The following is a 56,008-nucleotide window of genomic DNA, read 5'->3' as shown; positions in this document are numbered from 1 at the left end:
TCGCTGTTCGTCGTCCCCAAGTACCTCGTGCGGGACGACGGGTCGCCGGGTGAGCGCAACGACGTCGTCCTGGCCGGGCTCAACCACAAGATGGGCTACCGGGGGACGACGAACACGCTGCTCAACTTCGGGGAGGGCGTGCACACCCCGGGCGGGCGGGCCGGCGCGGTCGGCTACCTCGTGGGCGAGGAGCACCGCGGCCTGTCCTACATGTTCACGATGATGAACGAGGCGCGGATCGGCGTCGGCATGGGCGCGACCGTGCTGGGCTACACCGGCTACCTGCACGCGCTGGAGTACGCGCGCACCCGCACCCAGGGCCGGCCGCCGGCCGACCGGGACGCCACGCGGCCGCCGGTGCGGATCGTCGAGCACACCGACGTCCGGCGGATGCTGCTGGCGGCCAAGTCCTACGCCGAGGGCGGGCTGGCCCTGGGGCTCTACTGCGCGCGGCTGGTCGACGAGGAGCAGACCGCGGAGTCCGCGGAGGAGCGCGAGCGGGCGCACCTGCTGCTGGAGGTGCTCACGCCGATCGCGAAGGCCTGGCCCTCGCAGTGGGGGCCGGTCGCCGACGACCTCGCGATCCAGGTGCACGGCGGCTACGGCTACACCCGCGACTACCCGGTCGAGCAGTTCTACCGGGACAACCGGCTCAACCCGATCCACGAGGGCACCAACGGCATCCAGGGGCTGGACCTGCTCGGCCGCAAGGTCGTGATGCAGGGCGGTGCCGGACTGGCGCTCCTGGCCGAGACGATCGGGCGGACGACGGCGCGGGCGGCCGGCACGGAGTGGGCGCCGTTCGCCGCCGACGTCGACGCCGCCGTGGACCGCATCGGCACGGTCACCGCGACGCTGTGGGGTGCGGGGGACCCGGCCGTCACCCTGGCCAACTCCACCGCCTACCTGGAGGCGGCCGGCCACGTGGTCGTGGCCTGGCTGTGGCTGGAGCAGGCCCTGGTGACCCGGGAGAAGACCAGCGACTTCCACCGGGGCAAGCGGGCGGCGGCGCGCTTCTTCCACCGGTACGAGTTGCCGAAGGCGCACACCTCCCTCGACCTGCTCGAGTCGCTGGACCGGACCGTCCTCGACACCGACGAGGCCTGGCTGTAGGGCTGCGGACGCGCCCGCGCCCCGCGACTCCGAGAGAGGAGCGCGGGGCGCGGAGCGGTGGCCCTCCTGCAGGGGCCCGCCGCGAGCCTGCGAGCGGTGGGGGCAGGAGGGCCCTGTCTCAGGCCGCTCGGGCCATCCCCACCGGCTCGGCGGCGCGCGCGGCCGGGCGGGCGGCGGACGCGGTCGCGGCGCGCTGCTCCCGCTCGTACCGGGCCGTCGACGAGGTGCCCATCACGATCACCAGTGCGGTCAGGACCAGGAACCCGATCAGGGTCACAGCCGGCCACAGCACCATCAGTTCATCCCCCCGGGACTCGATCTGCTCGTCGCCACAGGGAGGCCTGCCCCCCGTGGCACGTCGTCGACGAGGTGTTTCCCCACCGACCGCTGTCTCAATCGTCGATCCGTGAGGTCCGCCTGACAGCGGGCGGCGGACCTCACCCCAACGGGTGACGACGGCGGTGCCATGACACCCCGGCCTGCGCGCGGGGCGCGACCCCCTGACCAGGGGGTACCGCCGCGACACCCCGGGCGAGGCATGGAACGAGACCGTCCAGGGAACCGGCACGAGGACGAGATCCCACCCCGACCGGAGGACGACCATGGACCGCCCCGCCGGCTCGCGCGGTACCGACACCGCCGCGAAGGACACCCGGTTCTCCGGCAACGTGGCCGGCGACCCCGCACCGCACGACGACAAGGTCAACGAGACCCGCTTCGACAACGCCCCCCGGGGAACCGACACGACCCCCACCACCGCCGGCACGCTCAAGCGCACGGTCAAGGAGTTCAGCGAGGACAACCTCACCGACTGGGCCGCCTCGCTCACCTACTACGGCGTCCTGGCGCTGTTCCCCGCGCTGATCGCCCTGCTGTCCATCATCGGCCTGCTGACCAACCCGGAGCAGCTCACCACCGCCCTGACCGCGGTCGTCCCCCAGCAGGCGGCCAGCACGCTGAACCCGGTCATCCAGCAGATCGCCGGCAGCACCGCCGCCCCGGGGATCGGCCTCGTCGTCGGTCTCGCCGGTGCCATCTGGTCGGCCTCCGGGTACGTCGGCGCGTTCACCCGCGCCGCGAACGTGGTCTACGAGACGCCCGAGGGCCGCAAGATCTGGAAGCTCAAGCCGCTGCAGCTGCTGATCACCCTGATCGGCATCCTGTTCGCCGCCGTCATGGTGAGCATGCTGGTGCTGAGCGGTCCGGTCGTGGACGCCGTGGGTGAGGCCCTCCGGCTGGGGAACACCGCGCTGACCGTCTGGAACGTCGTCAAGTGGCCGGTCATCCTCGTCGTCCTGGCGCTGATGATCGCCGTCCTCTACTACTCGACCCCGAACGTGCGGCTGCGGGGCTTCAGGTGGGTCAGCCCCGGGGCCGCCGTCGCCATCGTCGTGGCGATCCTCGCGTCGGCGCTGTTCGCGTTCTACGCGGCGAACTTCGGCAGCTACAACAAGACCTACGGAGCACTGGCCGGGGTGGTCGTCTTCCTGATCTGGTTCTGGCTGATCAACCTCGCGCTGCTGTTCGGCATCGAGCTCGACGCCGAGATCGAGCGGACCAAGGAGCTCAAGGAGGGCGTGCCGGAGGCCCACAAGGAGATCCAGCTCGACGCCCGCGCCGAGCCCAAGCCCCGCCACACCAACTGAGCGAGGGTCCGCCGGACGACGGCTCCTCCCGCACGGGAGGAGCCGTCGTCGTCTCAACGGGACGTCGGCGGCCGGTCGCCCCGGCGCGCGAGCGGCACCCGCTCGACCAGCCCGGCCGCGCCGGCCAGGACCCGGCTGACCGCCTCCCCGGCCGGGGCGAGCTGCGCCGGCGCCCGGCGGACGGCGGCGTCGAGCAGGTCCCGGGTGCGGTCGATGAGCGAGAGCGGCAGGCCGGACAGCGCGTTGCCCGGCGGCCGGCGGGAGACCGTGGGGTGCGGGCGGGTCGGCGACACCCGGCGGGCGAACTCCCACTGCCGGCCCAGCCGCCGCAGCCGGTGCGGGTCGAGCTCCTCCTGCAGCCGCGGGAGGAGCACGTCCTCCTCGTCGCGGACGTCCTCCCGCAGCACCTCGACCAGCCGGGCCAGGCGCTGCGCGCGGCGCGGGTCGTCGTGGCCGAGGGTCTCGATCTCGGTGACGAGCTCGTTGACCTCCTGGTGCTCCTCCTCCACCCGCAGCGTCAGCGCGTCCCCGTCCGGCAGCACCCGGCGCAGCGCCGGCCACAGCACGGTCTCCTCGGCGAACGCGTGGCTGAAGACCAGCCGGTCGATGCGGGCGAGCACCTCCTCCTGCTCGCGGCCGGTCGTGCCGTCCAGCTGGCGCAGGAGCCGGTCGAGCTCGACGTGGTCGCGGCGCTGGCGGGTCAGGACGCTGCCCGGCCCGCCCAGCTCCTCGTCGGTCTGGTCGGCGATGGATCGGCCCACGGCAGGCACTGTAGGCCCCGCGCAGGGCCCCGCCGCGAGCCTGCGATCGGTGGGGGCAGGGGTCCTTCCTCAGCGGCCGGCCCACCACAGGGCCGCGGCCTCCTCCGGCGTCCGGCCGTCGACGGCGACCAACCGGTTGAGCCGCACCAGGTCGGCGTTGGTCAGCCGGACGCTCACCGCGTCCAGCGCCGTCCGCAGCTCCTCCCCCGCCCGGTCGAGCACCGCCGTCCGCACGATCGGCACCACGTTCTCGTGCGGCTGCAGGCCCCGGTCGTCGTGGAGCAGGACCAGCGAGCCGTCGGCCAGCCGCGCGTCGGTCGTCTCCAGCAGGCCGATGTCGATCTCGTCCGACAGCAGCGCCTCCACCGTGGCCGCCCGGGACGGCATCGCGCGCACCTCGGCGAACTCGAGGCCGTAGACCTCCCGCAGGCCGGGCAGGCAGTAGCGGCGCTCGGGGCACTCGGGCGGCCCGCCGAACACCATCCCGGGCGCGACGAGGGCGAGGTCGGAGAGCCGGCGGACGGCGTTCTGCTCGGAGAAGCCGGTCCGGACGACGAACCCGTTCTGGTCCTCGGCGGGCGCCGCGGCGAGCACGGTGGCGCCGCGCTGCTCCATGACCCGGGCCAGGGCGGCCCGGAGGTGCTCCGGCTCCCGCTGGGCCGCCGGCCGACCGGGGTCGACGAAGTCCAGCGCCGTGCCCAGGTAGTCCACGACGAGGTCGACGACGCCCTGCTCGAGCGCGGGGAGCACCACCTCACGGGTGCCGATGCCGTGCTGGACGGTCACCGGCAGGTCCGCGCGCCGCAGCGCCTCGGCGTAGACCTCGGCCAGGATCTGGTTCTCGGTGAAGTCGTAGGAGGCGACGCGGATCGTGCCCTCGGCCGCCGGGGCCGCCGTCCCGGCGACCGGGGCGCACCCGGGCACCAGGAGGAGGGCCAGCAGGAGCAGCGCGGCGGGGACCGCCCGGGGACGCCGCATCGCGGGCTCCCTCCTCGCGGGGGAACGGGCCCGGTCACGCTAACGCCGGACGGCGGCCAACCCAATGGACCGCGGGCCCGTCGGGGTGCAGCATCGGGCGGCATGGCGTCGCTGCCGCACGCCGCCCCGGAGGCAGGCCCGGCCCGGCGTCCCGGTTCGCCGGCCATCCAGCACGTCCGCCGACGGCGCCGCCCCTCCGGCGAGCCGCCGCCGCTGCCCCGGCACCTCAACACCTCCGGCCGCTGGTGGCTGGGCCTGTCGGCCGGTGTGGTGGTGGCCTGGTCGGTCGTCCTGGCCACCGACAGCGTGCCGTTGGTCGACCTGGTGGACACCCGCGTCCTCCAGGCGGTCGCCGAGCTGCGCACCCCCGGGCTGACCGCCGTCGCCGAGGCGGCCGGCGTGCTGGCGACCAAGCCCGTGATCCACGCGCTGTGGGTGGCCAACCTGCTGGTCCTCGTGGTGTGCCGGCGCTGGCACCACCTGTTCGTCTGGCTCGGCGTGGGCCTGCTGGTGGTCAACGTCGGGGCGTGGGCCACGGTCGCGCTGCAGCGGCCGCGCCCCTTCGAGGTGGAGCTGCTGGGCGACTGGTCGGGCTTCACCATGCCCTCGCTGCCGGTGACCGTGCTCGCCGCGTTCCTGGTGAGCACGGTGTACGCCCTCGTGCCGGCGGGCCGCCCTAGGACGATCGCCAAGTGGGTGGTCGTGGGCCTGCTCGCGGTCACCGTCGCCTCCCGGCTGTACCTGGCCCAGGACCACCCGAGCGACGTCGTCGCCGCCGTCGTCCTCGGCGTCGCGGCCCCGCTGGCGGCGTTCCGGCTGATGACGCCCAACGACGTGCACCCGGTCCGCTACCGCCGGGGCAGCCCCGCCCACCTCGACGTCTCCGGCGCGCGGGGCGAGGCGATCGTCCGGGCCCTGCAGGACCAGCTCGGTCTGCTGGCGACCTCCTGCACGCCGTTCAACCTGGCCGGCTCGGGCGGCTCCACCCCGCTGCGGATCACGGTGAAGGCGCAGGACGGCGAGGACTACGTCTTCGGGAAGCTCTACGCCGCCACGCACGTGCGCTCCGACCGCTGGTTCAAGCTCGCCCGCACCCTGCTCTACGGGCGGATGGAGGACGAGAAGCCCTTCGCCAGCGTGCGCCGGCTCGTGCAGTACGAGGACTACGTGCTCCGGCTGTTCACCGACGCCGGGCTGCCCGTGCCGCACCCGATGGGGATCGTGGAGATCACCCCGGAGCGGGAGTACCTGCTGGTCACCGAGTTCATCCGCGGCGCCCAGGAGATCGGGGACGCCGAGGTCGACGACGCGGTCATCGACCAGGGGCTGGCCGTGGTGCGGCGGATGTGGGACATCGGCGTGGCGCACCGCGACATCAAGCCGGCCAACATCCTGGTGCGCGACCGCACCCTGTACCTCATCGACTCCGCGTTCGCCGAGGTCCGGCCGAGCCCGTGGCGGCAGGCGGTGGACCTGGCCAACATGATGCTGGTCCTGGCGCTGCGCACCGACCCGGCGCGGGTGTACGCGCGGGCGCGGGTGCGCTTCTCCGACGAGGAGCTGGCCGAGGCCTTCGCCGCCACCCGCGGGCTGACCATGCCGTCGCAGCTGCGCCGGTCGCTGCGCGCCGACGGCCGCGACCTGCACGCGCAGTTCCTCCGCCTGCTCCCCTACCGCCTGCCGCCGGTCCGCATCCAGCGGTGGAGCTGGCGGCGGGTCGGGCTGTCGCTGGTCGCCCTGCTCGGCATGCTCGTCGCGGCGGCGGTCGCGGTCGACCTGCTGGACTCGCCGCTGTGACCGCGGCCCGGCTCGCCCGACGGGTCGCCCTGCCCCTGGCCGGCACCGCGCTGCTGGCTGCCGGCTGCGCGGCGCCGGGCGGCCCGGTCCTGGGCGCGGCGCCGGCCTGCTCCATCGGGGACGACGCGCGTGCGGCCAACGGCGTCGTCCTCATGGCCCAGGCCGTGCCCACGGCGTCGGTGGTGCCCTGCGTGGAGGGCTTGCCGCTGGGGTGGCACTTCTCCGGCCTCGAGGCGCAGCGCGGCTCGGCCCGGTTCTGGCTGGACTCCGACCGGGACGGCGTGCACGCCATCGAGGTGGCGCTGACGCCGTCCTGCGACACCGGCGCGGCCACCGAGGTCCGCAGCGACCGCGACGGCATGGCCCGGTTCGAGCGGGTCACCCAGGTGACGCCGCAGTACCACGGCCGGCGCATCTACCTGTTCGACGGCGGCTGCCTCACCATCGCGTTCACCCTCGCCGGCGAGAGCCGCGCCGAGCCGCTGGCGCTGGCGACCCAGGGCATCGGCACCCTCCGCCGGGACGAGCTCGCCGAGCAGGTGCGCGCCGAGAGCGGCGGCCGCCTGCAGCTCGACCCGCCGTCGGCCGGGGGCCCGCCGTGACCGCGCCGTGGCGCCGGTGGCGCAAGGTGGTGACACCGGTGCTGTCGCTGGTGCTCGCCGGCGCGGTCCTGGCCTGGTTCCTCCCGCAGTTCACCACCCTGTCGGCGGTGTGGGACACGATCGGCTCGCTGACCGGGGCGGAGATCGCCCTGCTCGCGCTGGTCACCGTCTGGAACCTGGCGACCTACCAGTTCCTCGTGGTCGCGACCATGCCCGGGCTGACCCTCCGCCAGGCCACCGTGGCCACGCTGTCGACCACGGCGGTCGCCAACACCGTCGTCGCGGGCGGGGCGATCGCGGTCGGCCTCACGTACGCGATGAACTCCTCGTGGGGCTTCTCCCGCTCGCGGACGTCGGTCTCCCTGCTGGTCGCCGGGCTGTGGAACAACTTCGCCAAGCTCGCGCTGCCGGTGCTGGCGCTGAGCCTGCTGGCGTTCCGGTCCACGCCGAGCGCCGGACGCGTGGCCGCCGGGCTGGCGGGCCTGGCCGGCCTGGCCGCGGCCGTCGTCCTGCTCTGGCTGCTGCTGCGCAGCCGCGAGGGCGCGGCGCGGATCGGCACGGCCGCCGGGCGGGTCGCCTCGGCCGTGATCCGGCCCTTCGGCCGGCCGCCGGTGCAGGGCTGGGACCGCGCGACGACGCGGTTCCGCGACCGGACGGCGCTGCTGCTGCGCGCCCGCTGGCACTGGATCACGCTGACGACGCTGGTGAGCCACCTGTCGCTGTTCCTCGTCCTGCTCGTGTCGCTGCGGGTCGTGGGCGTGCCGAGCGAGGACGTCGGCCTGGTCGAGGCCCTGGCGGTCTTCGCCTTCGCCCGGCTGCTGACCGCGATCCCGTTCACCCCCGGCGGGCTGGGCGTGATGGAGGTGGCGCTCATCGCCGGCATGGCGGCGGCCGGCGGGGACCGCGGCCTCGTGGCCGCCGCGATCCTGCTCTACCGGGCGCTCACCTACGTGCTGCCGATCCCCCTCGGGCTGGGCACCTACCTGTTCTGGCGGCACAACCGGTCGTGGCGCCGGCCACCCAACGCCGCGCCGCGGTCGGACCTGGTCCCCGAGACCGCCTGAGCGAGGACCCCTGCCCCCGCCGCTCGCGAGCTCGGGGCGGCACCCGGGAGGAGGACGTGGCCCTGCGGGGGAGGACGCTCCGTGGTTGAGTGTCGTCGGTCACACCGCGAGCCAGCACACTGAGGAGACCGGCATGACCGACGCAGCACGACCGCCCGAGGACCGGACCACCGACGGCGTCGCCCAGGAGCCCGGCGACGCGGCCCTCGGCCTCGACATGGTCCTCGTGGACGGCGTCCGCGGGCCGCTGCGCCGGATGATCCCCCCGGCCCGCACGACGCTGCGGTTCGGCCGCGCGCTGGCCGGCCGGCCGGGCCTGGTCGCCGGTCAGGTGGGCGGCCTCGCCAAGGACCTCGGGAAGGTCGTCGCCGGCCGCTCCGACCTCGCCCCAGCGCCCAAGGACAAGCGGTACGCCGACCCCGCCTGGACCGGCAACGGCATCATGCGGCGGGCGATGCAGGCGCACATCGCCGCGTCCCGCACCGCGATGGAGCTGCTCGAGGCCGCCGACCTGGACTGGCAGGACGACGAGCGCCTGCGCTTCACGCTGACCAACCTCATCGACGCCCTGGCCCCGAGCAACACCCCGCTCAACCCGCTGCTGTGGAAGGCAGTCATCGACACCGGCGGGCGCAACGCCGTCCGGGGCCTGCGGCGGATGGTCTCCGACCTCGCGTCCTCACCGCGGGTGCCCTCGATGGTGGAGCCCGACGCCTTCACCGTCGGCGAGGACCTCGCCGTCACGCCGGGCGCGGTCGTGCTGCGGACGCCGGTGTTCGAGCTCATCCAGTACCGGCCGACCACCGAGCGGGTGCGGGCGGTGCCGTTGGTCATCGTGCCGCCGACGATCAACAAGTACTACATCACCGACCTCGCCCCCGGCCGCAGCATCGTCGAGAACTACGTGGCCTCGGGGCAGCAGGTCTTCATGATGTCCTGGCGCAACCCCGACGAGCGGCACGCCGACTGGGGCATGGACGCCTACGGCCAGGCGGTCCTCGACGCCATGGACGCCGCGGAGCGGATCACCGGCAGCGACCGGGTGGCCCTGCAGGGCTTCTGCTCCGGCGGGATCATCCTCGCGATGCTGCTGGGCCACCTGGCCGCCACCGGCGGGCTGGGCCGGGTGGCCGCCTCCAGCTACTCCGTCGCGGTCCTGGACTGGTCGCGGGCGGGCACCCTCGGCGCGCTCATGGACGAGGGCGCGGTCCGGGAGGCGACCGAGAGGTCCCGGAAGAAGGGCTACCTGGACGGCGCGACGCTGGCCGAGGTGTTCGCCTGGCTGCGGCCCAACGACCTGGTGTGGAACTACTGGGTCAACAACTACCTGCAGGGCAACCCGCCCCCGGCCTTCGACATCCTCTACTGGAACTCCGACACCACGCGGATGAGCGCGGGCCTGCACCGGGACTTCATCGACGTCTCCATGGGCAACAAGCTGACCAAGCCGGGCGCCGCCACCATGCTCGGGTCCCCGGTCGACCTGTCGAAGGTGGACGTCGACGCCTACGTCACCGCGGGCATCGCCGACCACATCTGCCCGTGGCAGTCCTGCTACCGGACGACGCAGCTGCTCGGCGGGCGGAGCCGGTTCGTCCTCTCCACCAGCGGGCACATCGCCTCGCTGGTGAACCCCCCGGGCAACCCGAAGGCCTCCTTCCAGGTGGCCCCGGACACCCCGCCGGACGCGGAGCAGTGGCTCGCCTCGGCGGAGAAGCAGCAGGGCTCGTGGTGGACGGACTTCACGTCCTGGCTCGCCGAGCGCTCCGGCGACGAGGTCGACGCGCCGTCGTCCCTGGGCAGCGACGAGCTGCCGCCGCTGGCCGACGCCCCGGGCACGTATGTCTTCGACAAGTAGGCCGCGCAGGCCGCGGTCGGCGTCGGCACCCACCGCCGACGTGGTCCGCACCATCACCGTCGCCGGGCGGACGCTGCGGGTGTCGGTGCGCACCGGGGAGGAGTCGGTCCCGCCGCTGCTGCTGATGAACGGCATCGGGGCCAGCCTGGAGGTCCTGCAGCCGTTCGTCGACGCGGTCGACCCGCGGCGGACGGTGATCCGGTTCGACGTCCCCGGGGTGGGCGGGTCCCCCCGGCCGGTCGTCCCCTACGTGCTGGCCACGTTCAGCCCGGTGGTCGCCGGGGTGCTCAGCGAGCTCGGCCACGACGACCCGGTCGACGTCCTGGGACTGTCGTGGGGCGGCGGGCTGGCCCAGCACTTCGCCGTCCAGCACCGCCGCCGCGTCCGCCGGCTGGTGCTGGCCGCCACCGGCACGGGCACCCTGATGGTGCCCGCCCACCCGCGGGTGCTGGCGCGGATGCTCACCCCGCGCCGGCACCGGGACCCCGACTACACCCGGTCCATCGCCGGGGACATCTACGGCGGGACGATCCGCGACGACCCGGCGCTGGCGGCCCGGGTGCTGCACTCGGCGAGCCGGCTGGGCCCGCGGCGCGGCTACTACTACCAGCTCGCGGCCAGCGCCGGCTGGAGCAGCCTGCCGTTCCTGCGGTTGATCCGGCAGCCGACCCTCGTCGTCGCGGGGGACGACGACCCGATCATCCCGGTGGTGAACGCGCACGTCCTGGCCCGGCTGATCCCCGACGCCCGGCTGCACCTCTACCGCGGGGGGCACCTCGCGCTGATCACCGAGGCCGACGAGCTCGCGCCGGTGGTCGAGCGGTTCCTGGACCGGGACTGACCCGCCGCGCGCGGCCGCGGGTCGGTCCCGGGCGGCTCACCCCCGGACGTCGAGGACGAAGGAGCAGCCGGCCGACCCGGAGGACTCGACCTCGAATCCCAGGGTGGTCAGCAGGTCGGCGATCGCGGCGTTCATCGTCCGCTGCACCGCCGCGTCCACCGCCGCGCCGCGCACCTGCTGGCGGCTCATCCGGTCGTGCTGGTGCCAGCTCACCAGGATGCCGCCCTGGCCCGGTACGGGGGTGAGGCAGACCCCGCCGGTGGCGCCGCGGCCGTCGCAGTCGTGCAGCGGCAGGCCCGCCTCGACCAGCGCCGCGGTCACCTCGACGACCAGCGTGGTGAGCGCGTCGTCGTCGGACAGCAGCCCGTTCCACTCCTCGGTCAGCCGGTCCAGCTGGTCGCCGAGCTCGCCCAGCCACGCCCGCTCCTGGGGCTGCTGCCGCCGCACCAGCCCGCCGTCGGTGCGCTGCGCGCCGTAGACCGACCGCACCGACGACGGCAGCCCGCCCGCGAGGGCCGCCCAGTCCGCGTCGATGCGGTCGGCGAAGGGCCCCGCCACGACCCGGTCGCCGGGCCGGTCGGCCCACTCGTCGACCAGCCACCACGCCGGCGCCGCCCCGGACCGGCCGGCCCGCTTGCCCGCGGGGTGCGTGGCCACGCCGACGGCCGCCCCGAGGCACTCGTCCTGCGGCGCCGCGCCGCCGGTGCCGGCGTCGACGTGCGGGACGTCGCCGGCCGGCCGGGCACCCGCACCGTTCCCGGCCGCGGCCCCGGCGGCCATCGCGGGCACGGCCACCCGCCGCTGCACCTGGTTGCGCTCGAACTGGTACCGCTCGGTCGACCTGGTGCCGAGCGCGATGACCACCGCGGCGAGCAGGACGAAGCCCAGCACCGCCACGGCCGGCCAGAACAGCACCTCCTGGACGACGTCACCAGGCACGCCAGGCTCCCTGCGGTCCGGCGCCCCACAGGGCGGCGCGCTGCACCAGGTCCCGCAGCCACGGCCTCAGCCGGGCGGCGGAGGAGCGGAGGTCCTCGCGCAGCGACGTCGGCGCCGCGACCGGCTCCTCGGGCACGAAGAGGTCCATCAGCGCCGTCAGGGTCAGCTCGTCGGCCGTGGGGATCGTCCCGACGGGGGACGGCGGGCGGGTGGCCGGTGCAGGTGGCGCGTTCACACGGGGCTCCTCGGGACTGTTCGTCGCGGCCGGGGAAGTGCCGCGGACAGTCGGAAAAGTAGGGCTCGAGCCCCCGCTGTCAGCCCCGCGCGGCGGGCCCGCGACGGGCCCGTCACCTGATCGTTGTCCGGACCCCCTCGCCGGGCCGGTGACCCGTCGCTGCACCCGCCGCCTTGTCGACATCCGCCCTGCTCCGCAGCGTGGAACGGCCGGGAGCGGCGGGTGGTGACGCCGGCGCGGGCACACGACACGGCGTGTCCAGGCGTGCGCCGAGGCGGGCTGTGGACCCGACCCGCCCACCCGATCGGGTGGCGTGGTCGTCCGCAGCCCTGCAACGCCGGGTTGCGGCGGCCGATCACCTCGCACGGACGACGCACCACCCAGCGAGGAGCACGCCGTGATCATCTCCGCCCCGCGGACCACCCCTGCCTCGGAGGCACAGGTCGCGCGCGAGGTGCTGCAGGTGCTCGACCGCCGCGCCGCCATGGACCGGCCACCGGCGAGCGTGACCGTCTCCGCCTCGGTCGCCCTGGGCATCGCCGCCCAGTTCCGCAGCGCCTCGCTCACCGGGCAGGTGCTCGACCGCTTCTGCACCGGCGGCTCCGTCGACAGCGACGAGCTGATCGAGGCGGCCCGCTTCGAGCAGGGCTTCGCCTCCCCTGAGGGCTACGCCGCGCTGCGCTGCCTGGTCCTCTGGGTCCAGGACCGCACGCGGTGGAGGGCGGCGCGGCGGCGCGGTTGACGGCCGACCGCCGGCGGCTCAGGGGTCAGGGGACGGGGACGCCGACCGGACTCGGGAAGGAGCGGTCGCCGAAGAGGACGCGGCGGGCCGCGGCCTGCCCCACCGGCGTGCGCAGCAGCGGGAACACCGCCGCCGCCGCGGCGGGCGTGCGCACCTGGGCCAGCCCCCGGCGCAGCGCCAGCCGTCCCCGGAACCGGGCGCGCAGGGCGGTGCCGTCGTAGCGGGTCAGCGCGTCCGGGCCGGCCCGCAGGGCGTCGTCGAGGACGGCGGCGGCGTGCTCCGACAGCCGCAGGCACGGATCGAGACCACCGGCGGTGAGCGGGGAGACCGCGCCGGCCGCGTCGCCCACGAGGAGGCCGTCCGCGCAGCCGATCCGGCGCAGCAGCCCGCCGACCGGGATCGGTCCCCCGCGCCGCTCGACGTCCCCGGGCCGGCCGACGCCGGGCAGTCCGGGCGCCGCGGCACCGAACCGGTCGAGGGCCCGGCGCAGCCCCTCGGGGAAGCGGTCGGCGTAGCCGGCGACGCCGACGTGGGCGTGCCGCCCGTCGTTGACCACCCACGCCAGGTAGCCGGGAGCCAGCGAGGGGTCGAGCACGCAGTGGAACGTCGGCGGCTCCTCCCCCTCGGGGATCGCGAAGACCTCCTCGGCACCGACCAGCAGGTGCCTGTTGCGGTCGAGGCCGAGGTCGCGGGCGACCCGCGAGCGGGCGCCGTCGGCACCGACGACGTACCGGGCCCGCACCCGCACCGGCCCGTCGCGGCCGGCCAGCAGGGAGGCGCCGGCGCAGCGGCCCTCGTAGCGGGTGCCCAGCGCGATGCGCACGCCGGCGTCGGCCGCGGTCCGGGCCGCGGCCTCGTAGAGCGGCGCCATGTCGCCCACCCGGTACTCGTCGCGCTCGCTGACCAGGGCCACCGGGCGGCGCAGCCCCGGCGGGTACAGCACCACTCGCCGGATGGGTGGGCCGAGGCACTCGGGCGGCAGCGGGAAGTCGTCGAGGGTCTTGCGCACGAAGATCCCCGTGGTGCGGATCGCGCCGGCGAGGCTGGGGCGCCGGTCGACCAGCAGCACGTCGTGGCCGCGCTCGGCGAGCAGCGTGGCCGTGCGCAGCCCGGCCAGTCCGGCCCCGACGACGAGGACGTCGGCGTCCGTGCGGTCGGCGCTCACCGGTTCGCGTCGTCGCGGGCCAGGCGCAGCCAGCCGAGCAGCAGGGCTCCCCCGGCCCACGCCACCAGGGCCGTCACCGAGGAGGCCGCCGTCATCCCCGGCACCTCGTCGAGCAGGAGGAACGCCGCGCCGGAGCCGGGCAGGACCTCGGCGAGCGCGGAGGTCCACGCGTAGCCGAACTGCGGCAGGAACAGCGGCAGGACCAGCATCAGCAGGAACACCGCGACCAGGCCGCCGGCCGTGTGGCGCAGCAGGAAGCCCAGCCCGACCGCCAGCGCGGTCCCGGCCGCGACGACGAGGGCGACGGTGCCGAGCACGTCGAGCCCCTCGCCGACGAGCAGGGTCAGTGTCGGCCGGGCCACGAGGGCGGCGGCGGCAGCGCAGGCCGCGGCCAGCAGCACCCCGACGCCCGTGGCGGTGCCCACGACCACGCTCCCGCGGGCGAGGTAGAGCACCCCGCGGCGCGGCGTCCACTGCAGCGTCGGGACGATCCCGCCGGTGGCGTAGTCGGCCGTGACCGCGCTGACGGTGAGTGCGAGCAGGGCGAACTGCGCCGGCACGGCGGCGACGGCCGCGACCACCCAGGCCGGGGTCCCCGGCGCAGGACCGCCGTCCCCGGTCGCGTCGAGGCCGCCGATGACCCCGATGCCGACCACCGCGACGGCGGCCACGGCCAGGTACCACCAGCTGGCCTGCACGGTCCAGAGGCGGGTCCACTCGGCCGCGCAGGCGCGGGCGAACACGCGGGCGGCGGACACGTCGTCCGCCGCACGGGTCGGAGCCGTCACCGCACGCCCTCCGTCGTCGTCCGCACGGGCTCGGGACCGCGGCTGTGGTGCTCCACGCTGCCGCTGGTCAGCTCGATGTAGGCCGCCTCGAGGGACTGGGCCACCTCGGAGAGGTGGTGCAGCGGAACGGAGCCGGCGTGGGCGAGCCAGCCCACCTCCTCGGCGGTGGCGCCCTCGACCAGCAGCTCCTGCGGGTCGACGCGCCGGACGGAGAGGCCACGTTCCCGGAGCCGGGCCAGCAGGTCCTCCGTCCGGGAGCTGCGGACGCGCACCTGGACGTTGCCGAGCCCGCGCAGGATCTCCTCGGTGGTCGCGTCGGCGATCAGCCGGCCGCGGCCGATGATGACCAGCCGGTCGGCGGTCTGCTGGACCTCGCTGAGCAGGTGGCTGGAGACCAGCACGGTGCGCCCCTCGGCGGCGAGCCGGCGGAGCAGGTCGCGGATCCAGCGGACGCCGTCGAGGTCCAGCCCGTTGACCGGCTCGTCGAACAGCAGCACGCGGGGGTCGGCGAGCAGCGCGGCGGCGATCCCGAGCCGCTGGCGCATGCCGAGGGAGTAGCCCTTGGTCCGGCGGCGGGACGCGCGCTCCAGCCCGACCTGCTCGATCACCTCGTCCACCCGGCGCGCGGGGACGCCGTTGGCCCGGGCGGCCACCCGGAGGTGGCTGCGTCCGGAGCGGCCGGGGTGCACGGCGCCGGGGTCGAGCAGCGCGCCGACCTCACGCAGCGGTTCGGGGAGCGTCGCGAACGGCCGCCCGTTCACGAGAGCCTCCCCGGACGTCGGCCGGTCCAGGCCCAACACCATCCGCATCGTCGTCGACTTGCCCGCCCCGTTCGGCCCGAGGAAGCCGGTGACCTTCCCGGGTTCGACGGCGAAGCTGAGGTCGTCGACGGCCAGGACGTCGCCGTAGCGTTTGGTGAGACCGCGCACCTCGATCACCGGCGGGCCTCGTGCGGGGCGTCGGAGTCCTCCGGGACCCACTCGAGCAGGTCACCGGGCTGGCAGTCGAGCACCCGGCACATCGCCTCCAGGGTGCTGAAGCGGACGGCCTTGGCCCGGCCGTTCTTCAGGACCGCCACGTTCGCCGGCGTGAGCCCGACCCGCTCGGCGAACTCCCCCACGCTCATCTTGCGTCTGGCCAGTTCCACGTCGATGCGCACGACGATGGGCATCAGATGACCGCTTCCATGTCGGTCCGCAGCGTCGTCGCCTGCCGGAGCAGCGCCCGCATGACCACCATGAGCAGGCCCACCACGGCGCCGACGAGCAGCAGCACCAGCAGCAGCGCGGGCAGCCCCGGCTCGTCGCTGACCTCGTCGATGATGAAGTAGTAGGCGCAGACGAACGCGCCCAGGAGCATCACCCAGCCGACGGCGATCGCCCCCACGATCGCGTTCACCCACGGCAGGGCGCTCTCGCTGAAGATGCGGTCGTGCCTGACGAGGGTGAGCAGCTTCCAGGTGCACACGATGACGACCTGGACGCACACCAGCCCGAGGACCGAGACCGTCAGCATCGTCGCGCGCATGAACGACTGCTCCAGCGACGGCTCGGCGAGGTCCGGCACCATCCCCGGCGCGGCCCAGACCTGGGCACCCACCAGTGCGGCGAACACGATCGCGAGCAGGACCCGGAGCGGGCCGACCACCCGTTGCGTCTGAGACATGCATCGACTCTCGGGTGACACCTATCGAATGTCAATCGAAACACGCCGTGTGGCGATGCGGCGTCACCCGCCAGCAGGAGCGCGCCCGCCCGCGCGGGGGACGGGCTTCAGCCCGGGCCCACGGGATGGATGACGTCGTAGGCGCGGGAGAGCTTCTCGGGGACGACCATGCGCCATGCGTCGACGACGAGTTCGCGGGCCTCGGTCGGGTCCAGGGCAGCAAGCCGGGCGTGGACCCAGTTGAACCGCAAGTCCGACACGGTCGGCATCTGGAACTCGTGCGGCTCGCTCAGGACCAGCGCCGCCCGCTCTTCCTTGGGGAACGCGAAGCCCATCACGCTCTCATCCGGGGAGAACGCCACGTAGACGATCTCCTCGACGCGGAACTTCAGGCGGCCGCGCACGTACACCGGGTACGAGCGCTCCAGTTCCGCGCCCAGCGGCCGAACGTTCTCCATCACCGCCACGTCAGAGCCCATCCGCCCTGGCCGGCAGGCCGCCCGTCACCCACGAGTTGGCCTGCTTGGTCCCGTCCATCGGAGTCCGCTCCTCCTGCGTCGCGCACTCAGGGATGACTGCGACGGCGGGCCGGGGTCGTCGGTCGTCGCGTTCGCCCCGGGGTGTAGAGGCACGTCGTCTCGGCTCGGGGGCGGGGAGCCGGACCCGGACCCCTGCCGGCGGGTCGGAGGTGGCGTCGGGCCGCGTCGTCACGCCGTCCCGCCGGCACGCTGCCGGTGGAGCCCCTCAGTCGTGCCGCGCGCGCCACGGCAAGCGGCGCAGTTCCTCAGCGAGAGCGTGGGTTGCCGCTTCTCCGAAGCGGTGCGCCCAACGGTTGAACCAGTCCTGGTCGTCCAGGAAGAACTTCCAGGCGCCGACCACGGAGGAGGCGCTGGCCGACCTGCGCCGCCGCCTCGCCGAGACGCGGGAATGCACTGTCGAGCTCGCACGCCACTGCACGTGTCCCCGAGTGGGCCGCTCACATGGTCAGAACATCCCGTTCTCGTTGGCGGAGTGGTCGGGGACGACCTGCAGGACGTCCCAGTGTTCGACGACCCTGCCGTTGCCGTCGAGGCGGAAGATGTCGATGCCGGCGTAGTCGTGGTCGCCCGGCCAGGTCTGGTGACAGTGCAGGACGACGAGGTCGTTCTCGGCGATCGCGCGCACGAAGCGCACCTTCTTGCCGGGGTAGTCGCTGGCCATCCGCTCGAAGTAGTCGACGAACGCGGCCTTGCCGTCGCCGACGTGCGGGTTGTGCTGGGTGTAGGTGTCGCCGGCGTAGCGCTCCAGGGCCTCGGCCGGGCGGCACTGGTTGAACATCAGGTCGTAGAAGGCCTGCACGGTGTCCTTGTTGCGCTGCAACTGCTCCGGGGTGGTCACGTGTCCCTCCTGGTCAATCGGTCGAGTAGAGCCCGCGGCGGCGAGTTCCGTCGGCAGGCGGTGCGCGCAGCGCCAAGTCCCGGCCGGCGGAGCGCATTCCCGCCGCCCGGCGCGGCGACCGTTCGAGGACCGTTGTGGCCGGCTGGACACGGCGTCCGTCAGTGGGCCGCTCCGGGCGATCCAGCGTTCACTCAGCGCGTCAGGAGCGGCCATCACGAGAGGGGATCGGCGTGCCGCGGCCCAGGAGCACGTGAGCGACTTGAGCCGAACCTGCAGGCCGACGGCATGGTGGGGTGGGCCCCGTGGGGATCGAACCCACAACCCGCGGATTAAAAGTCCCAACCCGGGCGTGCCGGGCGGTGACGTTCGTTGACATCTTCGCTGGTCAGTGCAGAACTCAGTGCTGTTGAGTGCTGTTGAGTGCCGTCGCCCGCTGCGTGACAGCGTGCAGTCCGCGACCACATCGCGACCACTCATTAGTCCCACGGGCGCTTGCGGCTGTCCCGTCACGACGGTCTCCAAGATCCTGCGGGTCAACAGGTCACCGCCCCGCCCGGCAGCAGGCGACCTAGCCAAGCAAGCTGCCGCAAAAGCACGTCGCTGCTGCGCTGGCGCTGCCCGAAGAGGCAGCCTCCGCTGGCCCTAGGGCTGGCGCCTCGGACGTGGCCGCGGCACCCTGCCCGGCCTACCGTGGCACCGGTCCCATGAGAACTCCTGCGGAACGGGCGGGTCGCGCGCCCCGGCCCGCTCCCCCCCGCCAAGCCTCGGGCGCTGGCCGCGTCGCGCCGGGGACGGGCCGGATCCCCCATGCCACCGACCGTGCGGCGGTCCTGCGCCTGCAACAGCAGGTGGGGAACGCGGCGGTAGTCAGCCGGCTCGTGTTGCAAGCCGAGCCTTCCCCGGACCAGAACTACCCGGGGGAAGAGGCGATCCAGGAGCGGCTCGCCGACCTGCAGGACGACAAGGACGCCATCGGCACCGACCTCGTCACCGCGCGCAACGACCCCAGCCAGGCCGAGCCTCTGCAGGCCGTGCTCACCGTCGTCGAGCGCGAGGTCCTCATGCTGGAACGGCTCCACGAGGCCGGGATGGCGTCGTTGCAGTCCGGCGGGCGACCCTGGAACCGCTCGGATAAGGACGTCACGGCCCTGGTCGCGCGAGCCAGCGCGGCGGCGAAGTCGGAGAAGGACACCTTGGCCTTCCTGCAGTCGGAGGACCTCAGGGCCGGGCGCATCGGGGGCGAGGAGGTCACCCCGACGCTGCTGGCGAAGCCGGACCTGTTCCGGGCCGCGACGTTGGCGCTGTACCAACGTGTGGTCGCCGAAATGGGCAAGCGGGGCAAGGAGCACACCGACAAGTACGCCGCCGCCGTGGACGCCCTCGCCGCGCGGTCCCCTCAACAGCTCATCCCCGACTACGTCCGGATGAAGAAGACGTGGGCCGACCTCGAACGCCAGGTGCGCCGGACCCGGTGGGACGTCGAGCTGCAGCCGTACTCGCCGCTCGCGCTTCGCCAGCGGCACTCGGGCTCGGCCGACGTCGTCGTCGACCAGCTCGACGTGCTGGTCGGCGCCCGGGAGGTCGACAAGACCGTTCGCGGGACCGCGGCGGGGTTGGGAAACCTGAGCTCGCCGCTGGCCGACTGGCACCTCGCCGCCTCCTACGCCGAGGTTGCCGCCACGATGAGCCGCTTTGCGACCACGTTCGCGGCCAAGGCCGCGCCGGGCGTCCCGATCGCGGCCTACCAGGGCAATCTGGTGGCCGACTTGCGCTGGGCTACCGGCAACGAGGCGGGGTCCACCGTCGGCTTCCTCACCGACGTCAACGGGGCCCTCCGGACCCGACTCGACGCGTGGGTGAAGGACCTTGCCTGGCACGAGAGGATCATCGAGGGGTTCTGGCTTTACGACCTGGGCGGCAAGGTCGGCGGCCGGTTGAAGCAGCTGCTTACCCTCGAGACTCTGCTGCAGATCGTGGGGTTCATCGCGTTCCTCATAGCGATCCAAGCAATCCCGTTCGCCAACCTTGTCGTCGACGCGATCCTCCTGGCGATCGCCGGCCGAGACATCGTCGAGGGCATCTTCATCTTCGGCGGCTTCTTCGATGCGGCGACCGACGCCAGCACTTTTGAACAGCTCTACGCCGCTGCGGAGGGCTTGCAGGGCGCGGAGGACACGGTCGTCGGCCTGATGTTCACCCTCGTCACGGCCGCCGCCAAGGGGGCGCTCACCGGTTATCGGAAGTATCGGAACGGGACCAGGCTCGACAGCCTTGACGACATCGCGCACGAGCCAGTGGTCCGCTCCAACCCTGCGGTCCGCAAGGCGGCCGAGGAGGCCCGGCAAGCGGGGAAGAAGGCGGGCAAGGCGCGCAGGCACGAGCCCGGCAAGTGGAGTTCCGAGCCCGGCGTGCTGAAGTCGGCCAAGACGAAGGACGGCCAGCACACCGTCAAGGTGACCGAGAGCGGACGGCTGGTGGTCTGCAGCGCGGTCTGCGACGACGCGGCGCGGCGCTACGCCGGCGAACTCGAGCTGGATGCCAAGGCCGGCGGGACGGCGAAGGCTGAACTGCAACAAATCCATGACGAGCTGGAGCCGGCCATCGCGCGCCGCGACGACGTCGCCGTCGAGAAGGCGCTGCAGGACCTCGTCGCCCTCGAGGAGCGGATGCGCGGCCGGCGGCGCACTGCGCTCAGCCAGGACCCGGGCGGGGGTAAGCGACCGCGCGCCAACGAGGGCGAGGCCGGGCTGCACCTCGAAGACCTGCTGCAGGAGCAGGTGATCGTGCTCGACAAGGCCACGGGGGAGCGGCTGCACAAGGAGGGCGACTTCTGGCACCCGCGCAGCGGCCACACCTACGACGCGATGCGCCCGCTTGCCACCTGGCTCAACACGGCCGCCGATTGGGCACGCTTCGAGAAGTCGCTCGTCAAGCACCTGTACGAAAAGACCGCGGTCGACCGGACCTTCCTAGACCTCACCGGTGTCAACGCTGCGCAGGCCCGGCAGGTTCGCGCCATGGTGGACCGACTGGTCCAGCGGCGCGGCGACCCCAAGGCACCCGTGGTCTGGTTCCCGAAGTGATCACGATCAGCGACGGCGCAGCATGGTGCCCGCCGCCCGAGCTGGCCGAGCGCATCGTTGAGGAGCTCTCGCGGGCGATGCGGCCCGACGAACGGCCCTCCGCGTGGCCGCCGCGGCTGGAAGCGGGCGTCGACCTCAGGGCGATCGACGCCACGGCGTGGCACAGGCTGCAGGATGCGGCGGCGGAGGCGTTCGGCTTCCTGCTCGCGGCCGGACCGCGGCGGTTCGAATCGACGGAGTCCTTCCTGGCCACAATGGTCGAGCTCGCCCGGCTGCGGCTGGCGCTCGCCGTCGATCCCCGCGCCGGCCAGCCGCCAGCCGCCGCCGCGATCGAGTTCGTGTTGACCTGCGCCGCGGCCGAGCTGCGGCCGGAGCGCCCGGCGCTGGCGTTGATCGTGATGGACGCGCGGCCGTCGAAGGGCGGCGTGGCGACGCTGGAACGGCTGCGGCCAGACGAGCGGGTGACCGTAGCCGGCGCCATGCTCAGCTCGCGCTGCCTCGTGGGGTGACCCTGTCGGGAGGGTGGAATCGGCTGCGGTAACAGCGACCGGTGCACCGAGAGCCACGTTCGCTCCGGTAGAGGTAGCGAAAATCCCATCCGCTCGATTGGCGATCAACACGCCCCAGTCGCATCTCGGTCTCCTGCAAGTTGTGGATCACGTCCGTGACCCAGTCGGGGCTGGTGAAGGTCACCGACGCGACCTCCGGGGACGGCCGTGCCGTGGGCGACAACAGCACCATCTGCGCCCTTCGCCAGGTCACCACCGATCCGCTGCCGCGGGGCACGATGGGCAGCAACTTGTTGCCCTCGTCGTTGTCGATGGCCCGGACCCGCACGGGATGAAGTGCGCATCGGCTAGAAGTGCTCGTCTCGCGGTGCGCGCTCGCGCCTGCGTTGTGAGCCGTCTGGCGGGCGCCGAGCCCCCGCCACAGGGCGTCCTGATCCTCTTCGTCATCAGCGACGGGCCAGCGTCACTGTCCCTGCCTGAGGTGCTCCTCCTGCAGACGACGCTCGACGTCCAGGTCGTGCTCCTGCATCAGCGGGCCGTCGGGCACGAAGTCGGCCTAGCGTAAGTGGGCGGCGACCTCGCGCAGGGCCTTGGAAAAGTCGGAGTCCTCGTCGCGAGTCTCGGCGCGCTCCTCAAGCCGCTCCGCCCACCCCTGAAGCCACTGGGCCACGCCCAGATGGTTGACGTAGATCGCGGAGTGCTCGCGCAGAGCCTTCCGGACGCGAGCCGGGTCGTAGTCGGCCAGTCGACCCGGGTCAAAGTCGAAGAGGTCGGGAGTCGGCACCACCTGACCGTGCCACAAGCGCGGAGGCGCGGCACGGCCAGGCAGCGGCGCCAGATCACGCGGCGTGCGGCAGCTCCTGTTCGACGGCCCGCATAACATCCGGGCAGGCGTACACCCGGCCGTAGGAGCGCCCCGTCATCTCCTCGACGAATCCGAGCTTCTGGAGCCGCTGGATCGCCGAATTGGCCGGCGGGTACGTGACGTTGTGGAGGGAGGCGGCCTGGGTGACGGTGAGCCCGAGTGCGGCGTCCTTGAGGGAGTCGATGACGACGGTGTCGGCGTTGGCGGCTCGGGCGAGGTCCAGCAGGGTGTCCGTGGACTGGGCCAGGTCGGCCGGTGGGGGGCCGACCCAGACGGACAGTCGCTCGTCGAGTTGGTGCCGCTCTTCGGCGGTGAAGAGCCTGCGCAGCCCACGGGCAATCTGCTGCGGCCGGTCCATGGCGAGATACAGCACGCGGCGGCGGCCAGGGCGCACGGGCAGGCCGAGAACGTCGGCGGCGAGGCCGAGGCGGCCGCGGACAAGCTGGCCCGCGACGGTGGTCTTCCCGACGCCGGGGCCGCCGACGAGCATGAGGGCTTCGCCGCGCGCCCAGAGGACGTCGTCACCGTCGCCCCAGACGGCGGGGACAGTGTCGGGGGCGTCGAGGATGACGGTGCCGCCGGCGCATAGTCGGGTCTTCTCCTCGGCTGCATCTGCCTTGGAGTCGGCCGAGGCGCCTCGCGCAGGCATCTGGGGGGCCGGCGGCTTGGGCGGCCACGGGTCGTCGGGCGGCTGGGGCGGCCACCAGGCTTCGAGGGGGGCGGCGGTCATGCTGCGACGACCAGTCCTCTCGGTTGGGTGAGGGCCCGGTGCCGGTCGCGGACGGCGTCGACGGCGGCCTGTTCGGCGTGGGTGAGCCGGTCGAGCTCGTCGGGGTCGGCGTGGCCGGCGACCTGGGCGAGGCGGGTGGCCATCTCGACCGTGCGGCGGCGCCACGTCTGCTCGAGGGCTTGGGCGGCGTACCAGCGCACGGAGGCCGGGTTGTTGCCGGCGCGGTGGTCGATAAGCCGCATGAGGATGCCGGCGAAGGTCTTGATCTGGTGCTCGCCGCGGACGTGCTCCTCGCTCATGGCGAGGGCCAGGACGGCGGACGGGTCAGGGCTCACGCCGGCGTCGCACAGCTGCTCGACGAGCTGGTGGACCAGCCGGACAGCGTAGCTGGCGAAGTCGTCGGGCCGGAGGAGGTCGAGGTTCCGGCGGGCCCGGGGGTGGTCGAGCGCCATGAGGGCGGCGACGAACGCCTCCTCGGCGGTGTGCACCGGCGGGCGGGTCACTCGTACACCTGCTCGATCATGACGTTCCGCCGGTCCTTCTCCGCCCGCTCGAGCAGCGCCGGGACGTAGCCGATCGGGGCCGTCCAGCACTTCTCCAGGTGGTCCCACCGCCGGCGCTCGACCCCATAGCGGTTGAAGAGGCTGGGGACGCGCAGGCCGTGAACCCGGACGGTGCCGCGGCGGCGCTCGAAGATCAGGGTGTTGGGGTCCGCGTCGAGCGCGTCCCGCGACAGGAGTGTCGCAAACACAGTCGGTGACCGAAATGGTCGCAGCGGCGGTCCGCAGGGCGCGGAAGCACCGCGGGTGGTCCGCCCAGGAGGTGGCCGACCGCTGCGCGGCGGCGGGGATGCCGTCCCTCGATCGATCGGCGATCGCCAACATCGAGCGCGGGCGACGCCAGCGGATCGGCGTCGATGAGTGGCTGGTCCTGGCCTACGTCCTCGGGGTTCCGCCGGTGACGATGCTCGTGGGGTTCGTGGGGCAGCCACAGGCGGAGATCGCGCGGAACGTGACCGTCGGCACCGAGCAGGCGTTGCGCTGGTTGCTCGGAGAGATGCCGCCCCCGGTTCCGGGTGGCGGCGTGCGGGACTCGGCGGCCTGGTCGGAGGCCAGCTCGCCCCTGTTCTCCTGGCGCGAGGTATGGGCGAAGATCGACGAGTTCAACGAGCTGCACGAAGAGCTGGCCAGGGCCAGCACGCACCGTCGAATCGACGACCCGACCCTGCTCGAGCAGGTGGAGCGGGTGCAGCAACGGGAGCGAGAGCGATCACGTCGCTCCAGCGGAAGGTGCTCGAGGAGATCTCCGAGCGGCTCACGAAGATGGCTGAGGAGGGGCTGATCCTTCCGGAGCTTGGCGCCCACATCCTCGCCGACATGGATCGGCTGAACGTGCCGCGGCCGACGACGGGGGAGACGGCGTGAGCGTCGACCGACGCGGCCGCGTCTACCGCCGGTGCTCGTGCCGGGATGAAGCCGGGAAGCAGCTGGGCCAGTCCTGCCCGCGGCTGGCCACCGACGGCAAGCACGGCACCTGGTATTACGCCGTGGACATGCCCGCCGACACCGGCAAGCGCCGCACGATGCGCCGCGGCGGCTTCCCGACGAAGGCCGCGGCCAACCGGGCCCTCGCCGACGTCGCCGACCGCACCGCCCAGGGCATCCGCGTCGACGACCGCGAGACCGTCGCCAGCTTCCTGCCGCGGTGGCTGCAGGTGAAGGGCGGCGAGGCGAAGCCGACCACGCTGCGCTCCTACCGGGCGCACGTGGAGAACGTCATCGTCCCGGCGATCGGGCACGTGGCGATCGAGCGGCTGCGCGCCGAGCACGTCGAGCAGCTGCTGGCCGACGCCGCCGCCGGCCGCGGCCCGGTGACCGTCCGGCGCATCCACGCGACCCTGCGGTCGGCGCTCACCTACGGGGTGAAGACGCGGCGGCTGCCGTTCAACGTGGCCAGCAACGTCACCCCGCCCAGCGGAACCCGGCCCGAGGTGCACCCGTGGTCGGCCGCGGAGCTGGCGGCGTTTCTGCGGCACGTCGAGACCGACCGGCTCGGCCCGCTGTTCGAGGTGATCGCCGCGTGCGGGCTGCGCCGCGGTGAGGCCCTGGGCTTGCGGTGGTCGGACCTGGACCTGGCCAATCGCACGGCGCGGATTCGGCAGACCGTCGTCGACGTCGGCGGCCGGCTGCAGTTCTCCACGCCGAAGACCCGATCGTCGGAGGCGACGGTGCCGCTGACCGAGCGGGCGGTGCAGGCCCTGCTGCAGGTGCGGCTCGGGCAGGACATCGACCGGCAGGGCTGGGGCGACGGCTACGAGGAGCACGACCTCGTGTTCGCCCGCGAGAACGGCGCCCCGCTGCGGCCGGAGTACGTGACGCGCCGCTTCGTCGCGCTGACCCAGGCGGCCGGGCTGCGCCAGGTCCGGCTGCACGACCTCCGGCACGGTGCGGCGTCGCTGATGCTCGCCGCCGGCGTGCCCATGGCGATCGTGTCGAAGATGCTGCGGCACTCCTCGATCGGCATCACCGTCGACACCTACGGCCACCTGTCGGAGGACACCGCCCGGGTGGCGTCGGACGCCATGGCGGCCGCGCTCGAGCAGGCCTTCGAGACCGCCGCGGCGGCAGCCGGAGACCACACTGCGACCACAGCGACCACCGAAGGCACCCGGGAGGCCGGTCGTTCAGACGAATATGCAGGTCAGCGCGGTGGGCCCCGTGGGGATCGAACCCACAACCCGCGGATTAAAAGTCCGCTGCTCTGCCAGTTGAGCTAGAGGCCCGGTAGGCGCAGGAACCCACGAGACAACGCATGAGTCATCCGAGGCTGTCTGCGGCCCGCTGCGAGGCTACCGCCGGGGTGTGGCGCTTCCGCAGCGAGCGGGCGGAGTCCCGTCGTCCGGCCCCGCCGGCGTGGCGGCCGACCCGGGCGACCGCGAACGCGGCGATCGGTCCGCTGATGCGGTCACCACACCCCGGAGCCGGTCGGACCGGCGCAGTGGCCTGGCGAGGTCCGGGGAGATGAGCAGGCGTTCCAGTGCATCGGCGGACACGGCGGGGCTGGTGTCCGAGGCTTGGGCGCCGTCGCATCCCAGCGTGATCAGCTCGGCGAGCACAGGCGCGGCCTCCACGCCCTCGGCGAGGACCCGCAGGCCCAGCCGGTGGCCGCGGTCGCGCGGGGCTGAGCAGGCTTCGGGTGCTGGTGCTGACCACAACGGTCAGCAGCATCCCGGACCGGCGCCAGCACGTCGTCCACCACAGGCCCGAACTCGGCGGCACGGCGTTCCGGAGAGCAACGCCGGAATTACGGACGATCGTGGGATGGATCCCTGGAGCAGGGGTACCGGGGGCCTGTGCGCGCGCACGTCAGCGCGGGCTCCGCCGCGAGCCGTTCTGCACGGGGCCATGAGTGCTGCCTGTACGACGACGTCGGGACCTTCCACCGCCGTCTGGTGGCCTTCTTCGCCGAGGGGCTGCGGGCGGGCTGCCGCGTCGCGTACGCCGGCTCCGGGACGGCGGAGGAGGCGCGGGCGGACCTCGCCGGGCTGCCCGACCTCGATCGGCGGCTGGACGACGGCTCGGTCCGGATCTCGTCGCGCCAGGACGTGTACGGGGACGCCGTCCCTGTCGATGCCGACCGGGTGGTCGACCGCTACGCGGAAGCGACCGAGCAGGCGCTGGCCGACGGGTACCGCGGACTGCGGGTCGGCGCGGACGGCACGGAGCTGGTCGGCACCCCGGCGCACCTGGACGCGCTGGTCCGGTACGAGTTCCTGGCCGACCGCTACATCGCCAGCCATCCGCTGTCGGCGCTGTGCGGCTACCGGGATGACCTGGGGCCCGACACGGTGAGCGAGCTGGCATCGCTGCACGGCACCGGCTCCGTGGGAGGACCGGGCTTCACGGTCTCCGGCCGTGCGGACGGCGCGATCGGCCTCGGTGGGCAGTGGGACCCGAGCAGTGTCCCGGTGCTCCGGCGGCTCCTCACCCGCATCCGGGCGGGGGTCGACGACGGGGCCTGTGTCATCGACATGGCCGACGTCGAGTACGTCGACCACCGACTGCTGCGGACGCTCAGCGCCCACGCCCGGGCCCACGGGGTGGAGCTGTCGCTGCGCTCGGCTCCGCCGTTCACGACCCGGCTGGTGGAGCTGCTGGCAGCGGGTGACCTGCACCTGGCCGAGGGGGGAGCGCAGCCATGAGGACGGGTGCCGCGTGCGGGCACGTGGGGAACTTCCACGAGGCCGGGTTCTACTCCTCGGACGCGGAGTTCCTGGCCCTGGTCGTGCCCTTCGTGCTGGAGGGGATCAGCGCCGGCGAGCCTGTCGTGCTGGCGTACGACCGCCGCAAGAGCGACCTGCTGCGGGCGGTGCTGCCCTCGTCGGACCGGTTGGTCCCCCTCGGCGAGTCGGCCGTCTACGCCACTCCGGCGCGGGCCATCGAGGCGTACCGGCAGCAGTTCGAGCGGCTCGAGGCGGCCGGCGCCGAGCAGATCCGCATCGCCGGCGACGTCCCGCACGAGGGCAACGGCGGCCGGTTCGCCGGCTGGGACCGCTACGAGTCCGCCGTCAACGTCGTCTGGCGAGACCACCCGGTGTGGAGCCGGTGCCTGTACGACGCTGTGACCGTGCCGGACGACGTCCGCGACGTCGTGGTGCGCAGCCACCGCCGGCTCGTCACGCCCGACGGGGGCGCCGTCGCCAGCACCCGGTACCAGGACGTCCCCGACTTCCACGGCCTGCCCCCGGCCGCGGACCCGCTGGAGTCGACCGCGCCGAGCGTCTGCCTGGGCGACGCCTCGCTGAAGCAGACCCGGCGCCGCGTCGCCGAGGCCGTGCGGGACCACCTCGGTCCCGCCGAGGTCGACGAGCTGCTGTTCGCGCTGTCCGAGGCCGTGGTCAACGCGCAGTCCTACGGTCGCCCGCCGATCGGGGTCAGGGTCTGGACGGCGCCGCACCGCGCCGTCGTGCGCGTGCACGACACCGGCCCAGGCCCCGCTGACCCCCTGATCGGTCTCGTCCCCGTCCCCGAGGGCTCGGCGGGCGCCGGGCTCGGGCTGTGGCTCGCCTCCCAGCTCACCGGCGTCGAGGTCGGCCTGGTCACCGACGTCGAGGGTTTCACCGTCCGGCTGCGGGCCGGGACACCGCCCGACGCTCCCGCGGACGCCGTCGGCCCCGCCGCCCTGCAGGCCGGGACCCTGCACGGTGCGCTGCCCGGCCCCGGCACGGTCCACGCGATCGACGGGGACGGCTCGTCGCTGTGCGAGGCCATCGGCCCGTCGGACCTCCGCCCGGTCGACGGCCTGGGCTGGCGCGATCTCCCACCCCACCAGCAGTGCCCCCACTGCCGGCTGTTCACCGACCCCGACGACGGCTCGGCCCGGCAGTAGACCGCCCGATCAGGAACGTCCCGATCCGGGACCTCACGATCCGTGGGGTTCCTCACGGCGTTTCACCCGCTCAGGGGATGGGTTCCTCCGGCATCCGTCACTTAGCGTCACATCCGTCGGGGTCGAGCGCTCGCTCCCCGGCACCCAGGCCCCGGCCCGGTCGTCCCGTTCCCCCCGGGACGGCCGGGCCGGACTCACCTCAGCCGCAGACCCGCCGCACGAGCTCCCAGAGCAGGCCCTGCTGCGCCTCGTCCACCGGGAGCGGCACGGGCACCGCGGCGTCGTCCCCCACCGCCACCTGCAGGGGGAAGAGGAACGGCTGCTTGGTCTCGGCCAGCACGTGCGGCTCGCACGTCGCCGGCGCGAACGTCACCTCCGCCGACACCTCGCCCTGCCCGGGCGCGAGCTCGAGCGGCAGGCCCTCCAGGGCGACGTCGAACAGCACGCTGCGCCGGACGTCGGTGACGCTCACCGCCCGGTCGTCGTCCCCGCGCCGGGTCAGGACGACGGTGCCGGTGGCCTCCTCCTCCGCACCGGTCACCGCGGTCAGGGCGACGTCGGCGACGGCCCGCACCGCGGCGACGGCGCACTCCTCGCGGTGGACGACGTCCAGGTCGTCGCCGGCCAGCGGCACCCGCACGTCCTCCGCGGCTCCACCCGCCCGGACGACCGTGAGCCGCGCCGCGACCGGAGCCGGGTCGGCCGAGCAGTCCGGGGTGCCGTAGGGCGTGGGCAGGTCGATCACCCGACCGGGTGCGAACTCCGCGGTGAGCGCGGTCGGCGGCAGCGGCGCGAACCCCGGCGAGTCCAGCGCGACGGCGGTCACGGTGAACGGCTCCGTGCCCGTGTCGGTCACCCGCACCTGCACCCGCCCGCCGACGACGACGTCGGTGCGCAGCCGCACCACCTCGGCCGCGATGCCGGGGACGGCCGGGACGGTCGGCGCCGCGGACGTCGTCCCGGCCGAGCCGGACGGGGAGACCGGACTCCCCGTGCAGGCCGCGCAGAGGACGGCGAGCCCCGCCACGGCCGCCCGTCTCATGGCGCCGCAGCGTAGGACGGCAGATCTACCGCTGGTGGCCGGGCAGGCGGGCCATCACGTGGCCGGCCTCCATCCGGATCTCCAGCTTCTCCTGCGGGTTGGCGGCGGGGCCGCGCCGCGGGTGGCCGTCCTCCAGGTCGAACGCCGAGCCGTGCCAGGGGCAGACCAGGCACTCCGCACCGTGCACCTCCTCGAGCGACCCCTCGTACAGCGGCCCGGACAGGTGGGAGCAGACGCCCACGAACGCGTCCACCCGCGCCCCCCGCCGGACGGCGACCAGCGGCACGTCCGCGCTCGTGCCCTTGCCGGTGCGCAGCGCGGGACGCCCCTCGGGCAGGTCGTCGAGCGGGCCGAGGTCGATCCAGTCGGTCGACAGCGCCCGGGCCGCGGTCGCGGCGTGCGAGGCGCCGGAGGACTGCGCGTAGGACATGTGTCCACCGATCGCCGCCGACGCGGTCGCGATGCCGAGGCCGGTGTAGGACAGCGCGCGGCCGAGGCCGCCGCGGCCGCGTGCGCGGACGACCAGCGAGCCGACGTAGAACCCGAGGGCCACCGTGTTGGACACGGCGTGCAGCACGCCGAGGCGGCGGACGCCGGAGCCCTGCTCCGACCAGTCCGCCGCGCCGGACAGTGCCGCGGGGACGGCGGCGGCCACGCCCGTCCCGATGAGCACCGTCGCCGCCGGCCGCAGCGGCGGGATCGCGTCCAGCAGCCCCGCCGACGTCCAGCTGCCCACGGGGACCTGCACCAGCACCGGGTGCAGCGGGTGACCGAGCCAGGTGCCGTGCAGGAAGTCCTTGAGCGCCTGCGGCTTGAGCGCGGACTGCACGGCTCGCCGGGCCGGCTCGATCGCCTTGTCGAAGGTCGTCACGTCTGCGACCCGGTCGAGGATCCCCATGAGGCTCATGGGCGGCCCTTACCCGCGTCGACCGGGGACGATGCCGACCGCGCCCGGCCGACTCCTCTGGGTCGGTGCGGCGACCGCCGGCCCGGCGGCCACGGCTCCGGCTGGGTTGAGCGCGGCGTCCAGCGGTGACACCACCCGCCCCAGCGGCAGGGCCCACTGCAGCAGCTCGACCGCCGTCCCGACGACGACGGCGGCCCCCAGGGCCGGGGGACGGCGCAGCCGCGGCCACCAGCGCCACCGACGCCGTCACCGCGGCCGTGAGGAGGGAACGGGCCGGGTCGCGACCGTCGCCGTGCACGGACCGAGCGTGACCGCCGCGCCTTCGAGCACCCCTGGGCGTCCGACGGGAGACCGCGTCGTGACGCGACCCACAACGAATTCGTCTCACCTCAGGGGAATAACGGGTGGTGTACAGCCGATGCCCAGGTAGAGGCTGCACAAAGGACTTTGTGCCCGTCATCGAGAGGACCGTCGTGACCTGCCCGTCTCTGCTCTGCCGCCGCCCGGCCCTGGGTGAGGCGGTGGACGGCGTCGTGGCGCGCGTCCGCGCGGAGGACACGTTCGGCCAGTTCGCGCGGTTCGTCCTGGTCGGTGGCGCGACGACGCTGGTCTACGCCGCCCTCTTCGTGGCGCTGGAGTGGCTCGGGTACCTGCCGGCGCACCTGATGGCGACGGCGGCGTCCACGGCCCTGGCCAACGAGCTGCACCGGCGGGCCACCTTCCGCGCGGGCGAGCGGGTGCACTGGTTCACCGCGCAGTGGGAGGCCGGCGGCGTGACGGTCCTGGGCCTGCTGGCCACCAGCGCCGCGCTCGGGGTCCTCGACTCCACCGCCGGTGACGTGGCTGTGCTGGTCCAGGTCGCCCTGGTCGCCACGGTCACCGCGCTGATCGGCCTCATGCGGTTCGTGGCCCTGCGCTGGATCTTCCGCGCGCCCGCCGCCGAGACCGCCTGACCGACCCCGGGCGCACGGCTCACTAGCCTGGTCGGGGTGAGCGAGCCGACCCCTCCCGGCCCGTCTGCCCGCTCCCGGCTGCTGCGGGGCGCCGGCCGCTGGGCACTGCGGGCAGTCGTCGTCCTCGCCGGCGCGTGGCTCGGCATCCTGCTGCTGGGCCGGGTCAGCGCGCCCATCGGCCCGTTCGACGCCACGCTGGCCTTCCGCCCGTTCGGGGGTGGTGCCGACCTCGACATCCCGCCGCTGGGCGCGCTGCAGGTGGACGCCTACGACGGCCCGCTCCGGCTCGAGATCCAGCTGAGCCGGGTCGACGAGATCCGCGCCTCGGCGCTGGCCACCGACCCGGCCCGGCTGGACGGCGTGGTGGACCAGGTCAGCGCCGACCTGCGGGACGCCGTCGAGCGGGTGGCCGCCCTGACCGCCGTGGCCGCGGTGGCCGGTGCGACCGCGGCGTCCCTGCTGCTGCTCCGCCGGCGCCGCGAGGTGCTCCTGGCGGCGGGGCTGTCCGCCGCGCTGGTGGCCGGCACCGGCGGGCTGGCCGCGGCGACCTGGCGGCCCGAGGCCCTGTCGCAGCCCACGTACACGGGCCTGCTGGTCAACGCGAACAGCCTGATCGGCAGCGCGCAGGACATCGTGGCCCGCTTCGACGCCTACCGCGCGTCCCTCGAGGACCTGGTCTCCAACGTCGGCACGCTCTACTCGACGCTGTCGGCGCTTCCCCCGCCCGGCGACGGGGACGACACGGTCGCCCTGATGCACATCTCGGACCTGCACCTCAACCCGGCCGGCTTCGACCTGGTGCGGCAGGTGGTGGCGCAATTCGGCGTCGACGGCGTCCTCGACACCGGGGACGTCACCGACTGGGGCAGCGAGCCGGAGAACAGCCTCATCACCGCCGTCGGCACGCTGGACGTGCCGTACGTGTTCATCCGCGGCAACCACGACTCCGCCGTCACAGCGGGCCTCATCGCGGCGCAGCCCAACGCGACCGTGCTGGACGACTCCGCGGTCACCGTCGCCGGCATCGAGGTCGTCGGCGCGCCGGACCCGCGGTTCACCCCTGACCAGGACGCGACCGGCGACACCGAGTCCCTCGAGCAGACCGGCGAGGACCTCGCCGAGGTCGCCGAGGGACTGCCGGAGCCCCCGGCGATCGCGATGGTGCACGACCCGAAGCAGGCGCCGCCGCTGGACGGCGTCGTCCCGCTGGTCCTGGCCGGGCACACGCACGAGCGCGAGGTCGGCGAGCTGGACGACGGGACCCTGCTCATGGTGCAGGGCTCGACCGGCGGCGCGGGGTTGCGCGCGCTGCAGGGCGAGTACCCCGAGCCGCTGACCTGCACCGTCCTCTACCTCGACCCGTCGACCGGGACGCTGACCGCCTACGACGAGATCACCCTGGGCGGGCTCGGGGAGACGGAGGTGACCATCGAGCGCGTGGTGGTCCCGCCGGCGTCCGAGGAGGGCGGGACCGGCGAGGACGGGACCGACGCGCCGGACGGCACCCCCACGGCCCCGCCCGCCTCCCCGACCGGCTGACGCCCCCGACCTACGCTTCCCCCATGTCCGCGACGACCCCGACCCGCGCCGCCCGACTCGCCTCCGGTGCCCTGGCCGGAGGGCTGGCCCTGCTGTCCCTCGGTGGCTGCACGTTCAGCTCGGAGAACTTCTCCTGCAGCGGCTCCTCGTGCTCGGTCACGCTCTCCGGGAGCGGCTCCGAGGTGGAGGTCCTCGGCACCAACCTCGCCTTCGGCGGGGTCGAGGACGGCCGGGCCACGCTGAGCGTCGGCAACAGCAGCGTCTCCTGCGCCCAGGGCGAGACCGTGACCGCCGGCCCGCTGACGCTGGAGTGCACCACCGTCGAGTCCGACTCGGTGGAGCTCACCGCCTCGCTCGGCTGACGGCCTCAGCTCGCGTCGCGGAGGTCGACGACCACGCGGGTGGGGTCCTGCAGCGCGTAGACCCGGAAGGGCACCTGCGCCGTCGTCCCGATGAAGGCGACCGAGGTGCCCTCGAAGGTGGCGTCCCACGCGACCTCGGTGACGACCTCGGTGCCGCTGCCGGGCAGCGGGTCCGGACCGGCCCACTCGTCGACGCCGGTGTCGTAGGGGTACCCCATGCCGGTCAGGGTGACCTGGAGGACCGCCTCGCCCGCCACCTCGACGGGGTCGCCGCTGCCCTGGGAGCCGGCCTCGTCGACGTAGCGCACGTCCCACCCGGGGGTGCCGGTGCCGCCGACCTCGAGGACCACGCGGTCGTAGCCGTCCTGGCGGCCGGTCCGGATCTCGCTCACCGTCCCGCTCGAGTCGGCGGACGGGTCCTGGGTGTCCGGATCGGTGGTCGCGGGGAACGGGGGCTCGTCCCCGGGGGGACCGTCGTCCGTCGTCCCACCGGTCGTCTCCTCGGGAGCGGTCGTGTCCGTGGCGGCCGCCGCGGACGACGAGGCGGCGGCCGGGGAGCTGGACGTCGTCCCGCTCTGCCTGCCCTCACCGCACCCGGCGAGCAGGGTCACCGCGAGCAGGAGGGACGGGCAGACGACGGCGGTGGCACGGCGAGTCACACCCCGAGCGTGTCAGCCGCGGGCGTCGGATCGCAGCAGCCACCGCCCGTGTCGCGTCGCGGCGCCGGGCCCGGAGGGGGCCCACCGCGAGGAGTGCCGGCCCGGGTGTGCCGGTCGCCCGGGCCCGACCCTCGACCGGGTCCGGCACCCGACACGGCCCCGTGAGGCTGGGCACACACGCGGGAACGGACGGCCATCGTGTGTGGGCACGACCGGGCTGCGACGCACGGAGGCACACCTCGCTGACCAGCACCGACGCGCAGCGGGCACCGCTGCGGACACCGACCGGCCGGGCAGGCGGAGGACCCGCCAGGGACACCCCCTGTCAGAGCCACCCCCGAGAGCATGTATCGTTCTCGCTGCCCCCGGCGAACACGAGCCCCCATCGTCTAGCGGTCCAGGACGCCGCCCTTTCAAGGCGGTAGCACGGGTTCGAACCCCGTTGGGGGCACGGCACCACCAGCAGTACCAGCAAGGCCCTGTAGCGCAGTTGGTTAGCGCGCCGCCCTGTCACGGCGGAGGTCGCGGGTTCGAGTCCCGTCAGGGTCGCTCTCCGGTGGAGACACCGGGAGGGGCAGGTAGCTCAGTCGGTACGAGCGCTCGCCTGAAAAGCGAGAGGTCGGCGGTTCGACCCCGCCCCTGCCCACCTCCACCTCCCTCACCGCAGCCCCGCCCTCCGGGCCGGGCGACCCAGGCGGCGAGTTCCTAGCGCCCGCGGTCGGCGACGACCTGCGCGTAGACCTGGGTGTGCACGTCCTGGACGGCGGCCCGCTGCTCGGTGCGCCACACCGGGTCGGCCGGCCGCGGCAGGGGCCGGGTCAGCGCGGCCGAGACCGCCGCGTCCAGCGACACCGGGTCGAAGCCGTTCTCCTCGTCGTTGCCGTACGTGACGACGTCGGACCACTGGTCGGCGAACCAGCCGCAGCTGGGCGCGACCACGCGCGTGCCGACGTCCCGGCAGGTCTCCAGGTCCGTGGAGTGCGTGCCGCAGCACTCGGGCAGGACGACGGCGTGCAGCTCCTGCAGCTGCGCGACCCAGGCCTCGGCCTTGCGCGGCAGGTACTCCAGGGTGTCCCCGGCCGCGGGGACCGGCGGCGGCTCGACGCCGTCGTCGAGGAACACCCGCAGCCGTCCGCCGCCGTTCACCGCCCCCGCCAGCGCCGCGCGCACCAGCCCGGCGGGGTCGGGCAGCGCGGGCCCGTAGCCCCGCAGCGGCAGCCCGACCAGGCCGCGCTCGGCGCCCAGCTCGGGCACCGGCGTCGCCACGGAGGGGTGGGCCACGACGATCGCCGTACGGCCGTACCGCGCGGCGATCTCGTCCGCCGCCCCGGGCGTCAGCGTGAGCACGACCTCCGCCGTCGCCAGCAGCGCGGCCAGGTGGGCGTCGTGCCGGCGAGGAGAGGCCTGGGCGGGGTCGCGCAGCTGGTGGACCGTGGCCACCAGCGGCACCCCGGTGCGGCGCACCGTCTCCGTCCAGCTGACCATCTCGTCCTCGGGCAGGTGGCCGAAGCCGCCGTGCACGTGGACGACGTCCACCTCGTCGGCGTGGCCGGCCAGGTAGACCGGGTCGAGCCACGGGCTCGGGTCGTGCGCCGGCCCCACCCGGACGACGCCGGCCGGGAGGACGGCGTCGACGTACGGATCTCCGGCGGGCACGGTCACCACCCGGATCCCCGGCCTGGACTCGGCGCTCACGACGTGCTGTTCCTCCTGCGGCCGCGCGCTGCGACGGCAGGCGGGTGGTCAACGGCGGGTCACGATCCGGCTACCCATGATCCACGTGTCCAACCTGTGACATCACCCTCGGTGCAGGCCTGCACCCGAACGGGTCAGCCGGGGACCGCCCGTCTCAGTGCGCCGCGGGCACCCGGAGGGACGCCAGGTGCGCGTGCACGTGCGTGATCGCCAGCGCGCCCTCGCCCACCGCCGAGGCCACCCGCTTCACCGACCCCGAGCGGACGTCCCCCGCGGCGAACACCCCGGGCGTGCTGGTCTCGAGCAGCGCCGGTGGGCGCTCGAGCGGCTCGTAGAGGGGGAGTTCCCCGCCACCCAGCGCCGGGCCGGTGAGCAGGAAGCCCCAGCGGTCTCTCGCGAGCGTGCCGGCCAGCCAGTCGGTGCGCGGCTCGCTGCCGATGAGCAGGAACAGCACGCCCGTCTCGACCGTCTCCTGGCCCGAGACGACGTCCCGGACGACGAAGGACTCCAGGAAGTCGGTGCCGGTTCCGCCGACGACCTGCACCCCCGGCCGGACGTCGACGTTCGGCAGCGCCTCGAGCTCGCGGATGAGGTAGTCCGACATCGTCTCGGCCAGCCCGGGCCGCCGGACCAGCACCGACACCCGGTCGGCGAAGCGGGACAGGTACACCGCCGCCTGTCCAGCGGAGTTGCCCCCGCCGACGACGAAGACGTGCCGCCCGCGCATGACCGGCGCCTCGCTCACCGCCGTGCCGTAGAACACGCCCCGCCCCACCAGCGCCTCCAGGTCCGGGACGCCGATCCGCCGCCAGCTCGCCCCCAGGGCCAGGACGACCGACTTCGAGCGCACCGACGTCCCGTCGCTGAGGTCGAGCACGTGGAGCCCGTCCTCGCTGCGCAGCGCCTGCGCGTAGCGCATGAAGTGGAACGTGCTGCCGAAGGCCCACGCCTGCTGATAGGAGCTGAACGCCAGCCGGTTGCCGCTGATGCCGGTCGGGAAGCCGGGGTAGTTGCGGATCAGCGAGCTGGTCCCCGCCTGCCCGCCGACGGCCTCGGCCTCGAGCACCAGCGTGGACAGCCCCTCGGACGCCGCGTAGACGCTGGCCCCGAGCCCCGCGGGGCCGGCGCCCACGACGACCAGGTCCCACACCTTCTCGGGGTCCAGCGGCTGGAACAGGCCGAACGCCTCGGCCACCTGGAGGTCCGTCGGGTCCTGCAGGACGGTGTGCTCGGGGTGGAAGCGCAGCACGAGCACCGGCAGCCGGGGGTGGTCGAGGCCCAGGCCGGCCAGGAGGTCGCGACCCTCCAGGCTGTCGGCCTCGTAGAAGCCGGTCGGGATGCGGTTGCGGTTGAGCTGGTCGCGCAGGTGCTGGGCGCGCGGGGACCAGCGGTCGCCGATCATCCGCACCGCCTCCCGGCCGCCGCTGTGCCGGGTCGCCCACTCGTCGAGCACCTCGGTGAGCGCGCAGTGGAACTCCTCGTCGACCTGCTCCTCGGGTGCGTAGACCCACCGGTCGAGCTGGCCCAGGGTCAGCGCCTCGAAGATCGGGCGCGCGGTCTCCCAGGCACCCCAGCGGACGAGCGCCACGGCCAGGGCCTCGGGGTGGCCGGCGTGCAGCGCCCGCAGCACCGCGAGCCCGTCCGGGTCCTCCCGGCCGAAGCCACCGAGGAGCGCGGCCACCGGCGGGGTGCCCCACGCGGTGAGGGCCACCGGCACCTCCTCGGCGACGGTGCAGGCGATGATGACGTAGTCGGCCCCGTAGCGGCGTTTGAGCTCGCGCACCGTGGCCAGCCGGGGCTTCTCGTCCCGGCACACGACGACCAGCGCCCCCTGGTACTCCTCGATCACGCCGGTTCCTCTCCCGGCCGGGGCGCCAGCCGCCAGCCCGCGGCGCCGGTGGCGACCACCGCGACCAGCACGACCGTGAAGACCCAGGCCGCGGGCTCCCCCCAGCGGACCACGCCGGGGAACCGCGCCACCGCCAGCGCCACCAGCAGGCCGAAGACGGTGTAGGCGATCGCCGCCGTCCGCAGCCGCTCGAGGTCCCCGGCGACCGCGGCCAGCGCCGTCGCCACGCCGAAGGCGACCAGCCAGGCGGCCACCACCCGGGCGCTCAGCGGGGCCAGCGACCACGGCCACAGGGCGGTCGCCGTCGCCGGCGCCACGAACAGCAGGGCCCCGACGCCGGCCAGCACCACCGACTCGGCCGCCAGCAGCCCGCGCAGCACCCTCGGCACGGGGTGGCGCGGCGGGGGGTCGGTCCCCGGGGCCTGCTCCTGCGGCACCAGCAGCGCCACCATCGCCAGCGGGACGACGACGTAGACGCCGAGCCAGAACCACGCGGCGGCCCGCGCCGCGAACGGCGATCCGGCGAACTCCGCGGCCAGGTGGAACCGGTCCAGGTGCATCAACGTCGCGGCGAGCGTGACCACGACGAACACGAGGATGGTGAGCAGGGGCACCCGGGTGCGGGCCCACACGCCGTCCCGCAGCGAGAGCACGACCAGCACGCAGCCGGCGGCGTAGCCCGCGCCGAGGAAGGCGGCGGTGAGCGGAGGGTCGATGGTCCACGCGAACGTCTCGCCGGTCCGGTCGGCCAGGACGTAGAGCGACCCCAGCCCGAGCGCCGTGAGGACGGCGAACGCGACGAGCAGCACCCGCATCCCGGGCAGCAGCCGGCGGGGCCGGGCAGTGGGTGGTGCGGCGTGCGTGGCTGAGGCGTCCACAGGACCTCCGTGCGCCTCGGTCCCCCGTCCTCGGTCTCGGACGGGGGCATCGAACCACCGCGTCTCGCCCACTGTCACGGCCTTTCCGCTGCACCGGGCCGTGGCAGGGGGCAGCGACCGACCTCAGGCGAAGTCGGCAGGGGTGAACTCGCGCCGCTCGACGAGCACGAGCCAGTTGCCCGAGTCGTCCCGCATGACCGCCTCGACGCCGTACGGCCGCTCGGCCGGCTCCTGCAGGAAGGTGACGCCCTTCGCCGAGAGCTCCTCGAAGGTCTTCCGGCAGTCGTCGACGGCCAGCCCGAGGCCGCCCATCGCCCCCTTCTCCAACTGGCCGCGGACGAACGCCGCGGCGGCGTCGTCCAGCGGCGGACCGGGGGTCATCAGGGTGACCTCCAGCTCGGGCTGGCTGGGGTGGGCGACGGTCACCCAGCGGAAGCCCTCGCCCATGGTGATGTCCGTGCGCGGCTCGAAGCCGAGGACGTCGACGTAGAAGTCGCGGGCCTTGCCCTGGTCGAGGCAGTAGACGGTGACGAGCGAGATGTTGGTGATCACGTCGTCGACCGTACGGACGACGGCCGGCCCCGGGCTTCTCCCAGATTGCTCAACCGCCGGCGGTCGTCCCGCCGGGGTCCACCACGCCGCGCATGAAGAGGAAGCAGCCCGGGACGTGCGCCCCGCCCCGGGCCGCCCACCGGTCGCGGTAGGCGACCGGCGGCTCCCCGACCAGCTGCCGGAACCGGGAGGAGAACGACCCCAGGCTGGCGAAGCCGACGGCGGTGCAGACCTCGGTCACCGTCAGGTTGGCCGACCGCAGCAGGTCCTGGGCCCGCTCGATCCGCCGGCGGGTGAGGTACCGGATCGGGGTCTCGCCGTAGACGGCCTCGAAGCAGCGCGCGAAGTGGTACTTCGACACGCCGGCCACCCGCGCGAGCCGGTCGAGGTCGAGGTCCTCGGCGAAGTGCCGGTCGACGTGGTCGCGGGCGCGGCGCAGGTGTACCCGGAGCCCGGGAGAGACACCGCGGGTCGCCGTTCCGGTCACCGCCTGCACCCTACGACCGGTCCCGTGCCGCCCGCGCCGCCGCGTAGGCCGGTGCGCGGAACCGGGCCATCGGCCCGTCGGGCACCAGGCCCGGCGGCGGGTTCCGCACTGCGTCGAAGCGCAGGTCCGGGTCGACGGCGTCGCCCGGGCCGAGCAGCCGCAGCCGGCCGAACGGGTGCCACTCCCCGCTCCCCCGCGCGGCCGCGAGGGTGAACGTGGGACGGCGGGCCGCGACGGCCGCCGCGAGGGGGCCGGGCTCGGACGGCAGGGGGCCGGTGTCCGGGTCGGGCAGCGCCGCCAGCAGCACGGTCCCGGCGTCGGAGCGGTAGCCCATGATCGACGAGTAGGGCGCCGCGGCGTCCCGGCGGGGCACCGTCAGCCGCCGCGCCAGCCGGCCCCGGCCCGCGCTGGACAGCAGGAGGTCCACCGGGGAGTCCTCCCCCGGCACCCGCAGCGCGAGGCCGAGCACGTCCGGCAGGGGCGCGGGCAGGCCCGCGCTCCGGGACAGCCGGACCACCGCAGGGTCCTCCGCGCGCGCCGCCAGCCAGGACACCTCCCACCCCGTCGGTCCGCCGGACCGCTCCAGGACCGCGTCGACCACCACGCCGCGGGGGTGCATGGGCTTCCCCGCGCGCCACCGCGCGAGGGCGCCGAGCGGGACCGCGACCGCGCGGCCGGTGAGAAGGGGCAGGTCGGGCACGCGTCCTCCTGTCGACGTCATCGCGGCTGCCCATACCCCGCGGACCCGCGACTCGCGCACCCGTGCACTCTCGCCGACGGCCGGCGTGCGCGTGCGCCGTCAACCGGCACATCCTGTGCAATCCGGGTCTGATGTCCGTCGTCATTCGCCGTGTGGGCCGGACCGGTCCGGTGCCTACTCTCGGTGAGTGCTCACGACGCTCCTGGTGATCGGCGGTGTCCTCGTGGGGCTCGTCGCCCTGCTGGCCCTCATCGTCGCCCTGAGCGGCCGCCCGGCCGGTCGGCGGGCCCCCGCGCGCGGCGGCAGCGCGCCGGGCTGGGTCGCCGACACCGGACGGCGTCACCCCGACGCCTGGGCGGCACCGACGTCGGAGCTGCCGGCGGTCCGCTGACCGCCCCCCAGATCCCGGCGTCCCGGCGGCTGCGGACAGCGCGCCGCCGGGACGCTCCGGTCCATCGCTGATCGACTTCTGCGGAACCGCGTCGTACGGGATGATCGGACCGCGTCGACCCGCTCACTCCGAGTGGGTCGCCGAGGGCGAGGTCATCCATGGTCAGGTCGTCCGGCGCACGCCCCCACCCGCGGCTGCGGGCCCTCGGTCTGCTGTTCCTCGTCCTGCCGCTGGCCGGGGCGCTGGTCGCCGCCGTCCTGTTCCCGTGGGTCGTGGGCCCGGGCATGGCCGCGAGCTCGTCGGCGAACCTGCTGGCGCCCCTGCCGGTCGAGCTGACCGACGCCACGCCCTCGGGCAACACCGTCGTCCTGGCCGCCGACGGCTCGGTGGTCACGTACTTCTACCGGAACAACCGCACTCCGGTGACCGCCGACCAGATCGCCGACGTCATGGAGCAGGCGCTGGTCGACATCGAGGACTCCCGCTTCTACGAGCACAACGGCCTCGACGTCGAGGGGACCCTGCGCGCCGTGGTCCGCAACGCGACCGCCGGCTCGGTGCAGGAGGGCGGGTCGACCATCACGCAGCAGCTGGTCAAGCAGACCCTGTTGCAGACCGCGGTCACGCCCGAGGAGCGGCAGGCGGCCACCGAGCAGACGCTGGGCCGCAAGCTGCGCGAGGCCCGGCTGGCGCTGGCCCTGGAGGAGACCTACACCAAGGAGGAGATCCTCACCCGCTACCTGAACATCGTGTACTTCGGCGAGGGCGCCTACGGGGTGCAGGCGGCGGCCCAGGCCTACTTCGGCGTGAACGCGGCCGACCTGACCCTCCCCCAGGCGGCCGTGCTGGCCGGGCTGGTGCAGAACCCGGCGACCGACAGCCCCCTGGCCGACCCGGAGCAGGGCCGCGAGCGGCGCAACCAGGTGCTCGAGCGCATGCACGAGCTCGGGCACATCAGCGACCAGGAGCTCGCCGACGTCTCGGCCCAGCCGGTGGAGACCAACCCCGTCCCCGCCCCGCCCAACGGCTGCGTCGACGCCGCCATCGGCGGCTTCTTCTGCGACTACCTGCAGCGCCACCTCACGCAGGACCTGGGCATCTCCCAGGAGCGGCTGGAGGACGGCGGGCTGACCATCCGCACCACGCTGCGGCCGGACCTCCAGCGGTCCGGGGACGCCGCGGTGGTGGCCAGCAAGCCCATGGGCGACCCGATCGCCTCGATCTTCACCGCGGTCGAGCCGGGCACCGGGCACGTGCTGGCGATGAGCGTCAACCGGGTCTTCGGCTACGACGCCGACGACCCGGCTCAGGAGTCGGTGAACCTCAACGTGGCCGCCAGCCAGGGTGCGGGCTCGACCTACAAGGTGTTCGTCGCTGCCGCGGCCCTGGAGCGCGGGTTCCCGCCGTCCCACGTGATCACGACGAGCAACCCGTACGTGTCCAGCGTGTACCGCAACAACCAGGCCCCGTACGTGGTCGAGAACGCCAGCCCCAACTTCCCGCCGACCCTGACCATGACCGAGGCGCTGATCCGCTCCTCCAACACCTACTTCGTCGCCCTGGAGGACCAGCTGGGCAGCGTGGAGGGCCCGGTGCGGATGGCCCAGCGGATGGGGATGTTCTCCCTCGATCCGGTGGCCGACGAGATCATCGCCAGGGAGCGCGGCTCCTTCACCCTCGGCGCCGAGGCGACCAGCCCACTCGCGCTGGCGAGCGCCTACTCCACCCTTGGCGCGAACGGCACCCAGTGCGACCCCACTCCGGTCACCGAGGTCCTGGATCGTGACGGGCAGCCGCTCACCCGGGACGACGGGTCGCCGGTGCCCACCGGGGACTCCTGCACCCCCGAGGCCGTGCCCCCGGCGGTCGCGACCACGCTCAACCAGATCCTGGTCGGCGACACCGCGCTGCCCATCGGCACCGGCACCAACGCCGCCATCCCCGGCCACCAGATCGCCGCCAAGACCGGCACCAGCCAGGACCGCTTCTCGGTCGCCTTCGTCGGCTACACCCCGGAGTACGCGGGCAGCGTCATGCTGCTCAACCCGAAGCAGAACCAGGACGTCGGCGGGTTCGGCGGCGGCCTGGCCGCGCCGGTCTGGCGCGCCGCGATGCTGCCGATCCTGACCGCCGGGCCGCCCGCCCTCTTCCCGCCGCCGGGCATCCCGCTGCCGCCGCCGCCCCCGCCGCCGCCGGCCTGAGGGTCACGCGCCGGTCACCAGCTCCGCGGCCCGCTCGCCGATCATCACCGCGGTCGCGGCCGGCCCGCGCGAGGTCACGCGCGGCATGACCGAGGTGTCCACGACCCGCAGCCCCTCGACCCCGCGGACCCGCAGGTGCTGGTCGACGACCGCCCCGAGGTCGCTCTCCGGCCCCATCCGCGCCGTCCCGGCCAGGTGCACCGCGGTGGCCAGGTGCCTGCGGACCCAGCGGTCGAGCTCGCGGTCGTCGGCCAGGACGTCGTCGGGCAGGCCGGTCCGCTCGGCGACCAGCGGCGCCAGCGACGGCGTCCGCAGCAGCTCGGCCGCCAACCGCACCACCTGGCGCATCCGCCGGCGGTCGGACTCCTCGGTCAGGTACCGGTACTCGATCCGCGGCTGGACGGCGGGGTCGGTGGAGGTCAGCGTCAGCAGGCCGCGGCTGTCCTCGGCCTGCAGCGCGACGCCGACGAAGAGGTCGTCCCGGCGCCGGGCGGTGTCGAGCAGCCGGTGCAGGGACGCGCCCCGCAGCGCGCGCACGGTGCTGACCGGGCGGCGCAGCGCGCCGGCGAGCCCCGCGGAGGTGCGGCTGACCATCACCCGGCTGAACGGCTTGAGCCAGGGCAGCACCTCCAGGTCGCCGGGGGTGGCCGACCCGTCGGCGGTGGTGTGCAGGACGCCGTGCAGCGGGTGCAGGTCACGCGGCATGGGCAGCCGGCGCGCGGGCCGGTAGGTGACGTACAGGTCGGGGTGGTCGGTGCAGTCGGCGCCCACGCCGGGGACGTCGGCCACCACGTCGATGCCCAGCGCCCGCAGCTGGTCGGCCGGCCCGATGCCCGAGAGCAGCAGCAGCTGCGGGGAGCCGACGGCGCCGGCGCTGAGCACCACCTCCCCGGCCCGGACCACCCCGTCGGCGGTCTCCACGCCCACCGCGCGGCCGCCCTCCACCACCACCCGCCGCACGTGCACGCCCCCGCGGACGGTGAGCCCGGGGCGCCCGCGCCGAGGCGAGAGGTAGGCCATGGCCGTGTTGGTCCGCACACCGCCGGCGACGTTGAGGGGGACGGGTCCGTAGCCGGGCGGGGCGTCGCCGTTCTTGTCCGGCTCGGCGGGGAAGCCGAGGTAGGCGGCGGCGCCCGCGAAGGCGTCGGCGAGCGGGTGCCGGGCGGACGGCCGGCGCACCGGCACGGGGCCGCCGCGGCCGTGGCCGGGGCGGCCGCCGCAGTCGGCGTCGTCCTCCAGCCGCACGAACGCCGGCAGGACGGCGTCGGCGGACCACAGGTCGTTGCCGGCGGCCGCCCAGCCGTCGAAGTCGGTCCGGGTGCCGCGGATGAAGTAGCCGCCGTTGACCGCGCTGGACCCGCCGACGACCCGGCCGCGGGGCACCGGGAACGTGACCTCCTCGGTGAGGACGCCGGTGAGGTCCCAGTTGGCCGGGTGCCCGGGCACGGCGGCGCCCATGGTGGCGGCGTCCCGCAGGACGGGCGGGAAGTCCTCGGGCCGGGCGTGGTCGGCCCCGGCCTCGAGCACGAGCACGCGGCGCCCGGCGTCGGCCAGTCGCGCGGCCAGCGGGGCACCCGACGTCCCCGCGCCGACCACGACGACGTCCCACTCCGGTGTCGTCACAGGCCGAGCAGCGCCGGCAGGTCCAGCCGGCGCACCTTCCCCGTCGACGTGCGCGGCAGCTCGGCGACCGGGTGCAGGCTCTTGGGCCGCTTCGCCGGGCTCAGCCGCTCGCGGGCCCAGGCGCCGAGGTCGGCGGGGTCGGCGGTGCCCACGTAGGCGGCCACCACGCGCTGTCCCCACTGCTCGTCGGGCACCCCCACGACCGCGCTCTCGACGACGCCGGGGTGGGCGTCGAGGACCGCCTCCACCTCGGCCGGGTAGACGTTGACCCCGCCGGAGATGACCAGGTCCTCGCGGCGGCCGTCGAGCCACACCACGCCGTCGTCGTCCACCCGGCCCAGGTCGCCGACGGTGACCCGGTCCCCCCGCCAGGCGGCCGCGGTCTTCTCGGGCGCCCGCCAGTACTCGAAGCGGGCCCACCCGGGCACGGCGCACCACAGCTGGCCGCGGTCGTCGGTCTCGAGCCGACGTCCGGGCCGGGCGCGGCCCACGCTGCCGGGGTGCGCCCGCCAGTCCTCCGGCGAGCACACCGTGAACTGGGCCTCGGTGGATCCGTAGAACTCCCACACGCTGCCCTCGGGCAGCGCGGCCAGCACCGCGCGCTTGAGCGGCTCGGGGCAGGGCGCCCCGGCGTGCACCAGCCGCCGGAACGACGACCAGTCGACGTCGTCGCGCGCGGTCAGCCGCTGCAGGTGGGTGGGCACGCAGAACGCCGTCGTCGGCCGCAGCGTGCTGATCACCCGGGCGGCGCGGTTGGCGTCGAAGGGGCCGGGGAGCAGCACCTCCCCGCCGGCCAGCAGCGTGTGGACGGCGAACCGCAGCGGCGCCGAGTGGTGCAGCGGGGAGAGGACCAGGTGCCGGTCGCTCCCGTCGAAGCCCCACAGGTCGATCTCCTCCGCGGCCAGCGCGCGGGCGTCGTCCTCGGCGAGCACCCCCGACCACACGCCCTTGCGCCGGCCGGTGGTGCCCGACGTGTAGTGCATCGGCCGGGCCAGCGGCACGTCGGCGAGGTCGGCCTCGTCGGTGCCGGCCAGCAGCCGCGCGGGGTCCCCGCCGACGTCGAGGGCGGGGCCGGCGTCCTCGGCCAGCGCGGCCCGCTCGGCCGCGGGCAGGGCGGGGTCGAGCACGACCGGGACGACCCCGGTGCGCAGCGCGCCCAGGACCACGGCCAGCAGCGCCGGCGACGACGCGGCCGACACCAGCAGCCGGTCCCCCGCCCGCAGGCCCGCCGTCCGCAGCGCCGCGGCGGCGCGCCGCTGGTCCCGCTCGCTGCCGGCCGCGGTCACGAGCGGCACCTCGGTCACGGCAACGCCACCCGGTCCCCGTCGAGCACCACGTGCCCCTCGGCGGCGAGCTTGTCCAGGGTCGCCCGGGTCGACTGCGCGGCAGCCGGCCACACCTCGCGGGGCACGTCGGCGTAGACGTCGGCGACGAGCTGGTCCACCGTCCGGGCGCCGCGCACCATCGCGGCCAGCAGCTGGCTCTCCCGGAACCTCCGGTGGGCGAGGTAGAAGTCGAGGACCGCCCCCGGGTCCTCGGTGAGCTCCGGCCCGTGGCCGCAGTACAGCGCGCTCGGGCCGAGGTCGTGCACCCGGCGCAAGGACTCCAGGTAGGCCAGCACGTCCCCCTCGGGGTGGGTGACCACCGACGTGCCCCGGCCGAGCACGTGGTCGCCGACGAGCACCGCCCCCGACTCCAGCCGGAAGGCCAGGTGGTCCGCGGTGTGCCCGGGCGTGGGGACGACGCCGATCGCCGTACCGGCCATCGGCAGCCGCTCCCCGGGTGCCAGGACCCGCCCCGCGGGCCCGGCGACGCGGGCGTCGGCGGCCGCGACCGGGGCCCCGAACCGCGCTCCCCACGGCAGCGCGGCCTCGGCGTGGTCGCCGTGGTGGTGGGTGACGAGGACCGCGACGCAGCGGGCGTCCCGGCCGGCCAGCGCCGCCTCGACCGCGGCGAGGTGCGCCGGGTCGTCGGGTCCGGGGTCGACGAGCACCGCCTGCCCGCTGCTGGGGGCGCCCACCACGTAGGTGTTGGTGCCGTCGAGGGTCATCGGCGAGGGGTTGGGCGCGAGCACGCGGGTCACCAGCGGTTCGAGCTCCGCCGTCCGCGGCATGGCGCCCGGCGCCGGGAGGTCCCACGTCGCGCGCGGGTCGGCCGGGATACGCACGTCCGGCACGGTAGCCGCGCCGCCCCGACCCGGCGCGGATACGGTGCCGCCCATGCGTTCGCCCGCCACCCTGTTCCGGTCCGCCGTCGCGACGGCCGCCGCCGTCGTCCTGCTCACCGCCTGCGGCGGGTCGGGGGACGACGAGCCGGCCGCCTCGTCGAGCTCCGCCGCCCCGAGCTCGACCAGCGCCTCCGCCGAGGCCGAGCCTCGCGGCACCGCGACGCCGGACCCCGCCGCCGTGGAGTTCTGCGACCAGGTGCAGGCGGCCTTCGCCGATCTCGAGACGACCCTGGGCAACGCCAGCCCCGCCGAGGTGGCCGGCCGGCTGCCCGAGGTGGTCTCCCGCCTCGAGGCGGTCGAGGCACCTGCCGACATCGCGCCGTCGTGGAACGCGATGCTCGACGGGTTGCGCCGACTCGGCGCGACCGCCGGCACGCTGGACCTGAGCACCCCCGAGGGCCAGGCGGAGTTCAACGCGGCCGAGCAGCAGGTGACCCAGGAGCTCGGCGCCGCCCAGGCCGACCTCACGACCTACGTCGCGTCGAACTGCGACCTCGCCTCGGCCACCCCCGCACCGGCCACCTGAGGAAGGACCCCGTCCTCCTCACCGCTCGCAGGCTCGCGGCGAGCCTCTGGACGGGGCCGTGGCGGGATACGGCAGGGGGCCTGGGTCAGCAGCCGCTGATGGCGACCCCGCGGGAGCGCATCCACGGCACCGGGTCGACCTGGCTGCCGTACATGGCACCGCTGGGGTGCACCTCGAAGTGCAGGTGCGGGCCGGTGGACTGGCCGCGGTTGCCGACCTCGGCGATCTGCTCGCCGGCGACCACGCGCTCGCCCGCGCTGACGAAGTAGCGGTTGACGTGGCCGTAGACGGTGACCGCGCCGTCGTCCCCGCGGATGTAGACCGCGTAGCCGAAGCCGGTCGCGGTGCCGGCCCGCTGGACGATGCCGGAGTGGGCCGCGTAGATCGGCGTACCGATCGGGGCGGCGATGTCCACGCCGCCGTGCAGGGCGCCCCAGCGCCAGCCGAAGCAGCTGGAGGTGCGGCCGGACGTCGGCTTCACGTACGGGCCGGAGCCGCCCGAGGAGCCCCTGCCCGGCGAGGGGCTGCTGGCCTGCTGCCGCGCCTCGGCGGCCTGCCGGGCGGCCTCCTGCTCGGCGCGGCGGGCGGCCTCGGCGGCCGCGGCCTCCTCCGCCGCCTTCTGCTGCTGCCACGCCTGGAAGGCATCCCGTGCCCCCTGCAGCCGCAGCAGCTCGATCTGCGCGGCCTGCAGCTGCTGGTCGTACTCGGCCTTCTGCGCCGACACCTGCTCGTAGGCGTTCTGCTGGGCGGCCAGCTGGCTGTCGGCGGTGGCCTTCGCCGCGGCGGCGGCCTCCTCCAGCTCGGCCATCCGGTCGCGCGCGGCGCGGGCCTGGGAGTCGGCGTTGGCCTGCCGCACCTGGGCGACCTCGAGTTGCCCGAGGACGTCGAGCTGGTTCTCCGAGACGTAGTCGAGCATCGCGGCCCGCTCGACGAGCTCGGCCGGGCCGTCGGCGTCCAGCAGGACCGCGGCACCGGAGAGGGTGCTGCCGTTCATGTAGCTGTCCCGGGAGAAGCCGGCGATGCGGGACTCGGCCGCCTCGACGGCCTCGGTGGCCTCCGCCAGCTCCGCGGCGGTGCGCTCGGCCTCCTCCTGGGCCTCGTCCAGCGCCTCCTCGGCGGCGAGGTAGGCAGCACCCGCGGCCTCGGCCTGGACGGCGTAGCGCTCGAGCTCCGCCTCGGCCTCGGCGACCAGGCCGGCGATGCGGCCCACCTCCGCGGCGGCGGCGTCCTGGGCCGACCGGGCGGACCCGAGCTCGGCGTCGGTGGGGTTGGGCGGCGGCTCCGGCACGGCCCCGGCGGGGACGGCGCCGCCCACGAGCACCGCACCGGTGACCGCGCCGGCCAGCAGCGTCCGGACGACCCCGGCGCGCGCCCGCGAGCGGAGCGTTCCGGACGCGCACCGGCGAGGGTGGCTGTGCAGCACTGGTCGCTCCCTGGGGAAGAGGGCGGCGGAGGAACCGGGGCAGCGTCGCAGCGCCGCACGCGGCGACAAAGGCAACACGCGGCACAGTCGTCACACTGTGCTCACGAGGACCCCGCTTCCTCTCCTGTCCCTCTCGTTGTCGTCACTCTCAGGGGTGACCTTGAGGGCTCGGCGCGACTTTCTGCGCGGCCCCCGGGTGATGGACGCCACGCCGCGCCAGGCTCAGCGGGTGCCGGCCGCGGCGAGGCCGGCGATCTCGTCGACGTTGGCCGCGTCGACGATGCCGGGCCCGGTGAGGACCGGCTGCCCACCGCCCACGGTGTTGAGGTTCTCCGCGTACAGCTTGAGCATCACGATCGGCAGGTAGCCCTGCTCGTACGGCTGCTGGTCGACGGCGAAGGAGACGTCACCGGCCTGGATGCCGCGGATGACGTCCTCGTTGAGGTCGAACGTGGCGACCTCCGCCTCCGAGCGGGCGTCGGAGACGGCAGCGACGGCCACCGCGGCGACCGCCGAGTTGAGCGTGAGGACGCCGTCGATGCCCGGGTCGCTCTGCAACCGGGAGGTGATCGCCGACTGCGCCGCCTGCAGGTCGTTGACGTCCACCTGCAGCGGGGTCAGCGCCGTCCCCAGCCCCTCCGCCGCGCCCGCGCAGCGCTCCTCGAGACCGGTGTTGCCGGCCTCGTGGACGACGCACAGCACGTTGCGCCGCCCGTCCGCGGCCAGCCGCTCACCGGCACCCCGACCGGCGACGGTCTCGTCCTGCCCGACGTGCCCGATGGCGCCGAACTCGGCCGAGCGGTCCCCGCCGGAGTTGATCGTGACCACCGGGATGCCCGCCGCCACGGCGGCCTCGACGGAGTCCTGCAGCGCGGCGGGGTTGGCCATCGAGACCACGATCCCGTCGACGTCCTGGTTGACCGCGGCGTCGACGATCTGCGACTGCCGCTGCGGGTCGCCGTCGCCCTGGTAGTCCACCGACACGCCGAGGTCCTCCCCCGCGGCCTCGGCGCCGTTCTGGACGACGTCCCAGAAGGCGTCGCCCGCCGAACCGTGGGTGACCACCGCGACGGTGAGCCCGCCGCCGGCACCCCCGCCCGCGCCGTTCCCGCCGTCGCCGTCCCCGCTGCCGGTGCAGCCGGCCAAGAGCAGCGGCGTGGCGACGGTGAGCGCGAGCAGTCGCGAGGGTGCGGCCAAGGCGGGGCGTCCTCCGTGCAGGGGTGCGACCTCCCGATCATGCCCGTGGGCCGCCGGTCGCGCCGTCCCCGTCGTTCTACGCTCGTGACGTGGACGTTCTCGGCTCCGGGCACGAACAGGTCGTCTTCTGCTCCGACCCGGGATCCGGGCTGCGCGCGATCATCGCCATCTACTCGACGGCGCTGGGACCGGCGCTGGGCGGCACGCGGTTCTACCCCTATCCCAGCGAGGAGGCCGCCGTCGCCGACGCGCTGGCCCTGTCCAAGGCGATGGCCTACAAGAACAGCCTGGCCGGCCTCGACCTCGGCGGCGGCAAGGCGGTCATCATCGGCGACCCGCGCCGGGACAAGACCGAGGCCCTGCTGCGGGCCTACGGCCGGTTCGTCGAGTCGCTGGGCGGCCGGTACCTGACCGCGTGCGACGTCGGCACCTACAACGCCGACCTCGACGTCGTGGCCCGGGAGACCCGGTACGCGCACGGCCGGTCAGAGGCCCACGGCGGCTGCGGCGACTCCTCGGTTCTCACCGCCCACGGCGTCTTCCAGGGCATGCGCGCGGCTGCCCAGCACCGGTGGGGCAAGCCGTCCCTGGCCGGCCGCACCGTCGCCGTGGCCGGCGTCGGCAAGGTGGGCAGCTGGCTGGTCGACCGGCTGGTCCAGGACGGCGCCGACGTGGTCGTCACCGACGTCGACGCGGCCGCGGTGGAGCGGGTGCTCGCCCGCCACCCCGGGGTGGACGCCGTCGCCGACACCGCGGCGCTGGTCCGCACGCCGTCCGACGTGTACGCCCCCTGCGCGCTGGGCGGCGCCCTCGACGACGAGACGGTGTCGGTCCTGGAGGCCGAGATCGTCTGCGGCGGCGCCAACAACCAGCTGGCGCACGACGGGATCGCCGAGCAGCTGGTGCGCCGCGGCATCCTGTACGCCCCCGACTACCTGGTGAACGCCGGCGGGGTGATCCAGGTGGAGGACGAGCGGCACGGGTTCTCCTTCCCCCGCGCCGAGGCCAAGGCCGCCGGCATCTTCGACGTCGCGCTGCGGGTCTTCCGCACCGCCGATGAGCAGGGCGTCTCCCCCGCGGTGGCCGCCGACCGCCTCGCCGAGGAGCGCATGGCCGCCGTCGGCCGGCTGGCCACCATCCGCCTCCCGCGCTGAGCCGCCCGGCCCGGGCGCCCGCCCGGGCCGTTCGCCCCTGTCCGGCGCCGCGGTGCGGCCGGATCGTGGGGCGTCGGCGTCCCGCAGGCGCGGAGCCGGTCCGGTACGCGCAGCTCGCGGGAGCGCCGGCCGACCACTGGGGGCACCACCATGGGACGAGCCCGTGAGGTCATGGACCAGATCACCGACGCGGTCATCCACGCGGACGCCGACGCGCTGCGCAGGCTGTACGCGGACGACGCCGTCGCCGACTCCCCCGACGTGGGCCGGATCGAGGGCGGCGCGGCCATCGTCGAGTACGTCATGGCGCTCCGGCGTGCCGTCCCCGACCTGACGTGGGAGGCCCGGAACCAGTACGAGACCGAGGACACCGCCGTCGACGAGGGCTGGCTCGTCGGCACGCACACCGAGCCGCTCGCCTCACCCGAGGGTGAGATCCCGCCCACGGGCCGACCCCTCCGCCTGCGCGAGTGCGACGTCCTCACCGTGCGCGGCGGCCGGGCCGTGGAGCACCACTTCTACTTCGACCAGATGGAGTTCGCCGTCCAGCTCGGGCTGGTCAGCACCGGTGCGGACGCCGCCGCGGTGCCGGAGCCGCGGACGTCCGCCGACCAGGCCGACCGCACGCGGGCACGCTGATCCACCGTCCCCGGCGGGGGTCGAGGACGGTCCGTTCCGTCCGCGTGCGCCCCGCTCGGGGGACAGCGAGGGGAGACCCGTGCTCGCCGTCGATCCGTGTCGTAAGCTCGGAACAGACACAGTCACTCAGTCGGGGTCGCCACGCGGGCCGTCCAGCCCGGAGCTGGGCTCCCGTACTCCGTAACGAGGGGGTCGAGCCGATGGGGCGCGGCCGAGCGAAGGCCAAGCAGACACGCGTGGCCCGTGAGCTCAAGTACAGCTCACCGAACACCGACCTCTCCGCGCTGCAGCGCGAGCTGGCCGGGTCACCGTCTCCGTACACCCGTTCCCGGGCCAAGACGGACGACGACGAGGACGACGACGAGTACACCGACCGCTGGGCAGCGGACGACGACACGGACGACGACTGGGCAGCCAGTCGTTGACCGTCGCCTGAGCCGCACGGTCTGACGCGACGACACCGCCTCCTCCACGGGGAGCCGCGGTGTCGTCGCGTGCCGTCCGGCCGCCGGAGGCCCCGTGCCGAGGCTCGCGCCGAGCTTCCCGGTGGCCCCGTCCCGAGGTTGGCCCCGAGCCCTGCGAGGGGTGAGGAGGACGGGTCCTTCTTCAGCGGTAGGAGCCCACCAGGCGGGCGGCGTCGTCCTCCGAGCGGGGACCCACGGTGCCGGCGACCCAGGCCGGGACGCCCCGGTCGGTCAGCGTCCCGACGACGCCGTCGGCGACGTCGGCCGCCACGACGGCGACCATGCCGACCCCGCAGTTGAACGCGCGCTCGGACTCCGTCCGCGGCACGCCGTGTTCCTCGAGCAGGTGGACGGCGGCCGGGAGCGCCCACGTGCCCCGGTCCAGCACGGCCGCCAGCCCGTCCGGGACGACGCGGGCGGTGTTGCCCGCCAGCCCGCCGCCGGTGACGTGCGCGTAGGCGTGCACGCCCTCGACCCCGTACTCCTGCACCAGCGCCAGGCAGTCCAGCGCGTAGATGCGCGTCGGCTCCAGCAGTTCCTCGCCCAGCGGGCGGGACAGTCCGGCCGGGGTCGCGGTGAGGTCCAGGCCCGCGGCGGCCACCACCCGGCGCACCAGCGAGTAGCCGTTGGAGTGGAACCCGCTCGACGCCATCGCGACGACGACGTCCCCCTCCCGGACCCGCTCCGGGCCCAGCACCGCGTCGGCCTCCACGACGCCCACGGCGGTCGCGGCCAGGTCGTAGTCGTCGGGGGCCATCAGGTCACCGTGCTCGGCGGTCTCGCCGCCGACCAGGGCCGCGCCGGCGAGCGTGCAGCCGGTGGCGATGCCGGTGACGATCGCCGCGATGCGCTCGGGGACGACCCGGCCGCAGGCCACGTAGTCCTGCAGGAACAGCGGCTCGGCGCCACAGGCCACGAGGTCGTCGACGACCATGGCGACCAGGTCGATGCCGACGGTGTCGTGCCGGTCGAGGGCGCGGGCCAGCGCGATCTTGGTGCCCACGCCGTCGGTGGAGGAGGCCAGCAGCGGCCTGCGGTGGCGGGTGGTGTCGAGCGCGAACAGCCCGGCGAAGCCCCCGAGGCCGCCCACCACCTCGGGGCGGTTGGTCTTCTCGACCGCCGACCGCATCAGCGTGACCGCCCGCTCGCCGGCGTCGATGTCGACGCCGGAGTCGGCGTAGGTGAACCGGTTCTCGGCCGACCCGGACGCGGTCACGGGCGGGTCAGGGCGTCGTCCGCGCCGCCGGGAACGGTGGCGCTGCCGGCCTGCTGACCGGTCCACCCGGTGACCGCCCGGGACTCGTCGACCCGGCGCTCGATGCCCTCGAGGACGTGCTTACCGAGGACCTCGCTCTCGCCCAGCGCGATCGGGTACTGGCCGGTGAAGCACGCGGTGCACAGCCGGGTGACCGGCTGCTCCGTGGCGGCGATCAGGCCCTGCTCGGAGACGTAGCCGAGGGAGTCGGCGTTGATCGAGGCCCGCACCCCGTCGACGTCCAGGCCGTTGGCGATCAGCTCGGCGCGGCTGGCGAAGTCGATGCCGTAGAAGCACGGCCACTTCACCGGCGGCGAGGAGATGCGCACGTGCACCTCGACCGCGCCGGCCTCGCGCAGCATGCGGATCAGCGCCCGCTGGGTGTTGCCCCGCACGATCGAGTCGTCGACCACGACCAGCCGCTTGCCGCGGATGACGTCGCGCAGCGGGTTGAGCTTGAGCCGGATGCCGAGCTGCCGGATGGTCTGGCTCGGCTGGATGAAGGTGCGGCCCACGTAGGAGTTCTTGACCAGGCCCAGCCCGTAGGGGATGCCGGAGGCCTCGGCGTACCCGACCGCGGCGGGGGTCCCCGACTCGGGCACCGGGATCACCAGGTCGGCGTCGGCGGGGTGCTCCTTGGCCAGCCGCCGGCCGATCTCGACGCGGGCCGCGTGCACGCCGCGCCCGGCGATCGTGGTGTCGGGGCGGGCGAGGTAGACGTACTCGAAGACGCAGCCCTTGGGCTCGGCGGGCGCGAAGTGCTGGCTGCGCAGCCCGTCCTCGTCGATGGCCAGCAGCTCACCGGGCTCGACCTCGCGGACGAACGAGGCGCCGACGATGTCCAGCGCCGCGGTCTCGCTGGCCACGACCCAGCCGCGCTCCAGGCGGCCGAGCACCAGCGGGCGGACGCCCTGCGGGTCCCGTGCCGCGTAGAGGGTGCTCTCGTCCATGAAGGCGAAGCTGAACGCCCCGCGCAGCTGCGGCAGCACCTGCATCGCCGCGGCCTCGACGGAGAGGTCCTGGTGCGCCGCGATCAGCGCGGTCACCAGGTCGGAGTCGGTGGTGGAGGTGAACGCGCCCGGGACGCCGGCGTCCGCGGCCTTGGTGGCCAGCTCGGCGGTGTTCACCAGGTTGCCGTTGTGGCACAGGGCCAGCCCGGTGCCGGCCTCCGTCGTCCGGAAGGTGGGCTGGGCGTTCTCCCACGTCGAGGCGCCGGTCGTCGAGTAGCGGGTGTGGCCCACGGCGATGTGCCCCCGGAGGCTGCCCAGGGTGGCCTCGTCGAAGACCTGGCTGACCAGCCCGAGGTCCTTGTAGACGACGACCGAGGCGCCGTCGGAGACCGCGATGCCCGCGGCCTCCTGGCCGCGGTGCTGCAGGGCGTAGAGACCGAAGTAGGTGAGCTTGGCGACCTCCTCCCCCGGCGCCCAGACACCGAAGACGCCGCAGGCGTCCTGGGGACCGGGAGAGTGGGGATCGAGGTCGTGCGTCAGCCGTCCATCACCGCGGGGCACGTCTCCACGGTACCGGGGCGGCGACCGCTCCCCGCGATCCGCGGGGTGACCGTGCCCACGTCCGCCGCACCCCGGGGGAACCGGGACGGTGCCCGGCGCGTTGACCTCCGGCTGCGTCGTCCGCCGTCCCGGAGGTGCCCGTGACCGCCGTCCTGCTCGCTCTCCCGTCCGCCGCCGACCAGGCCGAGCGGCTGGTCGCGCTCGGCGCGCACGAGGTCGCGGGGCTGTCCGCCGGTGAGCTGCGCGAGACCGCCGCCCAGGTGCGCGAGCCGGGGGCGCTGCTGGTGCTCGACCCCGGCCGGGCGCCGGCCTCGGCGCTGGCTCCGCTGCTCGAGCGCGACGGCAGGCCGGGGTTCGTGGTGGCCGACATGACCGACGTCGACGCCTTCTCCCCGATCGAGCAGGTCGACCTGCCCGGCGGCGACGTCTACCTGGTCGAGGGCCTCGACCGCGGCGACGCGATGGCCAACTGGAGCCCCGACGAGGCGCTGCCGGCGATCACCGGCGCCGGCCGGACCCCGCTGACCCTGACCGAGGGCATCCACTGGCTGCTGCAGTGTCCGGAGGTGCTCGACCGCAACCACTGCTTCATGACGATCGGCTCGCGGCTGCGGAAGGCCGGCGGGCGGCTCGACGCGCGGACCCCGGCGCTGTGGATCAGCAACGGGACCGGCCGGGACGGCCGTGCGCGCCGGGACGCACCGAAGGTCGGCTGGTGCTGGGCCGGCAACCGGCACACGTGGCTGGGCTTCGCCTCCGCCCAGCGACGTGTGCCGGTCGCATGAACCTCAGTCGATGTTCTGCATCTCCGCGGCGATCATCGTGTCGTCGCCGTGGCCGGTCCTGACCACGGTGTCGCCGTGCAGGCTCATCAGCCGCGACCGGATCGACTCGAGGATCGTCGGCTTGTCGCTGTAGGACCGCCCGGTGGCCCCGGGACCGCCGCAGAACAGCGTGTCGCCGGTGAACACCGTGTTCAGGTCGGGCGCGTGCAGGCACGTGCTGCCCGGCGAGTGGCCGGGCGTGTGCAGCGCTGTCAGCGTCGCCCCGGCGACCTCGAACCGGGTGCCCTCGCCGAGCTCCTCGTCCGGGGCGGTGTCGGGGTGGACGACGTCCCACAGCATCCGGTCGGCGGGGTTGAACCAGATCGGCGCGCCGGTGGCCTCGCGCAGCGCCACCGCGGCGGTGATGTGGTCGTTGTGCCCGTGGGTGAGCACGATCGCCCGCACGGTGCGGCCGCCGATCGCCTCGACGATCGGCTCGGCGCGGTGCGGGGCGTCGATGACGAGCACCTCGCTGTCGTCGCCGACCAGCCAGACGTTGTTGTCGACGTCGAAGTCCTGCCCGTCGAGGCTGAAGACCCCGCTGACGACGGTCTTGTCGATCCGGGCCGTCACTTGAACACCACGACGCTTCGCAGCACGTCGCCGTGGTGCATCTTCTCGAAGGCCGACTCCACGTCGTCGATGCCGATCGTCTCGGAGACGAACGCGTCGAGGTCGAAGCGGCCCTGCAGGTACAGGTCGATGAGCATCGGGAAGTCGCGGGAGGGCAGGCAGTCGCCGTACCAGGAGGACTTCGTCGCCCCACCGCGGCCGAAGACCTCGATCAGCGGCAGGGTGATCTCC

57 protein-coding genes, 4 tRNA genes and 2 pseudogenes (1 of these 63 cut by a window edge) are annotated in these 56,008 nt (G+C 74.5%); 28 read left to right on the top strand and 35 right to left on the bottom strand.

Annotation, left to right across the window (positions count from 1 at the left end):
* Positions 1–1,113 carry the 3' portion of an acyl-CoA dehydrogenase gene (locus tag ACI782_RS08070; protein ID WP_456907895.1) on the top strand. It extends 681 nt beyond the left edge of the window, so only the last 1,113 of its 1,794 coding nucleotides appear in the window; its start codon lies off the left edge, out of view; its stop codon occupies positions 1,111–1,113.
* A 118-nt stretch (positions 1,114–1,231) separates the two neighbouring features.
* Here ACI782_RS08070 and ACI782_RS08065 read toward each other — a convergent pair whose 3' ends face one another.
* Positions 1,232–1,408, bottom strand: a complete 177-nt coding sequence (locus tag ACI782_RS08065; RefSeq protein ID WP_456907893.1) for a hypothetical protein — start codon at positions 1,406–1,408, stop codon at positions 1,232–1,234.
* A 307-nt stretch (positions 1,409–1,715) separates the two neighbouring features.
* Here ACI782_RS08065 and ACI782_RS08060 point away from each other — a divergent pair, with 307 nt between their 5' ends.
* A complete protein-coding gene (locus tag ACI782_RS08060; RefSeq protein ID WP_456907891.1) occupies positions 1,716–2,759 on the top strand; it encodes a YihY/virulence factor BrkB family protein in 1,044 nt (347 codons plus the stop codon).
* A gap of 53 nt (positions 2,760–2,812) precedes the next feature.
* On the opposite strand, the gene ACI782_RS08055 is transcribed toward ACI782_RS08060, so the two are convergent.
* Both ACI782_RS08055 and ACI782_RS08050 read right to left on the bottom strand, forming a co-directional pair.
* Positions 2,813–3,520, bottom strand: coding sequence for a hemerythrin domain-containing protein (locus ACI782_RS08055; protein WP_456907889.1), 708 nt, complete (start codon positions 3,518–3,520; stop codon positions 2,813–2,815).
* Positions 3,521–3,589: 69 nt separating this feature from the next.
* Positions 3,590–4,498: an ABC transporter substrate-binding protein gene (locus ACI782_RS08050; protein ID WP_456907887.1), complete on the bottom strand. Its 909-nt coding sequence runs from the start codon at positions 4,496–4,498 to the stop codon at positions 3,590–3,592.
* A gap of 102 nt (positions 4,499–4,600) precedes the next feature.
* Here ACI782_RS08050 and ACI782_RS08045 point away from each other — a divergent pair, with 102 nt between their 5' ends.
* From ACI782_RS08045 to phaZ, 5 genes are all read left to right on the top strand, one after another.
* Positions 4,601–6,295: a phosphatase PAP2 family protein gene (locus ACI782_RS08045; protein ID WP_456907885.1), complete on the top strand. Its 1,695-nt coding sequence runs from the start codon at positions 4,601–4,603 to the stop codon at positions 6,293–6,295.
* Positions 6,292–6,897 (top strand): hypothetical protein, encoded by a 606-nt coding sequence (locus tag ACI782_RS08040; RefSeq protein ID WP_456907883.1) that lies wholly within the window; start codon positions 6,292–6,294, stop codon positions 6,895–6,897. The genes ACI782_RS08045 and ACI782_RS08040 overlap by 4 nt, the downstream gene beginning before the upstream one ends.
* On the top strand, positions 6,894–7,961 hold the full coding sequence (locus ACI782_RS08035; protein WP_456907881.1) for a lysylphosphatidylglycerol synthase transmembrane domain-containing protein: 1,068 nt from the start codon (positions 6,894–6,896) through the stop codon (positions 7,959–7,961). The genes ACI782_RS08040 and ACI782_RS08035 overlap by 4 nt, the downstream gene beginning before the upstream one ends.
* A 133-nt stretch (positions 7,962–8,094) precedes the next feature.
* Positions 8,095–9,819: a PHA/PHB synthase family protein gene (locus ACI782_RS08030; protein ID WP_456907879.1), complete on the top strand. Its 1,725-nt coding sequence runs from the start codon at positions 8,095–8,097 to the stop codon at positions 9,817–9,819.
* A gap of 40 nt (positions 9,820–9,859) precedes the next feature.
* Positions 9,860–10,660: a poly(3-hydroxyalkanoate) depolymerase gene (phaZ, locus tag ACI782_RS08025; RefSeq protein ID WP_456907877.1), complete on the top strand. Its 801-nt coding sequence runs from the start codon at positions 9,860–9,862 to the stop codon at positions 10,658–10,660.
* A 36-nt stretch (positions 10,661–10,696) separates the two neighbouring features.
* Here phaZ and ACI782_RS08020 read toward each other — a convergent pair whose 3' ends face one another.
* Both ACI782_RS08020 and ACI782_RS08015 read right to left on the bottom strand, forming a co-directional pair.
* Positions 10,697–11,599: a hypothetical protein gene (locus tag ACI782_RS08020; RefSeq protein WP_456907875.1), complete on the bottom strand. Its 903-nt coding sequence runs from the start codon at positions 11,597–11,599 to the stop codon at positions 10,697–10,699.
* Positions 11,589–11,834: a hypothetical protein gene (locus ACI782_RS08015; RefSeq protein ID WP_456907873.1), complete on the bottom strand. Its 246-nt coding sequence runs from the start codon at positions 11,832–11,834 to the stop codon at positions 11,589–11,591. Before ACI782_RS08015 ends, ACI782_RS08020 begins: the two co-directional genes overlap by 11 nt.
* Before the next feature lie 397 nt (positions 11,835–12,231).
* Here ACI782_RS08015 and ACI782_RS08010 point away from each other — a divergent pair, with 397 nt between their 5' ends.
* A complete protein-coding gene (locus ACI782_RS08010; protein WP_456907871.1) occupies positions 12,232–12,576 on the top strand; it encodes a hypothetical protein in 345 nt (114 codons plus the stop codon).
* A 25-nt stretch (positions 12,577–12,601) separates the two neighbouring features.
* On the opposite strand, the gene ACI782_RS08005 is transcribed toward ACI782_RS08010, so the two are convergent.
* The 7 genes from ACI782_RS08005 to ACI782_RS07975 all read right to left on the bottom strand — a co-directional run bounded on the left by ACI782_RS08005 (position 12,602) and on the right by ACI782_RS07975 (position 17,571).
* Positions 12,602–13,741, bottom strand: a complete 1,140-nt coding sequence (locus ACI782_RS08005; protein WP_456907870.1) for an FAD-dependent oxidoreductase — start codon at positions 13,739–13,741, stop codon at positions 12,602–12,604.
* Entirely contained in the window at positions 13,738–14,529 is a 792-nt protein-coding gene (locus ACI782_RS08000) for a hypothetical protein (protein ID WP_456907868.1), read from the bottom strand. Before ACI782_RS08000 ends, ACI782_RS08005 begins: the two co-directional genes overlap by 4 nt.
* Positions 14,526–15,467, bottom strand: a complete 942-nt coding sequence (locus tag ACI782_RS07995; RefSeq protein ID WP_456907866.1) for an ABC transporter ATP-binding protein — start codon at positions 15,465–15,467, stop codon at positions 14,526–14,528. The genes ACI782_RS08000 and ACI782_RS07995 overlap by 4 nt, the downstream gene beginning before the upstream one ends.
* The gene (locus ACI782_RS07990; RefSeq protein WP_456907864.1) at positions 15,464–15,700 is read right to left on the bottom strand and encodes a helix-turn-helix domain-containing protein; all 237 of its coding nucleotides are present in this window, start codon (positions 15,698–15,700) and stop codon (positions 15,464–15,466) included. Before ACI782_RS07990 ends, ACI782_RS07995 begins: the two co-directional genes overlap by 4 nt.
* Entirely contained in the window at positions 15,700–16,194 is a 495-nt protein-coding gene (locus ACI782_RS07985) for a DUF2975 domain-containing protein (protein WP_456907862.1), read from the bottom strand. The genes ACI782_RS07990 and ACI782_RS07985 overlap by 1 nt, the downstream gene beginning before the upstream one ends.
* A gap of 107 nt (positions 16,195–16,301) precedes the next feature.
* Positions 16,302–16,652 (bottom strand): MmcQ/YjbR family DNA-binding protein, encoded by a 351-nt coding sequence (locus ACI782_RS07980; RefSeq protein ID WP_456907860.1) that lies wholly within the window; start codon positions 16,650–16,652, stop codon positions 16,302–16,304.
* 526 nt (positions 16,653–17,178) lie between these two features.
* Positions 17,179–17,571 carry a nuclear transport factor 2 family protein gene (locus tag ACI782_RS07975; RefSeq protein ID WP_456907858.1) on the bottom strand — a complete coding sequence of 131 codons (393 nt, stop codon included), beginning with the start codon at positions 17,569–17,571 and terminating at the stop codon, positions 17,179–17,181.
* A gap of 878 nt (positions 17,572–18,449) precedes the next feature.
* Here ACI782_RS07975 and ACI782_RS07970 point away from each other — a divergent pair.
* The 3 genes from ACI782_RS07970 (at position 18,450) to ACI782_RS07960 (ending at position 21,498) form a co-directional block, all read left to right on the top strand.
* Positions 18,450–20,654, top strand: coding sequence for a hypothetical protein (locus tag ACI782_RS07970; protein ID WP_456907856.1), 2,205 nt, complete (start codon positions 18,450–18,452; stop codon positions 20,652–20,654).
* Positions 20,651–21,163, top strand: coding sequence for a hypothetical protein (locus tag ACI782_RS07965; RefSeq protein ID WP_456907855.1), 513 nt, complete (start codon positions 20,651–20,653; stop codon positions 21,161–21,163). Before ACI782_RS07970 ends, ACI782_RS07965 begins: the two co-directional genes overlap by 4 nt.
* Positions 21,164–21,318: 155 nt before the next feature.
* Complete coding sequence (locus tag ACI782_RS07960) at positions 21,319–21,498, top strand: hypothetical protein (protein ID WP_456907853.1); 180 nt, start codon at positions 21,319–21,321, stop codon at positions 21,496–21,498.
* A gap of 221 nt (positions 21,499–21,719) precedes the next feature.
* Here the strand turns inward: ACI782_RS07960 and ACI782_RS07955 are convergent, their stop codons facing one another.
* From ACI782_RS07955 to ACI782_RS07940, 4 genes are read right to left on the bottom strand one after another with little or no spacing between them, the layout of a single operon-like run.
* Positions 21,720–21,947, bottom strand: coding sequence for a hypothetical protein (locus ACI782_RS07955; protein WP_456907851.1), 228 nt, complete (start codon positions 21,945–21,947; stop codon positions 21,720–21,722).
* 55 nt (positions 21,948–22,002) lie between these two features.
* Positions 22,003–22,758, bottom strand: coding sequence for an AAA family ATPase (locus tag ACI782_RS07950; RefSeq protein WP_456907850.1), 756 nt, complete (start codon positions 22,756–22,758; stop codon positions 22,003–22,005).
* Positions 22,755–23,261, bottom strand: coding sequence for a hypothetical protein (locus ACI782_RS07945; protein ID WP_456907848.1), 507 nt, complete (start codon positions 23,259–23,261; stop codon positions 22,755–22,757). Before ACI782_RS07945 ends, ACI782_RS07950 begins: the two co-directional genes overlap by 4 nt.
* Positions 23,258–23,509 (bottom strand): hypothetical protein, encoded by a 252-nt coding sequence (locus ACI782_RS07940; protein ID WP_456907846.1) that lies wholly within the window; start codon positions 23,507–23,509, stop codon positions 23,258–23,260. The genes ACI782_RS07945 and ACI782_RS07940 overlap by 4 nt, the downstream gene beginning before the upstream one ends.
* A 14-nt stretch (positions 23,510–23,523) precedes the next feature.
* On the opposite strand from ACI782_RS07940, the gene ACI782_RS07935 reads away from it, so the two are divergent.
* Both ACI782_RS07935 and ACI782_RS07930 read left to right on the top strand, forming a co-directional pair.
* Positions 23,524–24,099 carry a helix-turn-helix domain-containing protein gene (locus ACI782_RS07935; protein WP_456908180.1) on the top strand — a complete coding sequence of 192 codons (576 nt, stop codon included), beginning with the start codon at positions 23,524–23,526 and terminating at the stop codon, positions 24,097–24,099.
* 211 nt (positions 24,100–24,310) lie between these two features.
* A pseudogene (locus ACI782_RS07930) lies at positions 24,311–25,249 on the top strand (tyrosine-type recombinase/integrase); the annotation flags it as partial.
* Between the two features lie 218 nt (positions 25,250–25,467).
* Here the strand turns inward: ACI782_RS07930 and ACI782_RS07925 are convergent.
* Positions 25,468–25,540 (bottom strand) — tRNA-Lys (locus tag ACI782_RS07925).
* Positions 25,541–26,110: 570 nt separating this feature from the next.
* Between ACI782_RS07925 and ACI782_RS07920 the strand changes: the two genes are divergently transcribed.
* Both ACI782_RS07920 and ACI782_RS07915 read left to right on the top strand, forming a co-directional pair.
* Entirely contained in the window at positions 26,111–26,959 is an 849-nt protein-coding gene (locus ACI782_RS07920; RefSeq protein WP_456907844.1) for an MEDS domain-containing protein, read from the top strand.
* Positions 26,956–28,146 (top strand): anti-sigma factor RsbA family regulatory protein, encoded by a 1,191-nt coding sequence (locus ACI782_RS07915; RefSeq protein WP_456907842.1) that lies wholly within the window; start codon positions 26,956–26,958, stop codon positions 28,144–28,146. The genes ACI782_RS07920 and ACI782_RS07915 overlap by 4 nt, the downstream gene beginning before the upstream one ends.
* A gap of 199 nt (positions 28,147–28,345) precedes the next feature.
* On the opposite strand, the gene ACI782_RS07910 is transcribed toward ACI782_RS07915, so the two are convergent.
* On the bottom strand, positions 28,346–29,188 hold the full coding sequence (locus tag ACI782_RS07910; RefSeq protein ID WP_456907840.1) for a hypothetical protein: 843 nt from the start codon (positions 29,186–29,188) through the stop codon (positions 28,346–28,348).
* 25 nt (positions 29,189–29,213) lie between these two features.
* Positions 29,214–30,095, bottom strand: a complete 882-nt coding sequence (locus ACI782_RS07905) for a Rieske 2Fe-2S domain-containing protein (protein WP_456907838.1) — start codon at positions 30,093–30,095, stop codon at positions 29,214–29,216.
* A 473-nt stretch (positions 30,096–30,568) separates the two neighbouring features.
* On the opposite strand from ACI782_RS07905, the gene ACI782_RS07900 reads away from it, so the two are divergent.
* From ACI782_RS07900 to ACI782_RS07890, 3 genes are read left to right on the top strand one after another with little or no spacing between them, the layout of a single operon-like run.
* Positions 30,569–31,048, top strand: coding sequence for a GtrA family protein (locus tag ACI782_RS07900; protein WP_456907836.1), 480 nt, complete (start codon positions 30,569–30,571; stop codon positions 31,046–31,048).
* Between the two features lie 36 nt (positions 31,049–31,084).
* Positions 31,085–32,587: a metallophosphoesterase gene (locus ACI782_RS07895; RefSeq protein ID WP_456907834.1), complete on the top strand. Its 1,503-nt coding sequence runs from the start codon at positions 31,085–31,087 to the stop codon at positions 32,585–32,587.
* Between the two features lie 23 nt (positions 32,588–32,610).
* Positions 32,611–32,949: a hypothetical protein gene (locus ACI782_RS07890; RefSeq protein WP_456907832.1), complete on the top strand. Its 339-nt coding sequence runs from the start codon at positions 32,611–32,613 to the stop codon at positions 32,947–32,949.
* Positions 32,950–32,954: 5 nt separating this feature from the next.
* On the opposite strand, the gene ACI782_RS07885 is transcribed toward ACI782_RS07890, so the two are convergent.
* A complete protein-coding gene (locus ACI782_RS07885; RefSeq protein WP_456907830.1) occupies positions 32,955–33,608 on the bottom strand; it encodes an AMIN-like domain-containing (lipo)protein in 654 nt (217 codons plus the stop codon).
* A 378-nt stretch (positions 33,609–33,986) separates the two neighbouring features.
* On the opposite strand from ACI782_RS07885, the gene ACI782_RS07880 reads away from it, so the two are divergent.
* The 3 genes from ACI782_RS07880 (at position 33,987) to ACI782_RS07870 (ending at position 34,254) form a co-directional block, all read left to right on the top strand.
* Positions 33,987–34,059 (top strand) — tRNA-Glu (locus ACI782_RS07880).
* A 24-nt stretch (positions 34,060–34,083) separates the two neighbouring features.
* Positions 34,084–34,157, top strand: a tRNA-Asp gene (locus ACI782_RS07875).
* A gap of 23 nt (positions 34,158–34,180) precedes the next feature.
* Positions 34,181–34,254: transfer RNA gene (locus tag ACI782_RS07870), tRNA-Phe, on the top strand.
* 59 nt (positions 34,255–34,313) lie between these two features.
* Here the strand turns inward: ACI782_RS07870 and ACI782_RS07865 are convergent.
* The 6 genes from ACI782_RS07865 to ACI782_RS07840 form a co-directional block, all read right to left on the bottom strand.
* The gene (locus tag ACI782_RS07865; RefSeq protein WP_456907828.1) at positions 34,314–35,303 is read right to left on the bottom strand and encodes a hypothetical protein; all 990 of its coding nucleotides are present in this window, start codon (positions 35,301–35,303) and stop codon (positions 34,314–34,316) included.
* Positions 35,304–35,457: 154 nt separating this feature from the next.
* A complete protein-coding gene (locus tag ACI782_RS07860; protein ID WP_456907826.1) occupies positions 35,458–37,152 on the bottom strand; it encodes an FAD-dependent oxidoreductase in 1,695 nt (564 codons plus the stop codon).
* A complete protein-coding gene (locus ACI782_RS07855) occupies positions 37,149–38,030 on the bottom strand; it encodes a hypothetical protein (protein ID WP_456907824.1) in 882 nt (293 codons plus the stop codon). The genes ACI782_RS07860 and ACI782_RS07855 overlap by 4 nt, the downstream gene beginning before the upstream one ends.
* Positions 38,031–38,153: 123 nt before the next feature.
* Positions 38,154–38,582 carry a VOC family protein gene (locus ACI782_RS07850; RefSeq protein ID WP_456907822.1) on the bottom strand — a complete coding sequence of 143 codons (429 nt, stop codon included), beginning with the start codon at positions 38,580–38,582 and terminating at the stop codon, positions 38,154–38,156.
* A 49-nt stretch (positions 38,583–38,631) separates the two neighbouring features.
* Positions 38,632–39,069, bottom strand: a complete 438-nt coding sequence (locus ACI782_RS07845; protein ID WP_456907820.1) for a helix-turn-helix domain-containing protein — start codon at positions 39,067–39,069, stop codon at positions 38,632–38,634.
* A 10-nt stretch (positions 39,070–39,079) separates the two neighbouring features.
* The gene (locus tag ACI782_RS07840) at positions 39,080–39,769 is read right to left on the bottom strand and encodes a phosphodiesterase (RefSeq protein WP_456907818.1); all 690 of its coding nucleotides are present in this window, start codon (positions 39,767–39,769) and stop codon (positions 39,080–39,082) included.
* A gap of 187 nt (positions 39,770–39,956) precedes the next feature.
* Between ACI782_RS07840 and ACI782_RS07835 the strand changes: the two genes are divergently transcribed.
* On the top strand, positions 39,957–40,160 hold the full coding sequence (locus tag ACI782_RS07835; protein WP_456907816.1) for a hypothetical protein: 204 nt from the start codon (positions 39,957–39,959) through the stop codon (positions 40,158–40,160).
* 158 nt (positions 40,161–40,318) lie between these two features.
* Positions 40,319–42,361, top strand: coding sequence for a transglycosylase domain-containing protein (locus ACI782_RS07830; protein ID WP_456907814.1), 2,043 nt, complete (start codon positions 40,319–40,321; stop codon positions 42,359–42,361).
* 3 nt (positions 42,362–42,364) lie between these two features.
* Here the strand turns inward: ACI782_RS07830 and ACI782_RS07825 are convergent, their stop codons facing one another.
* Genes ACI782_RS07825 through ACI782_RS07815 form a run of 3 tightly spaced genes read right to left on the bottom strand, consistent with a single transcriptional unit; the run spans position 42,365 to position 46,151 of the window.
* Complete coding sequence (locus tag ACI782_RS07825) at positions 42,365–43,984, bottom strand: GMC family oxidoreductase (RefSeq protein WP_456907812.1); 1,620 nt, start codon at positions 43,982–43,984, stop codon at positions 42,365–42,367.
* Complete coding sequence (locus ACI782_RS07820) at positions 43,981–45,288, bottom strand: class I adenylate-forming enzyme family protein (RefSeq protein ID WP_456907810.1); 1,308 nt, start codon at positions 45,286–45,288, stop codon at positions 43,981–43,983. Before ACI782_RS07820 ends, ACI782_RS07825 begins: the two co-directional genes overlap by 4 nt.
* Positions 45,285–46,151, bottom strand: a complete 867-nt coding sequence (locus ACI782_RS07815) for an MBL fold metallo-hydrolase (protein ID WP_456907808.1) — start codon at positions 46,149–46,151, stop codon at positions 45,285–45,287. Before ACI782_RS07815 ends, ACI782_RS07820 begins: the two co-directional genes overlap by 4 nt.
* 52 nt (positions 46,152–46,203) lie before the next feature.
* Between ACI782_RS07815 and ACI782_RS07810 the strand changes: the two genes are divergently transcribed.
* Positions 46,204–46,737 (top strand): hypothetical protein, encoded by a 534-nt coding sequence (locus ACI782_RS07810; protein ID WP_456907806.1) that lies wholly within the window; start codon positions 46,204–46,206, stop codon positions 46,735–46,737.
* Positions 46,738–46,822: 85 nt separating this feature from the next.
* On the opposite strand, the gene ACI782_RS07805 is transcribed toward ACI782_RS07810, so the two are convergent.
* Positions 46,823–48,160 carry a M23 family metallopeptidase gene (locus ACI782_RS07805; RefSeq protein ID WP_456907804.1) on the bottom strand — a complete coding sequence of 446 codons (1,338 nt, stop codon included), beginning with the start codon at positions 48,158–48,160 and terminating at the stop codon, positions 46,823–46,825.
* A 222-nt stretch (positions 48,161–48,382) separates the two neighbouring features.
* Positions 48,383–49,357, bottom strand: coding sequence for a sugar ABC transporter substrate-binding protein (locus ACI782_RS07800; RefSeq protein ID WP_456907802.1), 975 nt, complete (start codon positions 49,355–49,357; stop codon positions 48,383–48,385).
* Between the two features lie 89 nt (positions 49,358–49,446).
* On the opposite strand from ACI782_RS07800, the gene ACI782_RS07795 reads away from it, so the two are divergent.
* From ACI782_RS07795 to ACI782_RS07785, 3 genes are all read left to right on the top strand, one after another.
* A complete protein-coding gene (locus ACI782_RS07795; protein ID WP_456907800.1) occupies positions 49,447–50,511 on the top strand; it encodes a Glu/Leu/Phe/Val family dehydrogenase in 1,065 nt (354 codons plus the stop codon).
* Positions 50,512–50,661: 150 nt separating this feature from the next.
* Positions 50,662–51,150, top strand: a complete 489-nt coding sequence (locus ACI782_RS07790) for an ester cyclase (RefSeq protein ID WP_456907798.1) — start codon at positions 50,662–50,664, stop codon at positions 51,148–51,150.
* A gap of 200 nt (positions 51,151–51,350) precedes the next feature.
* Complete coding sequence (locus ACI782_RS07785) at positions 51,351–51,575, top strand: DUF3073 domain-containing protein (protein WP_456907796.1); 225 nt, start codon at positions 51,351–51,353, stop codon at positions 51,573–51,575.
* Positions 51,576–51,756: 181 nt separating this feature from the next.
* Here ACI782_RS07785 and purM read toward each other — a convergent pair whose 3' ends face one another.
* The gene (gene purM / locus ACI782_RS07780) at positions 51,757–52,830 is read right to left on the bottom strand and encodes a phosphoribosylformylglycinamidine cyclo-ligase (protein WP_456907794.1); all 1,074 of its coding nucleotides are present in this window, start codon (positions 52,828–52,830) and stop codon (positions 51,757–51,759) included.
* Positions 52,827–54,380, bottom strand: coding sequence for an amidophosphoribosyltransferase (gene purF / locus ACI782_RS07775; protein WP_456907792.1), 1,554 nt, complete (start codon positions 54,378–54,380; stop codon positions 52,827–52,829). Before purF ends, purM begins: the two co-directional genes overlap by 4 nt.
* Positions 54,381–54,520: 140 nt before the next feature.
* Here purF and ACI782_RS07770 point away from each other — a divergent pair, with 140 nt between their 5' ends.
* Positions 54,521–55,165, top strand: coding sequence for a DUF5701 family protein (locus tag ACI782_RS07770; protein ID WP_456907790.1), 645 nt, complete (start codon positions 54,521–54,523; stop codon positions 55,163–55,165).
* Positions 55,166–55,168: 3 nt separating this feature from the next.
* Here ACI782_RS07770 and ACI782_RS07765 read toward each other — a convergent pair whose 3' ends face one another.
* Positions 55,169–55,777 (bottom strand): MBL fold metallo-hydrolase, encoded by a 609-nt coding sequence (locus ACI782_RS07765; RefSeq protein ID WP_456907788.1) that lies wholly within the window; start codon positions 55,775–55,777, stop codon positions 55,169–55,171.
* Positions 55,774–56,008 (bottom strand): annotated as a pseudogene (locus tag ACI782_RS07760) (S-(hydroxymethyl)mycothiol dehydrogenase); the annotation flags it as partial. The pseudogene ACI782_RS07760 and the gene ACI782_RS07765, both read right to left, overlap by 4 nt.

This window comes from Geodermatophilus sp. SYSU D00703 (genome assembly GCF_054050155.1).
Note: the sequence above shows the minus strand (reverse complement) of the source record. Positions and strands in the feature narration are given on the sequence as shown.

Coding starts and splice junctions, on each gene's coding strand:
- ACI782_RS07810 (WP_456907806.1), top strand. CDS start 46,204: ATGCGTTCGCCCGCCACCCTGTTCCGGTCCGCCGTCGCGACGGCCGCC.
- ACI782_RS07935 (WP_456908180.1), top strand. CDS start 23,524: ATGGTCGCAGCGGCGGTCCGCAGGGCGCGGAAGCACCGCGGGTGGTCC.
- ACI782_RS08060 (WP_456907891.1), top strand. CDS start 1,716: ATGGACCGCCCCGCCGGCTCGCGCGGTACCGACACCGCCGCGAAGGAC.
- ACI782_RS08030 (WP_456907879.1), top strand. CDS start 8,095: ATGACCGACGCAGCACGACCGCCCGAGGACCGGACCACCGACGGCGTC.
- ACI782_RS07790 (WP_456907798.1), top strand. CDS start 50,662: ATGGGACGAGCCCGTGAGGTCATGGACCAGATCACCGACGCGGTCATC.
- ACI782_RS07785 (WP_456907796.1), top strand. CDS start 51,351: ATGGGGCGCGGCCGAGCGAAGGCCAAGCAGACACGCGTGGCCCGTGAG.
- ACI782_RS08045 (WP_456907885.1), top strand. CDS start 4,601: ATGGCGTCGCTGCCGCACGCCGCCCCGGAGGCAGGCCCGGCCCGGCGT.
- ACI782_RS07905 (WP_456907838.1), bottom strand. CDS start 30,095: ATGAGCCTCATGGGGATCCTCGACCGGGTCGCAGACGTGACGACCTTC.
- ACI782_RS07910 (WP_456907840.1), bottom strand. CDS start 29,188: ATGAGACGGGCGGCCGTGGCGGGGCTCGCCGTCCTCTGCGCGGCCTGC.
- ACI782_RS07980 (WP_456907860.1), bottom strand. CDS start 16,652: ATGGAGAACGTTCGGCCGCTGGGCGCGGAACTGGAGCGCTCGTACCCG.
- ACI782_RS07830 (WP_456907814.1), top strand. CDS start 40,319: ATGGTCAGGTCGTCCGGCGCACGCCCCCACCCGCGGCTGCGGGCCCTC.
- ACI782_RS08050 (WP_456907887.1), bottom strand. CDS start 4,498: ATGCGGCGTCCCCGGGCGGTCCCCGCCGCGCTGCTCCTGCTGGCCCTC.
- ACI782_RS07950 (WP_456907850.1), bottom strand. CDS start 22,758: ATGACCGCCGCCCCCCTCGAAGCCTGGTGGCCGCCCCAGCCGCCCGAC.
- ACI782_RS07915 (WP_456907842.1), top strand. CDS start 26,956: ATGAGGACGGGTGCCGCGTGCGGGCACGTGGGGAACTTCCACGAGGCC.
- ACI782_RS07890 (WP_456907832.1), top strand. CDS start 32,611: ATGTCCGCGACGACCCCGACCCGCGCCGCCCGACTCGCCTCCGGTGCC.
- ACI782_RS07990 (WP_456907864.1), bottom strand. CDS start 15,700: ATGCCCATCGTCGTGCGCATCGACGTGGAACTGGCCAGACGCAAGATG.
- ACI782_RS08065 (WP_456907893.1), bottom strand. CDS start 1,408: ATGGTGCTGTGGCCGGCTGTGACCCTGATCGGGTTCCTGGTCCTGACC.
- ACI782_RS07985 (WP_456907862.1), bottom strand. CDS start 16,194: ATGTCTCAGACGCAACGGGTGGTCGGCCCGCTCCGGGTCCTGCTCGCG.